Annotated in this window: 52 protein-coding genes and 1 pseudogene (2 of these 53 only partly in view); 32 read left to right on the plus strand and 21 right to left on the minus strand. The window is 74.0% G+C overall.

The window, feature by feature from the left end; translation table 11 throughout:
- Window positions 1-628 carry the beginning of a DNA polymerase I gene (gene polA / locus ACVJO7_RS03360; protein WP_491671669.1) on the minus strand. It extends 2,213 nt beyond the left edge of the window, so the window shows 628 of its 2,841 coding nt (coding positions 1-628); its start codon is at window positions 626-628; the stop codon falls past the left edge of the window.
- Between the two features lie 94 nt (window positions 629-722).
- A complete protein-coding gene (locus tag ACVJO7_RS03365; protein ID WP_344029918.1) occupies window positions 723-1,472 on the minus strand; it encodes a YebC/PmpR family DNA-binding transcriptional regulator in 750 nt (249 codons plus the stop codon).
- Between the two features lie 299 nt (window positions 1,473-1,771).
- On the opposite strand from ACVJO7_RS03365, the gene ACVJO7_RS03370 reads away from it, so the two are divergent.
- On the plus strand, window positions 1,772-2,050 hold the full coding sequence (locus ACVJO7_RS03370; RefSeq protein ID WP_344029915.1) for a DUF1490 family protein: 279 nt from the start codon (window positions 1,772-1,774) through the stop codon (window positions 2,048-2,050).
- Window positions 2,051-2,218: 168 nt separating this feature from the next.
- Window positions 2,219-4,306, plus strand: a complete 2,088-nt coding sequence (locus tag ACVJO7_RS03375) for a heavy metal translocating P-type ATPase (protein ID WP_491671670.1) — start codon at window positions 2,219-2,221, stop codon at window positions 4,304-4,306.
- Here the strand turns inward: ACVJO7_RS03375 and ACVJO7_RS03380 are convergent.
- From ACVJO7_RS03380 to ACVJO7_RS03395, 4 genes are all read right to left on the minus strand, one after another.
- Window positions 4,214-5,017 carry a hypothetical protein gene (locus ACVJO7_RS03380; RefSeq protein WP_491671671.1) on the minus strand — a complete coding sequence of 268 codons (804 nt, stop codon included), beginning with the start codon at window positions 5,015-5,017 and terminating at the stop codon, window positions 4,214-4,216. The genes ACVJO7_RS03375 and ACVJO7_RS03380 overlap by 93 nt on opposite strands.
- A 77-nt stretch (window positions 5,018-5,094) precedes the next feature.
- A complete protein-coding gene (locus tag ACVJO7_RS03385; protein ID WP_344029907.1) occupies window positions 5,095-5,556 on the minus strand; it encodes a hypothetical protein in 462 nt (153 codons plus the stop codon).
- A 98-nt stretch (window positions 5,557-5,654) separates the two neighbouring features.
- The gene (gene pdxT / locus ACVJO7_RS03390) at window positions 5,655-6,269 is read right to left on the minus strand and encodes a pyridoxal 5'-phosphate synthase glutaminase subunit PdxT (RefSeq protein WP_491671672.1); all 615 of its coding nucleotides are present in this window, start codon (window positions 6,267-6,269) and stop codon (window positions 5,655-5,657) included.
- Between the two features lie 218 nt (window positions 6,270-6,487).
- The gene (locus ACVJO7_RS03395) at window positions 6,488-7,894 is read right to left on the minus strand and encodes an NAD-dependent malic enzyme (RefSeq protein WP_491671673.1); all 1,407 of its coding nucleotides are present in this window, start codon (window positions 7,892-7,894) and stop codon (window positions 6,488-6,490) included.
- Between the two features lie 130 nt (window positions 7,895-8,024).
- On the opposite strand from ACVJO7_RS03395, the gene ACVJO7_RS03400 reads away from it, so the two are divergent.
- Window positions 8,025-10,097, plus strand: a complete 2,073-nt coding sequence (locus ACVJO7_RS03400; RefSeq protein WP_491671674.1) for an elongation factor G — start codon at window positions 8,025-8,027, stop codon at window positions 10,095-10,097.
- A 22-nt stretch (window positions 10,098-10,119) separates the two neighbouring features.
- On the opposite strand, the gene ACVJO7_RS03405 is transcribed toward ACVJO7_RS03400, so the two are convergent.
- On the minus strand, window positions 10,120-11,382 hold the full coding sequence (locus ACVJO7_RS03405; RefSeq protein ID WP_491671675.1) for a DUF4032 domain-containing protein: 1,263 nt from the start codon (window positions 11,380-11,382) through the stop codon (window positions 10,120-10,122).
- Window positions 11,382-12,401: a LacI family DNA-binding transcriptional regulator gene (locus ACVJO7_RS03410; RefSeq protein WP_491671676.1), complete on the minus strand. Its 1,020-nt coding sequence runs from the start codon at window positions 12,399-12,401 to the stop codon at window positions 11,382-11,384. Before ACVJO7_RS03410 ends, ACVJO7_RS03405 begins: the two co-directional genes overlap by 1 nt.
- A 226-nt stretch (window positions 12,402-12,627) precedes the next feature.
- Here ACVJO7_RS03410 and ACVJO7_RS03415 point away from each other — a divergent pair, with 226 nt between their 5' ends.
- Genes ACVJO7_RS03415 through ACVJO7_RS03430 form a run of 4 tightly spaced genes read left to right on the plus strand, consistent with a single transcriptional unit; the run spans window position 12,628 to window position 16,998 of the window.
- Window positions 12,628-13,923, plus strand: coding sequence for an extracellular solute-binding protein (locus tag ACVJO7_RS03415; protein WP_491671677.1), 1,296 nt, complete (start codon window positions 12,628-12,630; stop codon window positions 13,921-13,923).
- Window positions 13,920-14,885 (plus strand): carbohydrate ABC transporter permease, encoded by a 966-nt coding sequence (locus ACVJO7_RS03420; protein ID WP_491671678.1) that lies wholly within the window; start codon window positions 13,920-13,922, stop codon window positions 14,883-14,885. The genes ACVJO7_RS03415 and ACVJO7_RS03420 overlap by 4 nt, the downstream gene beginning before the upstream one ends.
- The gene (locus ACVJO7_RS03425) at window positions 14,885-15,718 is read left to right on the plus strand and encodes a carbohydrate ABC transporter permease (protein ID WP_344029886.1); all 834 of its coding nucleotides are present in this window, start codon (window positions 14,885-14,887) and stop codon (window positions 15,716-15,718) included. The genes ACVJO7_RS03420 and ACVJO7_RS03425 overlap by 1 nt, the downstream gene beginning before the upstream one ends.
- A 35-nt stretch (window positions 15,719-15,753) precedes the next feature.
- Window positions 15,754-16,998: an ABC transporter ATP-binding protein gene (locus ACVJO7_RS03430; protein ID WP_491671679.1), complete on the plus strand. Its 1,245-nt coding sequence runs from the start codon at window positions 15,754-15,756 to the stop codon at window positions 16,996-16,998.
- A gap of 77 nt (window positions 16,999-17,075) precedes the next feature.
- Here ACVJO7_RS03430 and ACVJO7_RS03435 read toward each other — a convergent pair whose 3' ends face one another.
- From ACVJO7_RS03435 to ACVJO7_RS03480, 10 genes are all read right to left on the minus strand, one after another.
- Window positions 17,076-18,542, minus strand: coding sequence for a DUF2867 domain-containing protein (locus tag ACVJO7_RS03435; protein ID WP_491671680.1), 1,467 nt, complete (start codon window positions 18,540-18,542; stop codon window positions 17,076-17,078).
- A 171-nt stretch (window positions 18,543-18,713) separates the two neighbouring features.
- On the minus strand, window positions 18,714-19,598 hold the full coding sequence (locus ACVJO7_RS03440; RefSeq protein ID WP_491671681.1) for a glycoside hydrolase family 16 protein: 885 nt from the start codon (window positions 19,596-19,598) through the stop codon (window positions 18,714-18,716).
- Between the two features lie 951 nt (window positions 19,599-20,549).
- Window positions 20,550-21,467 (minus strand): pyridoxal 5'-phosphate synthase lyase subunit PdxS, encoded by a 918-nt coding sequence (pdxS, locus tag ACVJO7_RS03445; protein WP_358489229.1) that lies wholly within the window; start codon window positions 21,465-21,467, stop codon window positions 20,550-20,552.
- Between the two features lie 16 nt (window positions 21,468-21,483).
- Window positions 21,484-22,068, minus strand: a complete 585-nt coding sequence (locus tag ACVJO7_RS03450) for an NUDIX hydrolase (RefSeq protein WP_491671682.1) — start codon at window positions 22,066-22,068, stop codon at window positions 21,484-21,486.
- Window positions 22,065-23,198: a glycosyltransferase family 4 protein gene (locus tag ACVJO7_RS03455; RefSeq protein ID WP_491671929.1), complete on the minus strand. Its 1,134-nt coding sequence runs from the start codon at window positions 23,196-23,198 to the stop codon at window positions 22,065-22,067. The genes ACVJO7_RS03450 and ACVJO7_RS03455 overlap by 4 nt, the downstream gene beginning before the upstream one ends.
- Window positions 23,199-23,206: 8 nt before the next feature.
- Window positions 23,207-24,124, minus strand: a complete 918-nt coding sequence (locus ACVJO7_RS03460) for a phosphatidylinositol mannoside acyltransferase (protein ID WP_491671683.1) — start codon at window positions 24,122-24,124, stop codon at window positions 23,207-23,209.
- On the minus strand, window positions 24,117-24,731 hold the full coding sequence (pgsA, locus tag ACVJO7_RS03465; RefSeq protein ID WP_491671684.1) for a phosphatidylinositol phosphate synthase: 615 nt from the start codon (window positions 24,729-24,731) through the stop codon (window positions 24,117-24,119). The genes ACVJO7_RS03460 and pgsA overlap by 8 nt, the downstream gene beginning before the upstream one ends.
- A gap of 43 nt (window positions 24,732-24,774) precedes the next feature.
- The gene (locus ACVJO7_RS03470) at window positions 24,775-25,350 is read right to left on the minus strand and encodes an HIT family protein (protein ID WP_491671685.1); all 576 of its coding nucleotides are present in this window, start codon (window positions 25,348-25,350) and stop codon (window positions 24,775-24,777) included.
- Between the two features lie 9 nt (window positions 25,351-25,359).
- Window positions 25,360-27,411: a threonine--tRNA ligase gene (gene thrS / locus ACVJO7_RS03475; RefSeq protein ID WP_491671686.1), complete on the minus strand. Its 2,052-nt coding sequence runs from the start codon at window positions 27,409-27,411 to the stop codon at window positions 25,360-25,362.
- A gap of 157 nt (window positions 27,412-27,568) precedes the next feature.
- A complete protein-coding gene (locus ACVJO7_RS03480) occupies window positions 27,569-28,375 on the minus strand; it encodes a DeoR/GlpR family DNA-binding transcription regulator (protein WP_491671687.1) in 807 nt (268 codons plus the stop codon).
- A 193-nt stretch (window positions 28,376-28,568) separates the two neighbouring features.
- Here ACVJO7_RS03480 and ACVJO7_RS03485 point away from each other — a divergent pair.
- The 13 genes and pseudogenes from ACVJO7_RS03485 to ACVJO7_RS03545 form a co-directional block, all read left to right on the plus strand.
- Window positions 28,569-29,262 (plus strand): annotated as a pseudogene (locus ACVJO7_RS03485) (FGGY family carbohydrate kinase); the annotation flags it as partial.
- A gap of 93 nt (window positions 29,263-29,355) precedes the next feature.
- Window positions 29,356-30,090, plus strand: a complete 735-nt coding sequence (locus tag ACVJO7_RS03490) for an FGGY-family carbohydrate kinase (RefSeq protein ID WP_491671930.1) — start codon at window positions 29,356-29,358, stop codon at window positions 30,088-30,090.
- Window positions 30,083-31,630 carry an FGGY-family carbohydrate kinase gene (locus tag ACVJO7_RS03495; protein WP_491671688.1) on the plus strand — a complete coding sequence of 516 codons (1,548 nt, stop codon included), beginning with the start codon at window positions 30,083-30,085 and terminating at the stop codon, window positions 31,628-31,630. The genes ACVJO7_RS03490 and ACVJO7_RS03495 overlap by 8 nt, the downstream gene beginning before the upstream one ends.
- Window positions 31,608-32,642, plus strand: a complete 1,035-nt coding sequence (locus ACVJO7_RS03500; protein WP_491671931.1) for a 2-hydroxyacid dehydrogenase — start codon at window positions 31,608-31,610, stop codon at window positions 32,640-32,642. Before ACVJO7_RS03495 ends, ACVJO7_RS03500 begins: the two co-directional genes overlap by 23 nt.
- Window positions 32,639-33,307, plus strand: a complete 669-nt coding sequence (locus ACVJO7_RS03505; RefSeq protein ID WP_491671689.1) for a histidine phosphatase family protein — start codon at window positions 32,639-32,641, stop codon at window positions 33,305-33,307. The genes ACVJO7_RS03500 and ACVJO7_RS03505 overlap by 4 nt, the downstream gene beginning before the upstream one ends.
- The gene (locus ACVJO7_RS03510; protein ID WP_491671690.1) at window positions 33,304-34,407 is read left to right on the plus strand and encodes a substrate-binding domain-containing protein; all 1,104 of its coding nucleotides are present in this window, start codon (window positions 33,304-33,306) and stop codon (window positions 34,405-34,407) included. The genes ACVJO7_RS03505 and ACVJO7_RS03510 overlap by 4 nt, the downstream gene beginning before the upstream one ends.
- Window positions 34,404-35,174, plus strand: a complete 771-nt coding sequence (locus ACVJO7_RS03515) for an ATP-binding cassette domain-containing protein (protein ID WP_491671691.1) — start codon at window positions 34,404-34,406, stop codon at window positions 35,172-35,174. The genes ACVJO7_RS03510 and ACVJO7_RS03515 overlap by 4 nt, the downstream gene beginning before the upstream one ends.
- Window positions 35,171-36,433, plus strand: a complete 1,263-nt coding sequence (locus ACVJO7_RS03520; RefSeq protein WP_491671692.1) for a sugar ABC transporter permease — start codon at window positions 35,171-35,173, stop codon at window positions 36,431-36,433. The genes ACVJO7_RS03515 and ACVJO7_RS03520 overlap by 4 nt, the downstream gene beginning before the upstream one ends.
- Before the next feature lie 203 nt (window positions 36,434-36,636).
- A complete protein-coding gene (locus ACVJO7_RS03525; RefSeq protein WP_491671693.1) occupies window positions 36,637-38,742 on the plus strand; it encodes a sensor histidine kinase in 2,106 nt (701 codons plus the stop codon).
- Between the two features lie 131 nt (window positions 38,743-38,873).
- Window positions 38,874-39,815 carry a substrate-binding domain-containing protein gene (locus ACVJO7_RS03530; RefSeq protein ID WP_491671694.1) on the plus strand — a complete coding sequence of 314 codons (942 nt, stop codon included), beginning with the start codon at window positions 38,874-38,876 and terminating at the stop codon, window positions 39,813-39,815.
- Between the two features lie 172 nt (window positions 39,816-39,987).
- Window positions 39,988-40,170 (plus strand): hypothetical protein, encoded by a 183-nt coding sequence (locus tag ACVJO7_RS03535; protein ID WP_491671695.1) that lies wholly within the window; start codon window positions 39,988-39,990, stop codon window positions 40,168-40,170.
- Between the two features lie 986 nt (window positions 40,171-41,156).
- Window positions 41,157-43,850, plus strand: coding sequence for a transglycosylase domain-containing protein (locus ACVJO7_RS03540; protein WP_491671696.1), 2,694 nt, complete (start codon window positions 41,157-41,159; stop codon window positions 43,848-43,850).
- 71 nt (window positions 43,851-43,921) lie between these two features.
- Window positions 43,922-44,134 carry a hypothetical protein gene (locus ACVJO7_RS03545; protein WP_344026016.1) on the plus strand — a complete coding sequence of 71 codons (213 nt, stop codon included), beginning with the start codon at window positions 43,922-43,924 and terminating at the stop codon, window positions 44,132-44,134.
- A 6-nt stretch (window positions 44,135-44,140) separates the two neighbouring features.
- On the opposite strand, the gene ACVJO7_RS03550 is transcribed toward ACVJO7_RS03545, so the two are convergent.
- The gene (locus ACVJO7_RS03550; protein ID WP_491671697.1) at window positions 44,141-45,040 is read right to left on the minus strand and encodes a LysR family transcriptional regulator ArgP; all 900 of its coding nucleotides are present in this window, start codon (window positions 45,038-45,040) and stop codon (window positions 44,141-44,143) included.
- Between the two features lie 106 nt (window positions 45,041-45,146).
- Here ACVJO7_RS03550 and ACVJO7_RS03555 point away from each other — a divergent pair, with 106 nt between their 5' ends.
- From ACVJO7_RS03555 to ACVJO7_RS03575, 5 genes are all read left to right on the plus strand, one after another.
- Window positions 45,147-45,710: a LysE/ArgO family amino acid transporter gene (locus tag ACVJO7_RS03555; RefSeq protein WP_491671698.1), complete on the plus strand. Its 564-nt coding sequence runs from the start codon at window positions 45,147-45,149 to the stop codon at window positions 45,708-45,710.
- Between the two features lie 136 nt (window positions 45,711-45,846).
- A complete protein-coding gene (locus tag ACVJO7_RS03560; RefSeq protein WP_344026022.1) occupies window positions 45,847-46,683 on the plus strand; it encodes a helix-turn-helix domain-containing protein in 837 nt (278 codons plus the stop codon).
- Entirely contained in the window at window positions 46,680-47,063 is a 384-nt protein-coding gene (locus tag ACVJO7_RS03565) for a VOC family protein (protein ID WP_491671699.1), read from the plus strand. Before ACVJO7_RS03560 ends, ACVJO7_RS03565 begins: the two co-directional genes overlap by 4 nt.
- Window positions 47,060-47,437 carry an MmcQ/YjbR family DNA-binding protein gene (locus ACVJO7_RS03570; RefSeq protein WP_344026026.1) on the plus strand — a complete coding sequence of 126 codons (378 nt, stop codon included), beginning with the start codon at window positions 47,060-47,062 and terminating at the stop codon, window positions 47,435-47,437. Before ACVJO7_RS03565 ends, ACVJO7_RS03570 begins: the two co-directional genes overlap by 4 nt.
- Before the next feature lie 89 nt (window positions 47,438-47,526).
- Window positions 47,527-48,288, plus strand: coding sequence for an alpha/beta fold hydrolase (locus ACVJO7_RS03575; protein WP_491671700.1), 762 nt, complete (start codon window positions 47,527-47,529; stop codon window positions 48,286-48,288).
- Between the two features lie 15 nt (window positions 48,289-48,303).
- Here ACVJO7_RS03575 and ACVJO7_RS03580 read toward each other — a convergent pair whose 3' ends face one another.
- The gene (locus tag ACVJO7_RS03580) at window positions 48,304-48,729 is read right to left on the minus strand and encodes a TIGR03668 family PPOX class F420-dependent oxidoreductase (RefSeq protein WP_358489253.1); all 426 of its coding nucleotides are present in this window, start codon (window positions 48,727-48,729) and stop codon (window positions 48,304-48,306) included.
- An 83-nt stretch (window positions 48,730-48,812) separates the two neighbouring features.
- Between ACVJO7_RS03580 and ACVJO7_RS03585 the strand changes: the two genes are divergently transcribed.
- The 3 genes from ACVJO7_RS03585 to ACVJO7_RS03595 all read left to right on the plus strand — a co-directional run bounded on the left by ACVJO7_RS03585 (window position 48,813) and on the right by ACVJO7_RS03595 (window position 50,702).
- Window positions 48,813-49,799, plus strand: a complete 987-nt coding sequence (locus ACVJO7_RS03585; RefSeq protein ID WP_344026032.1) for a pirin family protein — start codon at window positions 48,813-48,815, stop codon at window positions 49,797-49,799.
- Window positions 49,800-49,875: 76 nt separating this feature from the next.
- On the plus strand, window positions 49,876-50,220 hold the full coding sequence (locus ACVJO7_RS03590) for an ArsR/SmtB family transcription factor (protein ID WP_491671701.1): 345 nt from the start codon (window positions 49,876-49,878) through the stop codon (window positions 50,218-50,220).
- Complete coding sequence (locus tag ACVJO7_RS03595; RefSeq protein ID WP_344026036.1) at window positions 50,217-50,702, plus strand: SRPBCC family protein; 486 nt, start codon at window positions 50,217-50,219, stop codon at window positions 50,700-50,702. The genes ACVJO7_RS03590 and ACVJO7_RS03595 overlap by 4 nt, the downstream gene beginning before the upstream one ends.
- Here the strand turns inward: ACVJO7_RS03595 and ACVJO7_RS03600 are convergent.
- A complete protein-coding gene (locus ACVJO7_RS03600) occupies window positions 50,666-51,673 on the minus strand; it encodes an AraC-like ligand-binding domain-containing protein (protein WP_491671702.1) in 1,008 nt (335 codons plus the stop codon). The two genes, ACVJO7_RS03595 and ACVJO7_RS03600, sit on opposite strands and share 37 nt — an antisense overlap.
- Window positions 51,674-51,799: 126 nt before the next feature.
- On the opposite strand from ACVJO7_RS03600, the gene ACVJO7_RS03605 reads away from it, so the two are divergent.
- The 4 genes in view from ACVJO7_RS03605 to ACVJO7_RS03620 are tightly spaced (at most 9 nt apart) and all read left to right on the plus strand, a layout consistent with a single transcriptional unit that may run on beyond the window.
- Complete coding sequence (locus ACVJO7_RS03605; protein ID WP_491671703.1) at window positions 51,800-52,753, plus strand: VOC family protein; 954 nt, start codon at window positions 51,800-51,802, stop codon at window positions 52,751-52,753.
- Window positions 52,753-53,373: an alpha/beta hydrolase gene (locus ACVJO7_RS03610; protein WP_491671704.1), complete on the plus strand. Its 621-nt coding sequence runs from the start codon at window positions 52,753-52,755 to the stop codon at window positions 53,371-53,373. The genes ACVJO7_RS03605 and ACVJO7_RS03610 overlap by 1 nt, the downstream gene beginning before the upstream one ends.
- Window positions 53,374-53,382: 9 nt before the next feature.
- Window positions 53,383-56,469 (plus strand): DEAD/DEAH box helicase, encoded by a 3,087-nt coding sequence (locus ACVJO7_RS03615; protein ID WP_491671705.1) that lies wholly within the window; start codon window positions 53,383-53,385, stop codon window positions 56,467-56,469.
- Window positions 56,462-57,215, plus strand: the 5' portion of a protein-coding gene (locus ACVJO7_RS03620; protein WP_491671706.1) for an SWIM zinc finger family protein. It continues 101 nt past the right edge of the window; 754 of the gene's 855 nt are visible here — the first part of the coding sequence; its start codon is at window positions 56,462-56,464; its stop codon lies beyond the right edge, outside the window. Before ACVJO7_RS03615 ends, ACVJO7_RS03620 begins: the two co-directional genes overlap by 8 nt.

Consider the following 57,215-nt stretch of genomic DNA (forward strand, 5'->3'; position numbering starts at 1 on the left):
CCGGGGTGAGCCCGTAGCGCCGGTCGACCTCGGCCGGGTCGATCCGGCCGAGATCGGACACCCCGCGCTTCGGGTAGAGCACCGTGACGTCGTCGGTCACCAGCTGGAACGCATCCCGGTCGCCGGTGGTGATGAGCACCTGGAAGCCCTGCTGCTCGGCCTGGGTGGCGAGGGTGGCGATCAGGTCGTCGGCCTCGTAGCCGTCGACCGCGAACACCGGGATGCTCAGCGCGCCGAGCACCTCCTTGATGAGGTCGATCTGGCCGCGGAAGTCGTCCGGCGTGCTGGATCGGTTCGCCTTGTACTCCGCGTAGCGCTCGGAGCGGAAGGTGGTGCGCGAGACGTCGAACGCGACGGCCAGGTGGGTCGGCTCCTCGTCGCGCAGCAGGTTGATGAGCATCGAGGTGAAGCCGTAGACCGCGTTCGTGGTCTGGCCGGTGCCGGTGCGGAAGTTCTCCGCGGGGAGCGCGAAGAACGCGCGGTAGGCGAGCGAGTGCCCGTCGAGCAGGAGCAGCCGCGGCCGGTCCGGGGCCGTGCGTCCTGCGGCGGCCTTCGCGGTACCGGCCTTGGCGGCAGCGGCCTTCGATGCGGCGGCTGTCGATGCTGTGCCCTGCGTCGCGGTGCTCATCGGCGGCGAGTCTAGAACCGACCCCCGACAAGTTCGGCCCGGCCCGGCCCGCGGCCCGTCCGACGGACGGACCGGCCGGCCGGGCCGGCGCCGGTCAGCCGACCTCGGCCATGACCTCGTCGGACACGTCGAAGTTGGCGTAGACGTTCTGCACCTCGTCGGAGTCCTCCAGCGCCTCGATCAGCCGGAAGACCTTCCGCGCACCCTCGGCGTCCAGCTCGACCTGCATCGACGGGACGAAGATCGCCTCGGCCGAGTCGTAGTCGATGCCGGCCTCCTGCAGCGCGGTGCGCACGGCGACGACGTCGGTCGCCTCGGAGACGACCTCCCAGCTCTCGCCGAGGTCGTTGACCTCCTCGGCGCCCGCGTCGAGCACGGCCAGCAGCACGTCGTCCTCGGCGAGGTCGCCCTTCGGGAGCACGACGACACCCTTGCGGGAGAACAGGTAGGCCACGGACCCGGGATCGGCCATCGTGCCGCCGTTGCGGGTCATCGCGGTCCGGACCTCGGTGGCGGCCCGGTTCCGGTTGTCGGTGAGGCACTCGACCAGCACGGCGACGCCGTTCGGGCCGTACCCCTCGTAGGTGATCGACTGGTAGTCGGCACCACCGGCGTCGGCGCCGGAGCCGCGCTTGACCGCGCGGTCGATGTTGTCGTTCGGGACCGAGCTCTTCTTCGCCTTCTGGATCGCGTCGTAGAGCGTCGGGTTGCCCTCGGGGTCACCACCGCCGGTGCGGGCCGCGACCTCGATGTTCTTGATCAGCTTGGCGAACATCTTGCCGCGGCGGGCGTCGATCACGGCCTTCTTGTGCTTGGTCGTCGCCCACTTGGAGTGGCCACTCATCGGCTCGTCTGCCCACCTCTCGTGCTCGGGCCGCGCGCATGCGTCGTGCACGGCCGGGGCAGGCCTCGGCGCGCCGCAGCGTGCGCTGCGGGCCGGGTGGACCTGCGGGAACTCCTCGATGTTACCGGCGCCGCACGCACCCGGCCGGTCCGGGCCGCCGGACCGGCGGTACCACTTCGCCGGGCGATCACGCCCCGCCCGGGCCTCGGCAGTCGTGTCCGGGGGCTACGCTGGACCTCCCGGCCGGGATCGGTTCGCCCGTCCCGTTCGCCGGGGTCGCAGGCGGAAGGAGCGGGCGCGTGTTCGGAGCAGTGCTGGGTAAGGCCGCAGGTCTGGTGGTCACGGGTCTGGCCGGGGCCGTGACCTACGACGGCGTGAAGCGGGTCGCCCGCTCCGGCGCCGTCCGGGAGGCGGCCGTGACCGCGACGGCGTGGGGCCTGCGCGGCGCCCGTGCCGCCGAGACCGGCGCGGAGCGGGCGCGGCTGGCGACCGCCGACATCGTCAGCGAGGCCCGCGGCCGGATCGGCGAGGAGGCACCCGCCCCCGGCAGCGGCCACGGGCACACCCACGAGCACTGAGGCGCGGAAACACGAGCACTGAGTCACGAGCGCCGGTTCACGAGCACCGAGTCACGGGCGCCGGGACACGAGCACTGAGTTCCGATCGGGGCGAGCATCCTGAACACCGACACCGATGACCCGCAGGTCACCGTCCTGAGCGACGCGGCGGGCCGGGTCCGCTACGCGGTGCCCGCGCTGCGCGGCCGGGTGGCGCTGGCCGTCGCCGTCGAGGACCAGGTCGACCACGTCGCCGGTGTCCGTCAGGTGCACGCCTACCCGCGCACCGGCAGCGTCGTGGTCTGGGTGCGGTCCGGCTGCGACCGGGTCGAGCTGACCGAGGCGATCGGCAAGGGCCTCGGCGCCGATCCCGGCGCGACGGCGGCCCGCACCCCCCGCTCGGCGGACACCCATCACGGTGAACTCGCCCGGCTCGTCGTCGGCGGGATCGCGCTGGCCGCGCTCGGCCTGCGCCGCTACGGCCTGCGCCGCCCGCCGGTGCTCGGGCCGACCAGCCGCACCGTCGCCACCGGGGTCACGATCTTCACCGGCTACCCGTTCCTGCGCGGCGCGCTCCGGTCGCCGACCGGCGGCCGCGGCGCAGGCACCGACGCGCTGGTGTCCGCGGCGACCGTCGCCAGCCTGGTGCTGCGGGAGAACGTCGTCGCGCTGACCGTGCTCTGGCTGCTCAACATCGGCGAGTACCTGCAGGACCTGACGCTGCGCCGGTCCCGCCGGGCGATCTCCGAGCTGCTCACCGGCGCCACCACGAAGACCTGGACCCGCCTCGCCGACGGCACCGAGATCGAGGTCGACATCGCCGACCTGGTGATCGGCGACGAGATCGTGGTGCACGAGCGCATCGTGCTGCCGGTCGACGGCGAGATCGTCGAGGGCGAGGGCGTCGTCGACCAGGCCGCGATCACCGGCGAGCAGCTGCCCGTCGCGGTCGGCCCCGGCACGCCGCTGCACGCCGGTTCGGTGCTGCTGCGCGGCCGGCTCGTCGTGCGGGCCACCGCGGTCGGCCAGGACACCGCGATCGGCCGGATCATCGACCGGGTCGAGCAGGCGCAGGGCGACCGGGCGCCGATCCAGACCGTCGGGGAGAACTTCTCCCGGCGGTTCGTGCCGGCCTCGTTCCTGCTGGCCGGGCTGACCCTGCTGGCCACCCGGGACGTCCGGCGGGCGATGACGATGCTGCTCATCGCCTGCCCGTGCGCGGTCGGGCTGTCCACCCCGACGGCGATCAGCGCGGCGATCGGCAACGGCGCCCGGCGCGGCATCCTGATCAAGGGCGGCGCGCACCTGGAGGCGGCCGCCCGGGTCGACGCGATCGTGTTCGACAAGACCGGCACGCTCACCCTGGGCCGCCCGGTGGTCACCAACGTCATCTCCTTCCACGACGACTGGTCGCCCGAGCAGGTGCTGGCCTACTCGGCGTCGTCGGAGATCCACTCCCGGCACCCGCTGGCGCAGGCGGTGATCCGGTCCACCGAGGAGCGCCGGATCGAGATCCCGCCGCACGAGGAGTGCGAGGTGCTGGTCGGTCAGGGCATGCGCGTGCAGGCCGACGGCCGGGTGCTGCTGATCGGGTCCCGCGAGCTGCTGCGCGCCCAGGGGGTGCGGGTCAGCCGCAAGGCCGCCGACTGGGTCCGCCGGCTGCAGCGGGCCACCGAGACGCCGCTGCTGCTGGCCGTCAACGGCGAGCTGGTCGGCCTGGTGTCGCTGCGCGACACCGTGCGCCCGGAGTCCCGCGCGGTGCTGGACCGGCTGCGGGCCGACGGCGTGCGGCGGATCGTGATGCTCACCGGCGACCACCCACGCACCGCCCAGGCGGTCGCCGAGGAGCTGGGCATCGACGAGTACCGGGCACAGGTCATGCCCGAGGAGAAGCAGGACGTCGTGCGCGCCCTCCAGGAGGCGGGGCACACCGTCGCGATGGTCGGCGACGGCACCAACGACGCGCCGGCGCTCGCGCTCGCCGACATCGGGATCGCGATGGGCGTGGCCGGGACCGACGTCGCGGTGGAGACCGCCGACGTCGCACTGGCCGCCGACGACCTGGACGCGCTGCTCGAGCTGCGCGATCTCGGCCGCCGCTCGATCACCCTGATCCGGCAGAACTACGGGATGTCGATCGCGGTCAACGCGGCCGGCTTGCTGGTGTCCGCGGGCGGGGCGATGTCACCGGTGGTCGCGGCGATCCTGCACAACGCGTCCAGCGTCGCCGTCGTCGGGAACAGTTCGCGGCTGATCCGCTACCGGCTGACCGGCTGAGCACCCGCCGGTCGGTGCACCGCGTCGGCCCACCCGCCGGGGTACCGGCGCCGCGCCGCGCTCGGCCCGCTCCCGGATGCCGCACAGCATCCGGGAGCTCATCACCGCGCTCACCGGCACCACGAGCTCGATCATCAGCCGGGCCGCGACCGACCGCGGCCGGTAGCGCTCCCGGACCAGCAGCCGGGTGCGCGGCACCCCGTCCGGTCCGGGTTCGCCGTGGCGCAGCACGAACGCCCAGGAGAACCGGAACGGCAGGACGTCCGGCTCCCCCGCTCCGGGCGCCCCGAGCAGGACGAGATGTCCGCCGGGCTGCAGCGCGGCGACCCGCAGCGCCACGTCGCGGGCCAGGTGCACCGGATCGCCGACGGCCAGGTCCTGCCAGCGCGGGTCGATCCGGTCGGCGCTGTGGATGTCCAGGCCGGCGAGGTTCTCCAGCGCGTCGTAGGAGTAGAAGCCGCCGCGGCCCTGCCCCAGCTGCACCAGCCACGGCCACACCTGCTCCGGCGGGGCGGCGATCGAGACGGCCCGGGTGATCGACACGGTGGCGTCCGGCACCAGGACGTCCCCGGGCAGCGGGACGAGTGCCTCGGCGCGGGTGCTCCCGCCGGTGCGGGCCGCGCGCAGGGCCAGCCCGGTCCCGAGCCCGGCTGCCGTCAGCACCGTCCGCATCAGCACCGTCCGCGAGACGGTCCGCGTCGTCGTCCTCATGGGTCCATCGTGCGCGGTGCGGCGGCGCGGTGGCAGGGGCGCCGGGCCCGGGACGGTCGGGCCGACCGGCCCGGCCGTCAGCCCGCCCGGTCCGGGCGGAAGAACCCGTTCGACGCGGGATGGAACAGCAGCGCGCTCGCCGCCAGCACCTCGGCGAGCTGCAACGTCCGCAGCCCGGCGGCGAGCAGCTCCGGGCCGGACGCCGCGGCCACGAACCCGCCGACGGTCGCACCGCCGAGCAACGCGTCCACCGGCTCGCCGAGCAGCGCCCACGTCCCGACCGCCCCGAGCGCCGCGACCACCGCCCAGCGGATCGTCTCGCGCCCGGTGCGCAGCTGGACCACGAGCACCGCCAGCACCAGGAAGATCGAGGACCGGGCGGCCAGCTCGCCGAGGGTGGGCGGGACCGGGCCGGCCAGCCGGACGATCGACTCGGCGACGCCCGCCAGGATCGCGCCCAGCCACAGCACCACGCTCGCGCCGACGACGGGTGGCGGCGCCGGGCCGGCCGCGGGCCGCGCGACGGCGAGCGTGCTCATCGAACCTCCGGGAGGTGGGTGGTCACCTCACTCTCGCCCGGAGGCGGCGCCGGACACAGACGGCGCTCCCCCGCCCTCAGGTCGGGTCTGCACCAGTGTCAGGCGGCGCGCACCATGCGCACGAACAGCTCGTGCACCCGCCGGTCACCGGTCAGCTCCGGATGGAACGACGTCGCCAGCACCGGTCCCTGCCGCACCGCGACCGCGCGGCCGACCGCCTCCCCGGCCCCGGCCACCGGCGGGACCGACGCCAGCACCTCGACGTCGCCGCCGGTCTTCTCCACCCACGGCGCCCGGATGAACACCGCGTGCACCGGCTCGCCGGTCAGGCCGTCGAACTCCAGGTCGGTCTCGAACGAGTCCACCTGGCGGCCGAAGGCGTTGCGCCGCACGACGACGTCCAGGCCGCCGAGCTGGTGCTGGTCGGGCCGGCCGTCGATGATCTCGTCGGCGAGCAGGATCATCCCGGCGCACGAGCCGTAGGCGGGCAGGCCGCCGCGCAGCCGGGCGCGCAGCGGCTCGAGCAGCTCGAACGCGTCGAGCAGCTTGGACATTGTGGTCGACTCGCCGCCCGGCAGGACGATCCCGTCGACGGCGTCCAGCTCGGCGGCCCGGCGCACCGGCACCGCGGTCGCCCCGGCGGCGATCAGCGCGGCCAGGTGCTCGCGGACGTTGCCCTGCAGGGCTAGGACACCGACGGTCGGGGAGGACATGGCGTCCAGGATAACGCCGTCCGACCTGCGGGAACGCCGACGGCCCCGGTGAGCCGGCGCACCCTCCCCGCGCGGCGTGGCACCGGAACGGCGCACCCCTGCCCGGACGTCGCACCCCCTGCCCGCGCTCGTCGCACCCCTGCATACGCCGCGCACCTGCTCCCGCGGGTGCGGGGTGCAGCCGGGGGTGCGACGACGGGGACGGAGTGCGCGGTGGCTCAGCTCACCTCGACCTCGCCCCGCTTCGCCTGCTTCCCGGCGACCGCGCGCAGCGCATCGGCGACGGCCGGCGCGACGCTCTGGTCGAACACGCTCGGCACGATGAACGACGGGTTCGGCTCGGCCACCACGTTCGCGATGGCCGCGGCGGCGGCCAGCATCATCTCGTCGGTGATGTCGTGCGCCTGGGCGTCGAGCAGGCCGCGGAACACGCCGGGGAAGGCCAGCACGTTGTTGATCTGGTTCGGGTAGTCCGAGCGGCCGGTCGCGACCACGGCGGCGTGCTGCATCGCGACCGTCGGGTCGACCTCCGGGTCCGGATTGGCCAACGCGAACACGATCGCGTCGGAGTTCATCGTCGCCAGCTCCTCGGCCCCGAACAGGTTCGGCGCGCTGACCCCGACGAACACGTCCGCACCGACCAGCGCGTCGGCGAGGGTGCCCTGCTTGCCCTCCTTGTTGGTCTGCGCCGCGATCGAGCGGAGGTTGTCGTCCATGTCCGGGCGGTCCGGGTGCACGATGCCGTCGACGTCGACCGCGACCACGTCCGCGGTCTCCTCGGAGCCGAGCAGCCGGATGATCGCCGAGCCGGCCGCGCCGACCCCGCAGACGACCACCCGCACGTCGGAGAACTTCTTGCCGACCACCCGCAGCGCGTTGCGCAGCGCGCCGAGCACGACGACGGCGGTGCCGTGCTGGTCGTCGTGGAAGACCGGGATGTCGAGCAGCTCGCGCAGCCGCGCCTCGATCTCGAAGCAGCGCGGGGCGGCGATGTCCTCCAGGTTGATCCCGCCGTAGCCGGGGGCGATCACCTGGACCGTGCGGATGATCTCCTCGGTGTCCTGGGTGTCCAGGCAGACCGGCCAGGCGTCGACACCGGCGAACTGCTTGAACAGTGCGGCCTTGCCCTCCATCACCGGCATCGCGGCGGCGGCGCCGATGTTGCCGAGCCCGAGCACCGCGGACCCGTCGGTGACCACCGCGACGGTGTTCCGCTTGATGGTCAGCCGGCGGGCGTCCTCCGGGTTGTCCGCGATCGCCATCGACACCCGCGCGACGCCCGGGGTGTAGGCGCGGGACAGGTCGTCACGGGTGCGCAGGTTGACCTTGGACCGCACCTCGATCTTGCCGCCGAGGTGCAGCAGGAAGGTGCGGTCGGAGACCTTGCGGACCGAGAAGCCGTCGAGCCCGTCGATCGCGGCCTTGATCTCCTCGACGTGCTCGGTGTTGCGGGCGTTGACCGAGATGTCGACGACCAGCGAGTCGGTCCGGGCCTCGACGACGTCGAATGCGGTGACCACGCCACCGACCAGGCCGACCGCGGCGGCAAGATCGCCGGCGGACGTGGGGCGGGCAGGGGCGTCGACGCGAGCGGTGATGGCGTAACCGGGACCGGGAATGGACACGGCCCGGAACAGTACCGCCGAGCGTGTGGTTACCGGCCGGTCGGCGCTGTGACGCCCGTCCGCCGTTCCGGGGTTGTGTTGATCGCGCCGCCGGGTGTGTGATCCAGGACACCTTCGGGAGGTGGTCGTGATGGCGGTCAGAGCGGATCGCGCACGCACCGGGACGTCCGCCGTCGCGGCGGTCACCGATCCGGCGCTGGTGCGCAACGTGGCGCTGGTGGGCCCGTCCGGCGCGGGGAAGACCACCCTGGCGGAGACGCTGCTGGTGCACGCCGGTGCGATCGGGCGGGCCGGATCGGTGACCGAGGGCACCACCGTCTGCGACCACGATCCGGCGGCGGTCCGCAGGCACCGGTCGGTGGGCCTGGCGCTCGCGCCGCTGCGCTGGGACGGCGTCACGGTCAACCTGCTCGACACCCCGGGCTACGGGGACTTCCGCGGCGGCATGCTGGCCGGGCTACGGGCCGCCGAGGCGGCGCTGTTCGTGCTCCCGGCGTCCGAGGGCCGCGACGGCGCCCTCGAACCGGGGACGGTGGCGCTCTGGGAGGAATGCGCGGGGATCCCGCGGGCGGTCGTGCTGACCCGCTGCGACGACGCCCGCGCCGACGTCGGGGCGACCCTGGCCGCCTGCCGGGCGGCGTTCGGCGCCGGCGTCGTCGCACTGCACCTGCCGGTCCGCGACGACGCCGGGACCACCACCGGCCTGCGCGACCTGCGCACCGCCGGGGACGACGCCGGGGCGGCGCTGATCGAGCAGGTCATCGAGCAGTCCGAGGACGAGGAGCTGCTGGAGAGCTACCTCGGTGGCGGCACCGTCGGGCCGGACGCGCTGCGCGGCGCGATGCGCACGGCGCTGCTCCGGGCGTCGTTCCATCCGGTCGTCGGGGTCTGCACGACCGGCGGGACCGGCCCTGGGCAGCTGCTGGACCTCCTCACCTCCGTCTTCCCGGCCCCGGTCGACCGGCCGCCGCCGGTCCCGTCCGATCCGGGGCGCGGGCCGCTGCGCGCCGACCCGGACGGCCCGCTGGTCGCCGAGGTCGTGCACACCGGCGCCGATCCGCACGTCGGGCGGATCTGCCTGGTCCGGGTGTTCTCCGGGACGCTGCGCCCGGACGGGCCGGTGCACCTCGGCGGCGCCGTCCCCGCCCCGCGGGAGAGCCCGGAGAACGCCCCGCGGGAGAGCACCCGCGAGTTCGACGGCCGGATCGGGCGCGTGCACTCACCGCTCGGCGCCCTGCTGCGCGAGACCACCGGTTGCGTCGCGGGCGACCTGTGCGCGGTCCCCCGGCTGGAGGCCGCCGTCGGCGACGTCCTGTCCGATCCGGCCGATCCGGTGCACCTGGCCGGCTGGCCGCGGCCCGAGCCGCTGTTCCCGGTCGCCGTCGAGGCGCGCGACCGCAGCGAGGAGGACGCCGTCGCCCGCGGCCTCACCCGGCTGGTCGCCACCGATCCGGGGCTGCGCCTGGAGCGCGACCCGGAGACCCGCCAGACTGTGCTGTGGTGCGCCGGCGAGGCGCACGCCGACGTGGCGCTCGGGCGGCTGCACGACGCCGGCGTCCGGGTCGACGTCGTCGACGTGCGGGTCCCGCTGCGCGCCACCCCGGCCCGGCCCGGGCGGGTCACCGGGCGGCACGTCAAGCAGTCCGGCGGGCACGGCCAGTTCGCGGTCTGCCACGTCGAGTTCGCCCCCGGCGAGCGGGGCTCCGGGCTGGTGTTCGGCTCGGCCGTGGTCGGCGGCGCCGTCCCCGGCCAGTACGTGCCGAGCGTCGAGAAGGGCATCCGCGCCCAGCTCGACCGAGGCCTGCCGGTCGTCGAGGGCGGCGACCCGCATCCGGTGGTCGACGTCGTCGCACGGCTGGTGGACGGCCGCGCGCACAGCGTCGACTCCTCCGACGCCGCCTTCCAGACGGCCGGTGCGCTGGCCGTGCGCGCGATGGCCGACGAGTGCGGGCTGGTCCTGCTCGAACCGGTCGACGAGGTCGCCGTCCGGGTCCGCGACGAGCACCTCGGCGCCGTCCTCGGCGACCTCTCGGCCCGCCGCGGACGGGTGCTGGCCACCGAGCCGTCCGGGGCGGGGCACACCGACGTGCGGGCCGAGGTGCCGCGCGCGGAGCTGCTGCGGCACGCCGTCGACCTGCGCTCGCTGACCGCGGGCACCGCCGTCGCCACAAGGCGGTTCGCCCGCTGGTCCGAGCGGCCCTGAACCACCGGGGCGGGGCCGCGGGTCAGGGCTCGTCGTCGGCGACCCGCGGGATCTGCCCGGTCGGGGCGTCGGCGACGGCGGTCTTGGCCGCCGAGTCGGTCGGCGCGGACGCCCCGAGCTCGGCCAGCGCGGCCTCGTTGCCGACGTCGTACCCGGCCCGTTCGGACAGCAGCCAGCGGACCTCGAGCAGGTCGCAGTAGGCCTGCACGTCCGAGCCGACCCGGCCGAGCGCCTCGTGCGCGGCGCGGGTGCCGGGGATCAGGCAGGTGTCCAGCCAGCTGCGCGCCGCGACCCGGTCGGGCACCTCGGACCCGGTGCGCCGGCACATCCAGTCCTGGTGCGCGCGCAGGTCGCCGAGCAGCACCTGGGCCTGCCCCTCCCCCACGTCCAGCCCGGTCAGCTTGCGCAGCTGGTCGCTGTGGAAGTTCCGGTCCCCGACGGCGATCTGCAGCCGCGCGCGGTCCCCGCCGACCGGCTGCAGGGACACCTCGTCGACGACGAACCCGAGCTCGTTCAGCTCGCGGATCGTGCCCTCGATCCGGTACCGGTCGCCGAACGCGAAGACCGGCGTGGCGTGCAGCACGTCCCAGAGCGCGCGATAGCGGTCCGGGAGCGCGTTCGCCTCGTCGATCAGCTGCGGGATGATTTCCGGCGGGCGTTCCAGCCGGGTCGCGAGGTCGATCATCCCGGCGGCCACGTTCTCCACCAGGATCATCAGGTCGTGCTCGCGCTGGCCGTCCGACAGCTCGGCATGGATCTCGCTGGTCTCGGCGTCGACCAGGTAGGCCTGCAGGGTCTGTCCGTCCCGCATGAACAGCGTGTTCGCCAGCGAGCAGTCGCCCCAGAACACGCCGTTGCGGTGCAGGTCGACCAGCAGCGAGATCATCCCGTCGAAGAGCCGGGCCCGCTGCCGGGGCTGGTTCGGCGGCAGCCGCATGATCAGCCGCCGGTACTGCCAGGAGCCCTGCAGGTAGCGGGTGACCAGCACCGCGGTGTCGTGCTCGGGCTGCAGCACCAGCCCGGCCGGGCGGACCGCGGGCAGGCACTCCTCCTCCAGGTACCGCAGCACCCCGTACTCGCGGCGGGCGATCCGCTCGGGCATGTCCTTGAGCGCCCACAGCTCGCCGTCGGCCTCGACGAAGCGGACCAGGTGCCGGCTCGGGCCGACGGCGATGTCGCGCAGCGGCACCTCGGTCGCCTGCCACTCGGCCAGCGGGCGGTCCCAGGGCAGCGCGAGCAGCCCCGGGCAGGGTGCCCGCAGGACCAGCTCCGGCAGCGCCGCCATCAGGGCGCTCCCGGCCCGGGCGGGCGGCCGCTGGTGCCGCGGATGACCAGCCGGGTCGGCACCGTCACGATCGGGTCCACCGGCTCGCCCGCGAGCCCGGCCAGCACCGTCCGGGCGGCCAGCTCGCCCTGTTCGGCGGCCGGCTGGGCGACCGTCGAGAGATCGGTGATCGCGGCCAGCGGATGGTCGTCGATCCCGATCACCGACACGTCCCCGGGGACCCGGTAGCCGGCCCGGCGCAGCGTCCGCAGCGCGCCGAGCGCGATCTCGTCGGAGTGCGCGTAGACCGCGGTCGGCGGGCGGGCCAGCCCGAGCAGCCCGCTCATCGCGCGGGCGCCGCACTCCGGGCTCCAGGTGACGGTGGCGGTCAGGTCCGGGTCCGGGTCGATCTCGGCGTCGGCGAGCGCCGCACGGTAGGCGGCCGACCGGCCTGCGGGCTGGGCGAGGTCGAGCTCCGGATCAGCGGCGACGATCATCCCGATCCGGCGGTGCCCCAAGTGCAACAGGTGGTCCATCGCCTGCCGGCCCGCGGCGTACTCGTCGATCGAAACCGACGGGTGCGACCCGACCCGGGTGCCCGCGGCGACGATGCCGACGCCGATCCGGTCCAGCCGCTCTCGTTCCCGCTCGTCGACGCCGAACCCGAGCAGCACGACGGCGTCCGCCCGGCGGCGGGCCGGCAGCTCGTCGAAGAAAGTCTGCCGGGCCGCGGGGTCGCCGAGCCGGTAGAGCAGCAGGTCCAGCCCGGCCGCGCGGAGCGCCCCGGACAGGCCCTCCAGCGCCGCGCCGAACCACCACCGGGCCAGGTGCGGCACGACGACGGCGACCCGGCCGGTGGTGCCGCGGGCCAGGCCGGTCGCGTCCGGCGAGGCGACGTACTCCAGGTCCCGTGCGGCCTGCCAGACGCGCTCCCGGGTCGCGGCCGCGACGTGCGGGTGGTCGCTCAGCGCGCGCGACGCGGTGGCCGACGAGACACCGGCCCGCCGGGCCACGTCCGCCAGGTTCACCGGTCCGGCCACGACCCCATGTATGGCGAATGCTGGAAGCGATTGCAACACGGTTCAGGCTCAGAATCGATTCCGAAGATCAGCTACTGACCGGGAATGACACGTGGTGGTAACCGTTCGGCTGTGAAGCTTGACACGATCGTGACAAGCCTCGAAAGTCTCTGACCGCAAACGCTTCCAGGACGGGTCGGCCCCGACCCGCCCTGGCCACGCCGAGCACTGGGGGTCGAGGTTGACCATGCGTCGCGCACGGTGGAGGAGGGGACTGGCCGCCGGTGTCGCCGCCGCCGCCCTCGCGGGCCTGGCCGGGTGCGGCGGCGCATCCGACGGCCCGCCGGTGCTCAACTGGTACATCAACCCGGACGACGGCGGGCAGGCCGAGATCGCGGCCGCCTGCACCGCCGACTCCGGCGGCGCATACCGGATCGCGGTGTCGGTGCTCCCCCGGCAGGCCGGCGAGCAGCGCCAGCAGCTCGTCCGGCGGCTCGCGGCGAACGACGCCTCGATCGACCTCATGAGCATCGACCCGCCCTACATCCCGGAGTTCGCCGAGGCCGGGTTCCTCGCCCCGGTGCCCGAGGACGTCGGCGCGCGCACCACCGAGGGCGTGGTGAACTCGGCGGTCGAGGGCGCCAGCTGGAACGGCGAGCTGGTCACCGTCCCGTTCTGGGCGAACACCCAGCTGCTCTGGTACCGCACGTCCCAGGTCGAGGCCACCGGGCTCGACATGGACGCCCCGATCACCTGGGACCAGATCATCGAGGCCGCCCAGCAGGGCGACAAGCAGATCGCCGCCCAGGGCGCGCGCGCCGAGTCGATGACGGTGTGGCTGAACGCGCTGGTCGAGTCGGGCGGCGGGGAGATCATCACCAACCCGTCGCCGGGTGACCCGGAGGGCATCGAGCTGGGGCTCGACTCCCCCGCCGCGACCAAGGCCGCCGAGATCATGCGGCAGGTCTCCCAGGTCGCCGGGCCGGGCTTCTCGACCGCGGACGAGGACCAGAACTCCAACGCCTTCCAGGGCGACGCGGCGATGTTCCAGGTGAACTGGCCGTTCGTCTGGGGCAAGGTCAACAGCGCCGTCGCCGACGGCAGCGTGGAGCAGTCGGTCGCCGACGACTTCGGCTGGGCGCTGTACCCGCAGACCGAGGCGGGCAGGCCGTCGGCGCCGCCGTACGGCGGGATCAACCTCGGGGTGGGCGCCTTCAGCCCGCACGTCGACCTGGCCTACCGGGCCGCCGAGTGCATCGTCTCCGAGGAGAACCAGAAGCAGTACATGCTGACCAACGGCAACCCGGCGGCGAAGGAGTCGGTGTTCACCGATCCCGAGGTGCTGGAGCAGTTCCCGATGGCGCCGCTGATCGAGCAGTCGCTGCAGCAGGCCAAGCCGCGGCCGCAGACCGCCTACTACAGCGAGGTCTCCGAGTCGATCCAGCGCAACTACCACCCGTCGGCCGGCATCGACCCGGCCACCGTCGGCCCCGCGACCGCCGAGCTGATCCGCGCGGTCCTGGCGAAGGAGCAGCTGCTGTGACGACGACGACGGAGCGGACCGGCACCGGGGGCGCCGTCCCCGCGTCACCGGCCGGCCCGGGCACCAGCGACAAGGCCCGTTCCGAGCAGCGGCTGGGCTGGATGCTCGCCGGCCCGGCGTTCGTGATCATGCTGCTGGTCACGGCGTACCCGATCGCCCAGGCCGTCTACTACTCGCTGTTCAACTACCGGCTGACCGACCCGGACAACATCTCGTTCATCGGGCTGAACAACTACGCGGTCATCCTCACCGACGAGATCTGGTGGATCTCGTTCGGCGTGACCGTGTTCATCACGGTGGTGACGGTCGCGATCGAGCTGGTGCTCGGCTTCGCGCTGGCGCTGGTGATGATGAACGCGCTCAAGGCGATCCGGCCGGTCCTGCGGGCCGCGATCCTGATCCCGTACGCGGTGATCACGGTCGTGTCGGCGTTCGCCTGGCAGTACGCGTTCTCGCTGGACTCCGGCTTCGTGAACTCCTGGTTCTCCTGGCTGCCCGGGGTGGCCGCGGACACCGACTGGTTCGGCGGCACCTGGTCGTCGCTGTTCGTGATCTGCCTGGCCGAGATCTGGAAGACGACGCCGTTCATCTCGCTGCTGCTGCTCGCCGGCCTCGCCCAGGTGCCGGACGTGCTGCAGGAGGCCGCCCGGGTGGACGGCGCCTCCTGGTGGCAGCGGATGTGGAAGGTGACCATCCCGAACATGAAGGCCGCCATCATGGTGGCCCTGCTGTTCCGGACGCTGGACGCCTTCCGGGTGTTCGACACCGTCTTCGTGATGACCGGCGGCGCGAACAACACCGAGACGGTGTCGTTCCTGGCCTACCGGCAGACGATCGCCCGGCTGGAGATCGGGCTCGGCTCCGCGGTGTCGGTGCTGCTGTTCCTGTCCGTCGTGGTGATCTGCGTCGGGTTCATCAAGGGCTTCAAGGTCGACCTGTCCCAGGCCCGAGGGGAGAAGTGATGTCCACCCGCGAGAGGGTCCTGTGGATCGTCGCCGGCATCGCGATCGTGATCTACGCGCTGTTCCCGGTCGGCTGGATCGTGTCGCTGTCGCTGAAGTCGTCGGCCGACATCGCCAACGGCCAGTTCCTGCCGACCGCCGTGTCCTGGGAGAACTACTCCCAGATCCTGGTCGGTGACGCGGCCGAGCTGTTCCTGCCCGCGCTGCGGAACTCCTTCGGCATCGTGCTGATCTCCACGTTCATCGCCTGCGTGCTGTCGATGTTCGCGGCGTACGCGATCGCCCGGCTGGACTTCCGGGGCAAGAAGCTGATCCTGTCCACCGCGCTCGCGGTGGCGATCTTCCCGGTCATCTCGATCGTCACGCCGCTGTACAACCTGTGGCGCCAGATCGGGCTCTATGACACCTGGCCCGGCCTGATCATCCCGTACCTGTCGCTGACGCTGCCGCTGTCGATCTGGACGATGTCGGCGTTCTTCCGGGAGATCCCGTGGGAGATGGAGCAGGCCGCGCAGGTCGACGGCGCGACCAGCTGGCAGGCGTTCCGCAAGGTGATCGTGCCGCTCGCGACGCCGGGCGTGTTCACCACGGCCATCCTGGCGTTCTTCATCGCCTGGAACGACTTCGCCTACGGCATCTCGCTCACCTCGACCGGGGCGGCCCGGCCGGTCCCGGCGGCGCTGGGACTGTTCTCCGGGGCGTCCCAGTTCGAGTCGCCGAACGGCCCGATCGCCGCGGCGGCGGTGATCGTGACCATCCCGGTCGTCGTGCTCGTGCTGATCTTCCAGCGGCGCATCGTCGCCGGTCTCACCAACGGCGCCGTCAAGGGCTGACCCGTACTTCTGCGAGAGAGAGGACCCGATCGGACATGGCGTCGATCGAGATGAAGAACATCGTCAAGAAGTACGGTGACGGCTACCCGGCGGTCAACGACGTGAGCATGGACATCGCCGACGGCGAGTTCATGATCCTCGTCGGCCCGTCCGGCTGCGGGAAGTCGACCCTGCTGCGGATGATCGTCGGCCTGGAGGACATCACCTCCGGCGACATGGTCATCGGCGGCACCCGGGTCAACGAGAAGGCCCCGCGGGACCGGAACCTGTCGATGGTGTTCCAGAACTACGCGCTCTACCCGCACCTGTCGGTCTTCGAGAACATCGCCTTCCCGCTGCGCCTGGCCAAGATGCCCGAGGAGGAGGTCCAGAAGAAGGTCAACGACGCCGCGGCCGTGCTGGAGCTGAACGAGCACCTGCAGCGCAAGCCGGCGAACCTCTCCGGCGGGCAGCGGCAGCGGGTCGCGATGGGCCGCGCGATCGTCCGCGACGCCGACGCGTTCCTGTTCGACGAGCCGCTGTCCAACCTCGACGCCAAGCTGCGCGGCCAGATGCGCACCGAGATCGCCCGGCTGCAGCGGCGGCTGGGCATCACCACCGTCTACGTCACGCACGACCAGACCGAGGCGATGACCCTCGGCGACCGGGTCTGCGTGCTGCGCAAGGGCGTCATCCAGCAGGTCGCCTCGCCGCGCGAGCTCTACGAGCAGCCGGTCAACCTGTTCGTCGCCGGGTTCATCGGCTCGCCACCGATGAACTTCCTGCCCGCCACGGTGTCGGAGTCCGCGCTCGACACCCCGTTCGGGAAGATCGAGCTGGACGCGGACCGTGCCGCGAAGGTGGCGGGCAAGGACCTGGTGCTCGTCGGGATCCGGCCCGAGTACTTCGAGGACGCGTCCCTGGTCGACGAGGCGAAGAAGCCGCTCGGCTCGACCTTCACCGCGCGGGTCGACGTGACCGAGTGGCTGGGCGACTCGCAGTTCGCCTACATCCCGTACGAGGCGCCCGCCGAGGTGGAGGCCAAGCTCAAGGAGCTGTCCCGCGAGCTCGACTCGGACCAGCTGCGCACCCAGGCGATCGTGTCGATCGACTCGACCAGCCGGATCCGGGAGGGCCGCGAGGCGGAGTTCTGGCTGGACACGCGCAAGATCCACGTCTTCGATCCGGAGTCCGGCGATAACCTCACCCGCGATCCCGAGGCCGGCGCCGAGCTGACCCGGATCGCCGCCGAGGACCGCGCCGAGCAGGTCGCGAACGCCCGGGAGGCGGCCCAGGCCTGACGGCTCACACCCCGTGGCCCCGGCTCACACCCGTCGCAGCAGGTGTGAGCCGGGGTCACGGGGTGTGTACCGGGCCGTCACCTCCTCGACGGGCTGCGCAGCTGCTGTTGGTAGCGGGTGTGCGCGACGCCGGTGAGGGTCTGCGCCATCACCGCGAACACGAAGCGCTGGCCCGGGTACGCGGCCAGCCAGGCCAGGCGTCCGGCCAGCCCGCGCGGGGTGAACCGCACGGTCTGCTCGTAGCGGCTGGTCAGCCGGCCGGTGGCGCGGACCCGCAGCTCCAGCCGCGCGACCCCGGGCAGCGGGGCGGCCGCGCGCAGCACCAGCCGCTCCCCCGGCTCCACCGACTCGATCACCCAGCGGTCCAGCGGCTCACCGGCGAGCAGCCGCGGCGGGCCGTCGGAGTGGCGGCGCGGCAGCCGGCCGCCGGCCAGCACGTCCAGGAAGCCGGTCACCGTCGCCACCCCGGGCACGGTGTACCAGCCGTGCTCGCCGCCGAGGGTCTCGATCACCGACCAGACCGCGTGCGCCGGCGCGTCCACGTCCTGCGCGTCGGTGCTGGCCCACTCGGCGGGGCCGCTGCCGGGCGGGTCGGACGGTCCCGGCCCGGCAGCGCCGACGCCGTCCAGGGCGCGGCGGACGGCCGTGCGGTAGGGCGTCCGGCCGCCCGGCGGGGCGCCGACCAGCGCGTCGAGGGCCGCCAGGTCGGCCGGGTCGCAGACCAGCTCGTGCCGCATCGACTCGACGAGCGGCCGGGCCAGCGCCCGGTCCACCGGGGTGAGCGCGGCGACCGCGCGCGCGGTGAGCCGGGGCGCCGACAGCGGGACCGGCAGCGGCAGCGGCCGGCGCAGACCGGCCTCGGCCGCGTACCCGCTCATCAGCGCGCGGTAGGTGAGCACGTCCGGCCCGCCGATGTCGAACGCCCGGTCCACCTCGGCGGGCAGCTCCAGGCAGCCGGCGACGGTGTGCAGGACGTCGTCCACCGCGACCGGCTGGATCCGGTTCCACAACCGGTCCGGCAGCGGCAGCACCAGCGGGCCGCCCATCGCGACGTCGGTCAGGTGCCGGATCATCTCGAAGCTCGCCGAGCCGGTCCCGACCACGATCCCGGCGCGCAGCACGGCGACCGGAACCGGCCCGTCGAGCAGGATGTCGCCGACCTCGCGGCGCGAGCTCAGGTGCCCGGAGACGGTGCCGGCGTCGTCGTCCGGCTGCAGCCCACCCAGGTAGACGATCCGCCGGACGCCCGCCGCGGCGGCGCCGTCGGCCAGCGCCCGGGCGGCGTCCCGGTCCCGGTCGGCGTAGCCGGGACCGTCCATCGCGTGCACCAGATGGACGACGGCGTCGACGCCCGTGCAGGCCGCACGCAGCGCCGCGGCGTCCGTCGCGTCGCCGGGGAGCACCTCGACCGCGTCCGCCCAGGCATGGACCTGGACCTTCGCGGGGGTGCGGGCGAGGACCCGGATCGCGTGGCCGTCGCCGAGCAGGCGCGGGACGAGGCGTGAACCGATGTAGCCGGTGGCGCCGACGACGAGGACGTGCATGGCGACGATCCTCGCCGCCGCGGGCCCGGGGCGCGCGGTGGGATGCGTCTCCCCGCGCGCTGCTCGTCCCGCGTCGAGTCGCACCCCCGGACCCGCCGAGATGCAGATCAGCGGGCGCCGGCCCCTCGCACGGGCCCGCTGATCTGCATCTCGGTGTGTCCGGCCGGTCGGTCAGTGCCCGCTCGGCGCGCGGGTCGCGGCGCCCTGCACCGGATCGCGGACGCCCTCGGTGATCCGCTCGCCCAGATCCTGGACGAGTCCCTCGGCGGCGCCGGTCGTCTCGGACTCGGGCAGCGAGTACTGGCGGACCCAGTCGACCTCCATCTTCGACGGCGCCACCTCGCCGTCGCCGTCCGGGAACCAGTCGAGCTGGATGCACAGGTGCATCGGGCCGGGCGGCAGGATCGAGGTGTCCTCGGTGCGCCACCACTCCTCGCCGTTGACGTAGGCGACGACGCTGTCCGGCGTCCACTCGACGGCCCAGTTGTTCCACTGCGTGCCGTCGATCTCGACCTCGCCCTGCACCTGGCTGTTGTCCTCGCCGTAGTGCAGGAACAGCTCGGTCGTCTGGCGGGTGTGGTCGGTCATCTCCATGAAGTCGATCTCGCCGCCGACCGGGAAGTCCTCCGCAGTGGGCCAGAGCAGCAGCAGGGCGTTGTACGTCGGATCCGACTCGGGCGCGCGGACGCGGCCCTCCCAGCGGCCGTACTTCTGGCTGTTCCCGGTCCACGCCATCCCGGCCGTGGTGCCGTCGGCGTCGCCGTCGATGGTGAGGATCCCGTTCTCGACCGAGGCAGCGGCCGGGGACCGGCTGCCCTCACCGGCGTGGCCGGGGCCGTCGTAGAGGTTCCAGCCGCTGAGCTCGGTGTCGAACTCGTCGACGTGGTCCGGCTCGCCCCAGCCGTGTGCGGTCGCGGCGCTGGTGTCCGCGCCGGCGTAGGCCCCGGGCTCGGCCGGGTCCGACGGGGTCGCGGGTGCGGCCGGGTCGTCGGGCGTGGCGGCCGGATCGCAGTCGGCCGGGTCGGTCGCCGGGTCGGTCGTGCCGCCCGGGGACACCGGGGCGCCGCCGGAACCCGCCGCGTCGTCTCCCGGACCCGGGTCGCCGCCCGGACCCGGCGCAGCCCCGGGACCGGTGGCACCGCCCGATCCGGGTCCGTCGCCCGGGGCCGGGTCGTCTCCCGGGCCGGGGGCGGCGTCGCCGGAACCGGAGCCGAAGTCGGAGCCGTCGCCCGAACCGGAGCCGGCATCCGGCCCCGGGCCGGAGTCACCGGAGCCGCCTGAACCGGTCCCGTCACCGGGGGCCCCGGGGGCGATCTCGGAGCCCGCTGCCCCGGCCGCGGAGGTACCGGTGCCGCCGGGCTTCCCCGTCCCGGCGGTACCGTCACTGCCTCCCGCGTCCGGGCCGGAACCCGCACCGGCCCCACCCGCAGCGGAGCCGGCATCCGGAGCAGAGCCCCCACCCGCAGCGGTCCCGGCATCCGCAGCCGAGCCGGCATCCGGAGCAGAGCCCCCACCCGCAGCGGTCCCGGCATCCGCAGCCGAGCCGGCATCCGGAGCGGAGCCGGCGCCCGGAGCGGTCCCGGCCGGGTCGCTGCCGGCCGGACCGGCGCCGGCACCCGGGGCCGGGCAGTCCACCGCGGCGACCGCTCCCGGGTGCGCCGCGGCCCCGGTGTCGGCGAACGCCGCCGCCGGCAGGCTGATCAGCATGGCCGCGGCGATCGCTGCGGCTCGCACAGAGCGTCCCATCAGGCTCCTCCGCCCCATCGGTCTCGTGATTCACCGAGGACGCTAGATGTCACACCGTCACCACGCGCACCGCTCTCACCACATCGAGTAGGCAACCCCGCCTGCGAGTGACCACGAAACGTGTCGGGATCGGACACGGGCCGCTTCCGAGGGACCGGATCGTTCACCCCGCCGTGGAGCCACGTCCCCCGGGTGCCGCACATGCGTCGAGCCCCGACCGGATCGACCGGGCGGGGCTCGACGGGACTGCTGCGGGCGGTGTTACCAGCCGCGGGAGGCGTAGCGCTGGTCCTCCGGGATGTCCGGGATGTTGATCCCGACCATCGCCTCGCCCAGGCCGCGGGACACCTTCGCGATCATGTCCGGGTCGTCGTGGAAGGTGGTGGCCTTCACGATCGCCGACGCGCGCTGTGCCGGGTCGCCGGACTTGAAGATGCCGGAACCGACGAACACGCCCTCGGCGCCGAGCTGCATCATCATCGCCGCGTCGGCCGGGGTGGCGATGCCGCCCGCGGTGAACAGCACGACCGGGAGCTTGCCGGTGCGGGCGACCTCGGCGACCAGCTCGACCGGGGCCCGCAGCTCCTTGGCCGCGATGTAGAGCTCGGCGGCGTCGAGCGAGGCGAGCCTGCCGATCTCGGACCGGATCGAGCGCATGTGCCGGGTGGCCTCGACGACGTTGCCGGTGCCGGCCTCGCCCTTGGACCGGATCATCGCCGCGCCCTCGGAGATCCGGCGGAGCGCCTCGCCGAGGTTCGTCGCGCCGCACACGAACGGCACGGTGAACGCCCACTTGTCGATGTGGTGCGCCTCGTCGGCCGGGGTGAGCACCTCGGACTCGTCGATGTAGTCGACACCTAGCGACTGGATGACCTGGGCCTCGACGAAGTGTCCGATCCGGGCCTTCGCCATCACCGGGATGGACACCGCCTCGACGATGCCGGCGATCATGTCCGGGTCGGACATCCGGGCCACACCGCCGTTCGCGCGGATGTCCGCGGGCACGCGCTCGAGGGCCATGACGGCCACGGCGCCGGCGTCCTCGGCGATCTTCGCCTGGTCCGGGGTGACCACGTCCATGATCACACCGCCCTTGAGCATCTCGGCCATGCCGCGCTTGACCCGCGCGGTGCCGTGCTGCGGACCGGCGTTCTCCGGGGTGTTATCAGCTGCGGACACGGGTGATCGGAGCTCCTCACATGACGGTGCGGTGACGGGTCGATCCTACGTCAGCCCGGTACCGGAGACTCGCGGGTTCCGGATCCACGATCTCGAAGTACACCGGCTCCGGCGCGGTGCCGTACAGGTGCAGCCGGCGGACCAGCCGGCGCGAGCGGAGCATCCGGGTGTCCCGGACGGCGTCGTTGTGCACCCGCCGGGCCAGCACGACGAGCTGCTGGGCGTCGTCCAGCTCGGCGGCCAGCCGCGGGTCCGGCACCGCCCCGCCGAGCGCGGCGAGTTCCCTGGTCAGCGCGTTCTCGGCCATCTCGCGGGACTCCCTGGTCCCGGCCGGGTCGCGGCCGTCGGCGGCCGGCGCGGAGCCGGCCCCGGCGGCGGTCGCCGCGGCCGCGAGCGACGCCCCGCGCGGCGGGTCGAGCAGCTCGGCGACCTCCAGCGCGACCCGGACCCGCCGGGCGAGTGCCGCGGCGAGCCCGCTGCGGGCGGCGTCCACCCTGGCGTGCAGGCGGTGCAGCCTGCGCACCCGTGTCAGGCACCACACGGTGAGTGCCGCCACGACGAGCAGCAGCAGCACGCCGGCTGCCATCGCGCCGCCGGTCACGCCGCACCCCCGGTGGACGCGCGCGGATCGGCCGCGATCGCCACCCGGTAGACGCGCAGCACCTCGGCCGCGACGACCGCCCAGTCGTAGCGCGACGCCCTGGCCCGCCCGGCGACGGCGAGCGCGGCCCGGCCGGCCTCGTCGTCGAGCAGCCCGGTCAGCGCACCGGCGAGCGCGGCCGGGTCACCGGCCCGGAACAGCCTGCCCGCACCGCCGCCGACCACCGCGCGGAACGACTCGATGTCGGCGGCCAGCACCGGCGCGCCGGCCGCCATCGCCTCGGTCAGCACCATCCCGAAGCTCTCGCCGCCCCGGTGCGGGGCGCAGTAGACGTCCATCGCGCGCAGCGCCGCCGCCTTGGTCGGCTCGTCGACGGCGCCGAGCAGGTCGATCCGCCCGGCCAGCTCCGGCCCGGCGGTCCGGCGCAGCGCGGCGCCGTCACCCCGCCCGACGACGAGCAGCCGCAGGTCCCGGTACCGCTCCGGCAGCCCACGCAGCGCGTCGAGCAGCACCGGCATGCCCTTGCGCGGCTCGTCGAACCGGCCGACGAACCCGACCCGGGTGCCGCGCGGCAGGCCGGGGACGAGCTCGTCGAGCGCCGGTCCGCGGGCGAACCGGGCGACGTCGACGCCGTTCGGGATCTCGGTGGCGTCCCCGCCGAGGTGCTCGACCTGCACCCGCCGGGCGGTCGCGGACACCGCGATCCGGGCCGTCACCTTCTCCATCAGCGGCCGGATCATCCCGCCGAACGCGGCGAGCGCGCGGGACCGCTCGGTCGAGGTGTGGAAGGTGACGACGATCGGGCCGCCCGCGGCGAGCAGCGCCAGCACCGACACGCTGACGGTGGTGGGCTCGTGCAGGTGCAGCACGTCGAGATCGTGCTCGGCCAGCCAGCGTCGTACCCGGTGGTAGGTGAGCGGCCCGAAGGTGACCCGGGCGACCGAGCCGTTGTAGGGGACGCCGACCGCCCGGCCGAGCGGGGTGACGAACTCCGGCGCCTCCCGCACGCCCGGGGCCAGTACCTCGACCCTGTGCCCCAGCGTGCGCAGCGCGGCCGCCAGGTCCAGGACGTGGTTCTGCACGCCACCGGGGACGTCCAGCGAGTACGGGCAGACGATCCCGATCCGCAGTGCGCCGGTCACGCCGGGGCCCCGATCGGCTGCAGCATGTGCCAGTCCTCCGGGCGTTCGGCGATCAGCTCGCCGAACGCGTCGGCCAGCGCCTGCACCGCCTTCGCGTCGGACCGCCGCGACCGTTCCGCGGGGACCGCGATCTCCGCGCCGACCCGCACCCCCCAGGCGTCGCCGGCGAACACCGGGTAGGCCGGGTGCAGCGCGGCACCGGTGCTGCGGGCCAGCCGCGCCGGACCGGCCGGGAGCCGGGCGGGCGCGCCGAGGAACGACACGTCGACGCCCCGGCCGGACAGGTCCCGGTCGGCGATCAGGCACGCCACCCCGCCTGCGCGCAGCCGCGCGGTGAGCGCCCGGTGCGCCCCGCGCGGGTCGTCGGCGGCGACCACCTCGAAGCCCAGCGCGCGCCGGTAGGCCAGGAACCGGCGGAACAACGACTCCGGACGCAGTCGCTGCACCACGGTGGTGATCACCGGATCGTGCCCGCGCCGGGCCAGCTCGCGGACCAGGTAGACGCCGGCGACGTCCCAGTTCCCGCCGTGCGGCAGCGCGTACAGCACGCCCCGGCCGCGGGCGAGCGGCTCCAGCGAGGTGGCGACACCGTGCGCGTGCGGGTGCATCGCGGCGTGCAGCGCGTCCGGGTCCAGCGACGGCAGCGCGAACGCCTCCCGCCAGTAGCGCGCGTAGCTGCGCATCGCGCGCCGGACCAGCCGGTCCAGCTCGGCCGGATCGGCGTCCGGCCGGACCCGGGCGAGGTTCGCCCGCAACCGGCGCACCCCCGGACCGTCCCGGCGGGTGGCGAGATCGGCACCCGCGTCGAACACCCGCCCGGCGACGCCGGCGGGCAGCCGGCCGGCCACCGCCCAGCCCGCGGCGTAGCCGGCTCCCGCGACCGCCTCGCGGAGGCGGCCGCGGACCTCAGGCACGGGGCACCTCGCGGGCGCTGCGCCGCACCGCCAGGATCCGCTGGCCCAGGGTCACCACCGTTCCGGCGGCCAGCAGCAGCAGCGCGACGGTCAGCGCGTACGGCACCCCGAGCCCGGAGACGAACGCGCCGAGCAGGCCCAGGATCAGCCGCTCCGCCCGTTCGACGAAGCCGCCCTCGGCGGTCAGCCCGACCGACTCGGCGCGCGCCTTGACGTACGACACGATCTGGCCGCCGACCAGGCAGACCAGCGCGGCCGCACCGGCGACCGGCTCCGCGCCGCCGGTCAGCGCCCACCAGGCGAGCGCGCCGAACAGGGCGCCGTCGACCATCCGGTCGCAGGTGGAGTCCAGGACCGCGCCGAACCGGGTGCCGCCGCCCAGCGCCCTGGCCATGGCGCCGTCGATCAGGTCGGTGAGCACGAACAGCGTCACCACGACCGCGCCGAGCACCAGCCACCCGGCGGGCAGGAACACCAGCGAGCCGGCGATCGCGCCGACGGTGCCCAGCACCGTCACCGCGTCCGGGCTGACACCGCGCTCGACCAGAGCGCGGCCGACCGGGTCGGTGAGCCGGTTGACGTGCCCGCGGGCGAACATGTTCAGCATCGTGCGCCGTGCGCTCCAGGTTCTCGAACGGGACGCCTCCAGCCTAGTCCGGCCGCGGGTCCTCCCGCCGCGGACTCACCCACGCGGCGGCCAGCTGGTCCCTGGTCTCCGCCAGGAGCTGCGGGATGACCTTGGTCTGGCCGACGACGGCGATGAAGTTGGCGTCCCCGCCCCAGCGCGGGACGACGTGCTGGTGCAGGTGGTCGGCCAGCGACCCGCCGGCCAGGTGGCCGAGGTTCAGCCCCACGTTGAACGCGTGCGGCGCGGCGACCTTCTTCATCGTCACCACGGCCTGGCGGGTGAAGTCCATCAGCTCGGCGGACTCCGAGCCGGTCAGGTCCTCCAGCTCACCGACGTGCCGGTACGGCAGCACCATCAGGTGCCCGGGGTTGTACGGGTGCAGGTTGAGCAGCGCGAAGACCTCCGCGCCGCGGGCGACGACGAGATTGTCGGCGTCCGGGTCGGTGGAGTCCTCGATCGACTCGCCCCGGGCGATCCGGCAGAACGGACAGCCCGGGTCGGTCGTGCCCTTGATGTAGGCCAGCCGGTGCGGGGTCCACAGCCGGGCGAACCCGTCGGGTGTCCCGACACCCTCCTGCGGGACCCACTCCTGCTCCATGAGCCGATCCTAGGCGCCGGTGCCGAAGCTCTCCGCGGTCGGCGAGACGTTCGTCCGCGACGCGACCCAGGACGCGATCTGCTCGACCGCCTCGTCGACCGGCACGCCGTTGCGCTGCGACCCGTCCCGGAACCGGAAGCTGACCGCGCCGGACTCCTCGTCGCGGGCGCCGGCCAGCAGCAGGAACGGCACCTTCTGCAGGGTGTGCGTGCGGATCTTCTTCTGCATGCGGTCGTCACCGGCGTCGACGTCGATCCGGATGCCCTTGCGCCGCAGGCGGGCCGCGATGTCGCGGACGTAGTCCTCCTGGCCGTCGGTGACCGGGATGCCGACCACCTGCACCGGCGCCAGCCAGGCCGGGAACGCGCCCGCGTAGTGCTCGGTCAGCACGCCGAAGAACCGCTCGATCGACCCGAACAGCGCGCGGTGGATCATCACCGGGCGCTGCCGCGAGCCGTCCGGCGCGGTGTACTCCAGCTCGAAGCGGTCCGGCAGCATCAGGTCGACCTGGATGGTGGACATCTGCCAGTAGCGGCCGATCGCGTCGCGCGCCTGCACCGAGATCTTCGGCGCGTAGAACGCGGCGCCGCCCGGGTCGTCCCGCAGCTCCAGGCCGAAGCTCTCGGCCGCGGTCCGCAGCGCCTCGGTCGCCTCGGCCCACGACGCGTCGTCGCCGATGGACTTCTCCGGGTTGCGGGTGGAGAGCTCGAGGTAGAAGTCGTCGAGGCCGTAGTCGCGCAGCAGGTCCAGCACGAACTGGAGCAGGCTGCGGATCTCGTCGCCCATCTGCTCGCGGGTGCAGTAGATGTGCGCGTCGTCCTGGGTGAAGCCGCGGGCCCGGGTGAGACCGTGCACGACGCCGGACTTCTCGTACCGGTAGACGGTGCCGAACTCGAACAGCCGCAGCGGCAGCTCGCGGTACGAGCGCCCGCGCGACCGGTAGATCAGGTTGTGCATCGGGCAGTTCATCGGCTTGAGGTAGTAGTCGACGGCCGGCCGCCGCAGCTCGCCGTCGGCGGTGTACTCCGCGTCGAGCTGCATGGGCGGGTACATGCCCTCGGCGTACCACTGCAGGTGCCCGGACAGCTCGAACAGCTGGCCCTTGGTGGCGTGCGGCGAGTAGACGAACTCGTAGCCGGCCTCGGCGTGCCGCTCGCGCGACAGGTCCTCCAGCTCCTTGCGGACGATCCCGCCCTTCGGGTGGAACACCGCCAGCCCGGAGCCGATCTCGTCCGGGAAGCTGAACAGGTCCAGCTCGGTGCCGAGCCTGCGGTGGTCGCGGCGCTCGGCCTCGGCGATCCGCTCCAGGTAGGCGTCCAGCGCCTCCTGCGACTCCCAGGCGGTGCCGTAGATCCGCTGCAGCTGGGCGTTGTTCTGGTCGCCGCGCCAGTACGCGGCGGCGCTGCGGGTCAACGTGAACGCCGGGATGAACTTCGTGGTCGGCAGGTGCGGGCCGCGGCACAGGTCGGACCAGACGGTGTCGCCGGTGTGCGCGTGCACGTTGTCGTAGATCGTCAGCTCGCCGGAGGCGTCGACCTCCATGACCTCGGCGTCGCTGTTGCCCTTGAGCTCGACCAGCTCCAGCTTGTACGGCTCGTCGGCCAGCTCGGCGCGGGCCTCGTCCCGGTCGGCGAACCGGCGCCGGGAGAACCGCTGACCGGACTTGACGATCTTCTTCATCGCCGACTCGATCTTCTTCAGATCCTCGGGCGTGAAGGGGGCCTCGACGTCGAAGTCGTAGTAGAAGCCGTCGGTGATCGGCGGGCCGATGCCCAGCTTCGCCTTCGGGAACAGCTGCTGGACGGCCTGGGCCAGGACGTGCGCCGCCGAGTGCCGGATGACGCTGCGGCCCTCCTCGGTGTTCGCGCCCACCGCGACGACCTCGGTGTCGGCCTCGGGGGCCCAGGCCAGGTCGCGCAGGTTCCCCTCGGCGTCCCGGACGACGACGATCGTCTCGGGACCGCTGGTCGGCAGGCCCCCCTCCCGGACGCGCGCGCCGGCGGTCGTCCCGGCCGGCACCCGGATCGGGGCGGACGCGGGCGGGGCGGGCGGTGCGGACACGGTGCGGCCTCCAGGGCGTGCGGTTCGGGTGGGCTCCGGCGAGGAAGTCCGGCCGATGCTAGTCGGGGGTCCGACATCGGATGACGGGCACCGGCCCCCGTCCGGCCGCGGCGCCGGTCCGGGCCGCCGGCGCACGCTCCCCCGGGCCGACCGGCGACTACCCGGCGGCCGCCACGTCGACCCGGACGCCGTGCCCCTCCAGCTCCACCACCTGGTCGTCGGAGACGCCGGAGTCGATCACCACCGCGGCGAAGGCGTCCAGCGGCGCCAGCCGGTGCAGCGCACTGCGGACGAGCTTGGTGTGGTCGATCAGCAGGTGGCTGCGGGCGGCGACGGCGACCATCGCGCGCTTCACCGCGACGATGTGGTCCTCCTGGTGGAAGGCGTAGCCCTCGCACACCGCCGAGGTGCTGACGAACGCGACGTCGAAACGCATCGCCTGCAGTGCCTCCACGCACGCCGCGCCGAGGAACGAGTCGTGCTGGGCGTCGTAGCGCCCGGCCAGCGCCATCACGTCGATGCCCGGCATCCGGGTCAGCTCGACGAGCCCGTGCAGGAAGTTGGTGCCGACGGTCAGCGGCGCCAGGTCCGCGAGGTGGGGGAGCATCTGCGCGGCGGTCGTCGAGTCGTCGAGCAGCACCGACATCCCCGGCTCGACGTACCGGCAGGCGCGGGCGGCGATCTGCCGCTTCGCCTCGCTGTTGACCTTCGTGCGGTAGGTGACGTTCGACTCGAACACCCCGGTGGGCTGCGCGTTGGCGACACCCCGCGACTTGCGCAGCACGCCCTGGCGCTGCAGCTCGTCGAGGTCACGGTGCACGGTCATCAGCGAGACGCCGAATGCGTCGGCCAGCTCCTGGGCGGCGACGCTGCCCCTGCCGATCACCAGATCTGTGATCAGCGCCTGCCGCTCATCGGGCCCGGAGGGACGGGCTGCCGGATCGACGATCGGGTTCTGACTCACCTCCGACGCCCTCCCCTCGGACCTCCTGGCGCCGGAACGGTACCGCGACCACTGGCTCCGAGCCGCTCTGCCTCACTACTGCTCGTTGATATAACACTGATTGACGTTAAAACCCCACTTGTACTTGTTATTTTCTCGCACAGTAGTGTTGGATTGTGAACAGCGACACAGCTGAAGCGAAGGGGGTCCGGTGATGGCGAGCAGCTCGATCACCGATCGCTCCGTCGCCGTGTGCGTCGACGCGGGGACCACGGTCATCAAGGCGGTGGCCTTCGACTCCGGCAGCAGGGAGATCGCGGTGCAACGACACCGCACCGCGGTCCACCGGCCGGCCCCGGGCCGGGCCGAGCAGGACATGGACGATGTCTGGGCCGCCGTCGTCGAGACCGTCTCCGGCCTCGTCGCCCGGATCGACCGCCCGGTACGGCTGATCGCACTCACCGCGCAGGGCGACGGGCTCTGGCTCGTCGGCCCCGACCACCGCCCCGTCCGACCCGCCATCCTGTGGAACGACGGCGACTCCGATCGTGGACCGCTGGCGGGTCGACGGGCTGTCCCACAAGGCGTACCGGATCACCGGGTCCGAACAGTCGGCCGGGCTCTCAGCCCCGCTGATGCTGGCGCTCGCCCGGGACGAGCCGGAGTCGCTGCGCGCCGCGGCGACCGCGACCACCTGTGGCGGCTGGCTACTGCTCAAACTGACCGGGCACACCGCGGTCGACCCGTCGGAGATGTCGGCTTCCTGGCTCGACCTGCACCACGGCGGCTACGCCGACGAGCTCGCCACCCTGTACGGGCTCGAGCGGTACCGACGCGTCCTCCCCCCGTTGCAGGCAGGCGGCGCGACCACGCACCCGCTCGCGGCGGAGGCGGCGGCGGTGCTCGGTGTGCGGGCCGGGATCCCGGTCGTCCTCGCGCCCTACGACGTCGTCGCGACCGCCGCCGGTAGCGGGGCCACCCGCCCCGGGCAGGCCGTCTGCGTGCTCGGCACCACGTTGTGCACCGAGGTCGTCACCACCGATACCGGCCGGGCGGGCCCTCCGCACGGGCTCACCTTCGCCGTCCGGCCTGCCGGGCGCTACCTCAGGGCGTTCCCGACGCTGGCCGGGTGCGAGGTGGTGGAGTGGCTGGCCACGCTGCTCGGCCTCCCGGGGCCCGCCGCGGTCTCCGAGCTCGCCGACGGCTCACCTCCGGGCGCCGACGGGCTCCGCCTGCTCCCCTACCTGGCGCCGTCCGGCGAGCGTGCGCCGTTCCTCGACGTCGCCGCCACCGGAGTGCTCACCGGACTCACCCTCGGGCACGGCAGACCGCAGCTCGCCCGCGCCGTCCTGGAGGGCCTCGCCCACCTGGTCCGGCACTGCCTCGACGCAGCGCCGGGGGAACCGAGCGAGCTGCGGCTCTGCGGCGGGGGGGCGGCCAGCGCGGTGTGGTGCCAGATCATCGCCGACGTCTGCGGCATCGACACGGTCCGCACCACTGACGCGCAGACCGGAGCGAAGGGCGCGTTGATCGCGGCGCTCGTCGCGCTCGGCGAGCACCCCGGCCCGGACGCCGCGGCCACCGCGCTGGTCCGCGAACGCGACCGGTTCGTCCCGGACAAGGACCTGTACGACCGCTACAGCGACGACTATGCGGAGTTCCACGCGACCCGGGACCTGGTCGCCGATCGTTGGGCCCGGTGGGGCCGCTCCCGGAGGAGGCGCTCCGATGGCTGACCGCTCCCGAGCCGACGGGGCCGTCTGGGTGGGGGTCGATCTCGGCACCCAGAGCGTGCGCGCAATCGCGCTCGACGACGCCGGGACCGAGCTCGCCGCCGCGGCGCGCCCGCTCACCAGCACGCGCTCCGGGACCCACCACGAGCAGGACCCGGCACAGTGGTGGGTGGCCGCCGCGAACGCGCTGGCCGAGGTCTGCGCGGCCCTCACCGCGGCGGACCGCGCGGCCATCGGCGGGATCGCCGTCGACGGGACCTCCGGCACCGTCGTCCTGACCGCTCCGGACGGCACCGTCCGCACCACCGGGCTCATGTACGACGACCGCCGGGCCGGGATCCTGGCGATCGAGGCGACCGACGCCGGTGGCCACATCTGGTCGCGATCGGGCTACCGGATGCAACCGAGCTGGGCCCTGCCGAAGCTGCTGTGGTGGCGGGACCACGGCCTGCTCGCCGAGGGCTCCCGGCTGGCCCACCAACCCGACACGATCACCACCCAGCTGGTCGGCAGGCCGGTCGCCGCCGACACCAGCCACGCGCTGAAGAGCGGCATCGACCTCACCACCCGGGACTGGCCGCACGACGTCATGGCCGACCTGGGGATCGATCCCGGCGTGCTGCCGCCGGTCGTGCGGTCCGGCACCGTTCTGGGAACGGTGTGCTCCGACGCGGCGGACCGGACCGGTCTCCCACCCGGCACCCCGGTCATCGCCGGGATGACCGACGGCTGCGCCGCCCAACTCGGCGCGGGCGTGCTGACCCGCGGCTCCTGGAACTCGGTCCTGGGGACGACGCTGACCTTGAAGGGCGTCGCCCCGGCCCCGCTCGCCGACCCGACCCGCGCGCTCTACAGCCATCTCGCCCCGCACGACGACGGGCGGCAGCCGCTGTGGTTCCCCGGCGGGGCGTCGAGCACCGGGGCCGCTGCGATCGCGGCGTCGTTCCGCGGCCGCGACCTCGACCGCCTCGCGGCGGCCGCCGCGCAGGTCACCGACGTCCCGTTGTGCTACCCGCTGACCGGACGCGGCGAGCGGTTCCCGTTCGTGGCGACCGATGCACGAGGGTTCGGGCTGACCGGTACCGAGGACGAGCCCACGGCGTTCGCCGCGGTCTGCCGCGGGGTCGCCCACGTCGAACGGCTCTGCTTCGATCTGCTCGACCACATCGGCGCCGAGACCGGCGGCCGGATCACCCTCACCGGTGGCGGAACCCGCAACCGGTGGTGGAGCCAGCTGCGCTGCGACCTGCTCGGGCGGTCGGTGATGCTCCCGCGCACCGCCGACGCGGCCGCCGGGATGGCCGTCCTGGCCGCCGGTTCGCGCACCGGCGACCTGGTCGGTGCGGCCCATCGGATGGTGCACCTCACCCGGGTCCTCCACCCCGACCCGTTCCGGCATGCCGAGCTCGCCACAGCTCACGCCCGGTTCGTCACCGAACTGCACAGCCGGGGCTGGATCGACACCGATCTGGCCGACCACGCCATCACACGTACCGAGGGGAAGGTCGATGACCGACCGGATTCACACGCTGCTGGCGGGTGACCACTTCGTCCTCAACCGGTTGCTCGCGGTCGATCTGGCGACCGCCGGCGGGGAGTGGGAGCTGCGTGAGCTGGAGCTCGCGTGGCCGCACGTGCCCTTCGGGCCGATCGCCGAGGTCGACGAGGCGTCCGGCTCCGAGGAGGAGATGATCGAGGCGTTACAGGGCGTCCGGGTCTGCCTGACGCATATGGCACCGCTGACTCAGCGGGTGGTGCGCGCCTGTCCCGACCTGGAGCTGTTCGCCGTCGCCCGCGGTGGCCCGGTCAACGTCAATCTCGGCGCCGCGACCGAACACGGGGTCGCGGTCACCTTCGCCCCCGGGCGCAACGCGACGGCCACCGCCGAGTACACGATCGGTCTGATGCTCGCCGCGATGCGACGCATCCCGCAGAGTAACGCCGGGGTCGCGGCTGGGCGTTGGGACAGATCGCTCTACACCTACGACCAGGCGGGCTTGGAGCTGGCCGGCAGCACGGTCGGCCTCATCGGGGCGGGAGCGGTCGGCAGGCGGGTCGCGCTCGCGCTGCTGGGGATGGGCGCCACCGTGCTGGTCCACGACCCGTACGCGCCGGCCTCCGACCTCCCCGCAGGTGCTCGACGTGTCGATCTCCACACGCTGCTCGCCTCCTGCGCGGTGGTGTCGCTGCACGCCAGGGTGTCCGACGAGACCAGCGGAATGATCGACGCCACGGCACTGGCCTCGATGCGGACCGGCGCGGTACTGGTCAACGCCGCCCGCGGAGCGCTCCTCGACCACGCGGCGCTGGCCGACGCCCTGCGCAGCGGGCACCTGTTCGCAGCGGGTCTCGACGTCGTCGACATCGAGCCGCTCCCGGTCGACCACCCGCTGCGTGGGGCACCGAACCTCGTGATCACACCGCACCTGGCCGGCGCGAGCCGGGCGGTGGCCGAGCGGGCGAGCCGGATCCTCGCGGGCGACGTCGCCCGCTGGCGCCGAGGCGACCGGCCGCTGCACTGTGCCAATCCCGCCGCCCTGGCGGCGACGTCGTGACCACCCGGCTGCTGCTCGCCCGGCACGCCGAGACCGAGTGGCACGCGGACAACCGCTACGCCGGCGGCGGCACCGACATCGACCTGACCCCGGCCGGGTGCCGGCAGTCCCTGCACCTGGCCACGCTGCACCGGTTCCGGACGATCGACGCCGTCGTCAGCTCCCCGGTCCGGCGCGCCGTCGAGACGGCCACCCCGGCCGCCGCCGCCCGGGGCGTCGAGCTGGAGATCGAGGACGGGCTCCGCGAGGTCTCGTTCGGCACCGCTGAGGGTCGCCGGCTCGCCGACCTCGATCCGGCCGTCGCCGAGGCGTTCCGGAGCGACCCCGTCGGCAACCACTTCCCCGGATCCGAGGACCCGGCCGCCGCCGCCGTCCGCGGCGCCGCCGCCCTGGCCGCGATCGCAGGCCGGCACCCGGACCGGACCGTGCTCGTCGTCGCGCACAGCACGCTGCTGCGGCTGGCCCTCTGCACCGTGATCGGGCTACCGCTCGCGCACTACCGGACCCTGTTCCCCCGGCTCGACAACGTCGCGATCACCGAGATCGTCCTGCGCCCGGGAGGCCCCGGCCCGGCATCGCTGTTCGGGCTGAACGTCCCCCTTCCCGACCCGGCGCACGACTTCCCCCCGTTAACCAGCCACAGCACCACGAGGAGACGACCATGATCCCCCCGAGTGGACCCGCTCGCCACCGTGTGATCCGCAGGGCCGCCGTGGCGGTCACCGCCGCGCTGAGCATCACCGCACTCACCGCCTGCGCCGACGTGTCCGGCGATGCCGCCGGGCCGGCAGGCGACGACGCGGCGCAAGCAAAGATCGCGTTCTTGATGCCCGACCTCGCCTCCACCCGTTACGAGCTGGCCGACCGGCCGAAGTTCGAGGCCAAGGTCACCGAGCTGTGCCCGGGCTGCGAGGTCGTCTACGCCAACGCCGACTCCGACGCCGCGCAGCAGCAGCAGCAGGCCAACTCGGCACTGGCGCAGGATGTGAGCGCGATGGTCCTCGACCCGGTCGACAGCGCCGCGGCGGCGGGCATCGTCGAGGCCGCCAGGGCCCAGGGGGTACCGGTGATCGCCTACGACCGGCCCATCCCGACCGGCGCCGACTACTACGTCTCCTTCGACAACGAGGAGATCGGCCGAATGATCGGCCAGTCGCTCGTCGACAAGCTCGCCGCGGACGGCGCACAGGGCGGCATCCTGCAGATCAACGGCTCACCGACCGACGCGGCCGCGGGTCTGATCAAAACCGGGATCCACACCGCGGTCGACGCCAGCGGGTTGGAGCTGCTGGCCGAGTTCGACACCCCCGGCTGGGAGCCGGCCAGGGCCCAGGACTGGACGAGCGGGCAGATCACCCGCTTCGGGGACCGGATCGCCGGGGTCGTCGCCGCCAACGACGGCACCGGCGGCGGTGCCATCGCCGCGTTCAAGGCCGCGGGTGTCGCCCCGTTGCCGGCCGTCACCGGCAACGACGCCGAGGTGGCAGCCGCCCAGCGCATCCTCGCGGGCGACCAGTACAACACCATCTCCAAGCCGATCACGACGGTGGCCGAGGCGGCCGCCGAGGTTGCGATCGGCTTCGTCAACGACCAGGCGCCGACCGGTTCCACCAACCTGTTCGACACCCCGGCCGATCTCTTCACCCCGACCGTCGTGACCGCGGACAACATCAAGGAGGTCCTGATCGACTCCGGGGAGATCGAGGCTGACGCCCTCTGCGCGGGCGAGTACGCGGCCGCGTGCCGGGAAGCGGGCATCGGATGAGCGCGACGTTGCTGTCCCTGCGCGGGGTGAGCAAGACCTTCGGCGCCGTCGCCGCGCTCACCGCCGTCGACCTGGAGGTGTCCACCGGTGAGGTCGTCGCCGTGGTCGGCGACAACGGTGCTGGCAAGTCGACGCTGGTCAAGGTGCTGGCCGGGGTGCACCGGGCGACCAGCGGGACCATCACCTCAGACGACAGCCCGGTCGAGATCGGCACGCCGGCGGCCGCCCAGGCGCTGGGCATCGCCACGGTGTTCCAGGACCTCGCGCTGTGCGAGAACCTCGACGTGGTCGGGAACCTCTTCCTGGGCCGGGAGATCAAGCCCCGGCATCTCGACGAGGTGACGATGGAGGTCCGGTCCTGGGAACTGCTCCGCCAGCTGTCGTCCAGGATCCCCACGGTCCGCATCCCGATCGCATCGCTGTCCGGCGGCCAGCGCCAGACCGTCGCGATCGCCCGGTCGCTGCTCGGCGCCCCGCGGATCGTCATCCTCGACGAGCCGACGGCCGCGCTGGGGGTCGCGCAGACGGCCGAGGTACTCGCCCTCATCCGCCGGCTCCGTGAACGCGGCCTCGGCGTGATCATGATCAGCCACAACATGGACGACGTGCGCGCCGTCGCCGACCGCGTCGCCGTGCTACGGCTCGGTCGCAACAACGGCTTCTTCGACGCCGCAACGGTGACTACCGAGGAACTGGTCGCCGCGATCACCGGCGCCACCGACCACGCGGCCGGCACACGCACCGACGCGAGGAGCGCAACCCCATGACCGAGACGACCGAACCCACCGGGCCGGCCGCGCCCGCCGCGCTCGACCGGCAGGACGAGCGGCTCCGCGCCGAATCCGGGCTGCGCGGGATGCTCACCTCCGCGGTGGACCGGATCCGCTCCGGCGATCTGGGTGTGCTCCCCGTGGTCGCCGGACTGATCGTGATCTGGACGGTGTTCCAGGTCCTCAACCCGGTGTTCCTCTCCCCCACCAACCTCGTGAACCTCACGATGGAGTGCGTCGCGGTCGGCACGATCGCGCTGGGCGTGGTGTGCGTGCTGCTCGTCGGCCAGATCGATCTCTCGGTCGGGTCGGTCAGCGGTGTCGCGGCCGCGATCACCGCGGTCACGTTCGTGCAGCAGGGCTGGCCGCTCGCTCTCTCGGTGGTCTCCGCGGTGCTGGCGGGCGCCGCCGTCGGTGCGCTCTACGCGCTGATGGTGACCCGCTTCGGGGTCCCGAGCTTCGTGGCCACCCTGGCGGGTCTGCTGGCCGTCCTGGGCGTCCAGCTGTGGCTGCTCGGCGCCCAGGGCGCGATCAACCTGCCGTTCAGCTCGCCGCTGGTGTTCTACGCACAGCTGGCGTTCGTACCCGAGTGGCTGTCCTACGTGCTGGCCGTCGTCGCCGCGGGCGGGCTGTTCGCCGGCCGCTGGTCCGAGGCCCGGCGGCGGGTCGCGGCCGGGCTCTCCGCCCGGTCCACACCGCTGCTGCTCACCCAGAGCGGGTTGGTACTCGCCGGCCTGCTCACGCTGGTGTGGTACCTCAACCTGGCCCGCGGCCTCGGCTGGATGTTCGTGGTCTTCGTGACGCTGGTGGTCGTGCTCGACCACCTGCTGCGGCGCACCGGCTGGGGCCGGGCGATCTACGCGGTCGGCGGCAACGCCGAGGCTGCCCGCCGCGCGGGCATCCGGGTCAATTCGGTACTGGTGTCCGCGTTCGTCCTCTGCTCGAGCCTCGCCGCGCTGGGCGGGGTTCTCGCCGCGGCCCGGCTGGCGGCCGCAAATCAGAGCACCGGCACCGCCGACGTCAACCTGAACGCCATCGCCGCCGCGGTGATCGGCGGTACCAGCCTGTTCGGCGGCCGGGGCAGCGCCTTCGCCGCGCTGCTCGGGGTGGTCGTCATTCAGTCGATCTCCAGCGGGCTGACGCTGCTCAACCTCGATTCCAGCTTCCGGTTCATAGTGACCGGCGTGGTCCTCGCGCTGGCCGTCGCACTCGATTCCGTCGCCCGACGGAGCCGAGCCAGCCACGGACGCGCCTGAGCCCCACCCGTCTCCGGCGCCCGGCTCGCAGCCCACGGCCGGGCGCCGGTTCCACCGCTTCTCCCAGGACGGACCGACTCGCATGCCCCGCCGGCACCGGATCACCGACGACCCACACCATCGCGCTCGCCCCCGCCTGAGGGACGGCGAGCGGCGGGTTTGCTCGCTGCACCCGTACACCCGCCGACCGTCCAGCGACCACCATGGCTAGCCACTGGACGACGACGTCGACCCCGGATCCGGACCCGGCCGACGGCGACGGCACCCGATCCGGCCGGCTGTTCGACCGCATCCGGGCGATCCGGTGGCGCTCACCCCGGGACTGGGGTATCGGCACCCGCCTGACCGTCGCGCTCATGCTCCCCGGCCTGCTCACTGCGGCGCTCGGCGGTCTCCGGATCGCGGACCTGACCGCGGGGGCGACCGAGTCGGAGCGCATCGTGCGCTTCGCCGCGCTCCAGCAGGACGTCACCGGCCTGATGCGCCACCTGCAGGCGGAGCGCCTGGCCGGCGTCTCGTTCGTGGCCGCGGGCCGGAGCGGGGATCCCCAGGTGCTGCTGGCCCACGGTGAGTCGGTCGACGAGGCGATCCGCACGGTGAAGGCCGGGCTGGCCGCCCTCATCGCCGAACATCCGCTGCCCGGGCTCCCCGTCGCCCAGCGGCAGGCCGCCGAGGCGTGGGCGCTGCTGCCGGAGCTCCGTGACCTGGCCGCGAACTCGGCGGCGCCGCCGACCACCGTCGTCACCCGTTACTCCGACATCCTGCGGCAGAGCGACCAGCTCAGCTCGACACTGCTGCTGGGCATCAACACGCCAGGGGTGAGCGCCCACGCCCGGATGATCGACCTCCTCTCCGGCCCGCGCCAGGAGACGACCCTGCAGCTCGCGCTGATCCAGGCGGCCACGGGATCGGCGGAGCCCTCCGGCACGGCTCTCACCGCGCTCGCTGCCAGCGACATCCGCCTCACCGACGGCCTCACGGACTTCCAGGACTTCCTCACCCCCGATCGCCGCGTCGAGTTCGCCTCGTTCGTGAGCGGTCGGTCGAACAACACCCGCAGCGTCACCGTGCAAGATGTGCTGAGGGAGGCACCGGACGGCCCTCCGCTGCCCGCGACGACGTCGCAGCGCACGGACCCGGTCCTCGGATCGGTCGTCGCGGAGATCGACACCGCACAGGAGCGGATCCGTGCCGAGCTGACCGGGGTGGCCCTGAACGACGTCTCGCGGACCACTGAGCTCGCCGTGCTCAACGTCGTGCTGCTGCTCGTCGCGCTGCTCACCGCAGCGGCGGTGGTAGCGCTGCTGGCGCGTGGACTGACCCGTTCGCTGCACCGGTTGCGCGACGCCGCACTCGAGGTCGCGCAGCGCAGGCTTCCCGCCACGGTCCTCGGACTGCGCTCGGGCAAGCTGGCGCAGGCCGCGGTCGAACCGATCCCGATCACCTCCGCGGACGAGATCGGCCAGGTGGCCCGAGCGTTCGACGCCGTCCACTCCGAGACCGTCCGCCTGGCGATCGAGCAGGCGACCATGCACGCCGAGATCAACACGACGTTCGTGAACCTGTCCCGCAGGGTGCAGGGGCTGGTCGACCGGCAGCTCGTCCACATCGAGGCGATGGAGAACCGCGAGCGGTCCCCCGAACAGCTCACCCAGCTGTTCCGCCTCGACCACCTGGCCACCCGGATGCGGCGGATGTGCGAGAGCCTGATGGTCCTGGCCGGGCACCGCCAGCCCAACCGCAACGCCCATCCGGTGCCGCTGCGGGAGGTGCTGCTCGCCGCGGTCTCCGCCGTCGAGCAGTACGACCGGATCACGGTGGCACCGGCGGCCGACCTCACGATCGCCAGCGGCGCCGCGAATGACATCATGCACATGCTCGCGGAGCTGCTCGAGAACGCCACCAGCATGTCGCCGCCCGACTCGCGCGTGGACGTGAGCAGCCTGCTGGACACGAACGGATCGGTCACCGTCGTCGTCGCCGACGAGGGGATCGGCATCGATCCCGACGAGCTCCGGCAGCTCAACGAGTCCCTGGATGCCGGGTGGGCTCCCACCATCCGGCTGACCAGCCGGATGGGTCTGTTCGTCGTGGGAAAGCTGGCTCGCCACCACGGCGTCACAGTCCGTCTCGCCCATCGGCAGCCGACCGGGATCGTCGCCCGGGTCACAGTCCCACCCGAGATCATCGACGGCCGGGACGGCGGCGACCGTCGCTACCGATCGCCTGTCGCACGCGACGTCCGGTTCACCGACTTCGTCGAGGTCGCGCCGACCCGCACCGAGAAGAAGGAGGCGGGTTCCGAATGACCACCCGCCGTCGACGGGACCTCCTCCGCCGACGAGCCGTCGCCGTCGGTCTCGTCCTGGCGGCAGGAGCCGCCGCATCCTGTGGCACGGACGCCGGCGCAGCACCGGGGGCCACGACAATCGCCTTCCTGATGCCCGACCAGGCATCGACCCGCTACGAGCAGCAGGACCGGCCGGCGTTCGAGGCCAGGCTCACCGCGCTGTGCCCCGGCTGCACGGTCGCCTACGGCAACGCCGACGGGGACACCGCGGCCCAGCACCGGCAGGCGCTCGACGCCCTGGACACGGGCGCCGCCGTCCTTGTCGTCGATCCGGTCGACTCGACCGCCGCCGTCGAGATCGTCGAGGCGGCACACGACCGGGGCGTGCCGGTCGTCGCCTACGACCGGCCCATGCCCGACGCCGGCGCCGACTTCTACATCTCCTACGACAACGAGGCCATCGGTGAGGCCATTGCAGCCTCGCTCGTCGAGCACCTGGAACTGACCGGGGCGAGCGGCGGGCTGGTCCAGGTGAACGGGTCACCGTCGGACGCCGCCGCCAGCCTGATCCGCAAGGGCATCCACGACGCGATCGACCCGTCCCGGTTCCCGCTGCTCGCGGAGCTCGATACCCCGGGATGGGAACCGGCGGCCGCCCAGGAGTGGATGGCCGGGCAGATCTCGCTGCACGGCGACCGGATCGTCGGAGTCGTCGCGGCGAACGACGGGACGGCGGGTGGCGTGATCGCGGCCTTCGCCGATGCCCGGATCCCGGTGCCGCCGGTCACCGGCAACGACGCCGAACTCTCCGCCGTCCATCGGATCGTCGTGGGCCGGCAGCACAACACGATCTCCAAACCGATCGACGTGGTCTCCACCGCAGCGGCGGAGGTGGCCTGGGCGTTCGCCCGTGGCGAGCAACCTGCGGCTGACACCACCTTGTTCGGGACGCCGTCCCTCTTGTTCTCCCCGACGCTGGTGACCCGCCAGAACCTGCGCAGAACGCTGGTCGAACCCGGGCACCTGGCGGTCGCCACGATGTGTCCGCCCGAGCTGGCCGACCACTGCGCCGATGCCGGGTTTGGCCCGTGATCACCGCACACCGGGGGCAGTCAGCCAGCGCGGCGGGTGCTGCACGCCGGGTGGCCTCTCCGGGATCGATCTGATCCCCCGTTGCCGATGGCTCGTCGGCGTCCGACACGCGGGGCTCACAGCATGCGATCGGTGAAGCCGGGCCGACGAGCTCGGCGTCACCCGGTACTGGGTGGCCGAGGACCACGGCCACGTCCTCGCGGTCACCGCCCTGGTCGGTGACCGCGACGTACCGGGCATCGGCCTGCTTCGGACCTACGCCGACGAGCGGGTGCGCGAGCCGGCCGTGACGGTCCGCCCGCTGTCGGTGGCCGAGGCCCCGCGGGACCGGATGGTGGTGCTGCTCGGCGGCTGAACGGCCCATCCGGCGCGGCGCGGAACGCAACCGCGAGGCCCCGTCGTCGTTAGGCGACGGTGGCCCGTCGTACGGCTCGTGCCCAGCGGCGCCCGGCCCGCCCGGCTCCCGGTGCGCTGCACGTCGTCGCACCCAGGTGCCCGCTGCTCGACGGGACGGGTCACCCAGCCCGTGTCCGCCGACCGGCCGAGGCAGGATGGGACGAGCGGCGGATGCTCCCCGGCCGGAACGGTCACGCACCGACGCACGACGCCCGTGACGTGCCGACATTCGAGTGATGTCGATCAGATCGGCACAACGCGACGCTCCGGCAAATCGTTGGCCGGACGAGCGCGACGATTCCGGAGCCCGACCCCTACGGCGGGCTCCCCCGACGACCGGACCGTGAGGAGAAGCGGTTGACCGCAGGCCCGCCCCCGCCCCCGCGGTCCCGGCGTTCCGTCGACCTGGCCGATCCGTACGATTCCGAACAGCCGGGCCGGGGCGTCCGCACGGCCGAACGCGCTGGTGTCCGCCACCACAGCGACGATCACCGCGACAGCGACGCTATCGCCCGGCCGGAGCACGGCGAAGCCGGCTCGCGGGGCCGGCACGACTCCGGGGAGCACGCCCGGCCGGGACGTTCCGGTGGCGTCCCCAGGCACGGCCGCCCTGCCCCCGACGGCGACCGCTCCTTCCCCGACGCCGGCCGCACGCCCGACGGGCTCGCCGGGCCCGCACCGCAGCAGTGCGGCCCCGCACCGTCGCAGCGCCCCGGGGCGGCGCCCGCGGACCGCCCGGCACCGCAGCGGCACGCGGCACCGCGGCAGCCGGGTGGGGCCGCCGCCCCCGGCGGACCCGCCGGACCGGCACGCCCCCCGGACTCGCCCCCCTCGTCCGCCGGCGCGCAGCACTCGGGCGGCGCACCGATCCCCGTCACGAACGGCCGGAGCGCCCCGGGGACCGGGAGCCCGACCAGGGTCGGGCTCCGCGTCCGTGGCGGCACCGTGCCGCGCGAGCCCGGTGCCGGTGCACCGCCGGCCGGGCCGGGCCGCTCCCCCGTCCCCGGCAGGCCGCCCCCCGCCGGGCGTCCCTCCGGCGCGCCGGCGCCCGCCCCGGGAACCGGCGACCGTGGCCCGGCAGCCGGCCGGGCCCCGGCAGTCCCGGGGGATCCCGCAGTCCCCGGGACTCCGGCAGCTCCCGCGCGTTCGGCAGCCCCCGCAGTACCGGCAGGTCCGCCCTCGGCACGGCCGGCGGGGTCCCGCCCCGCCGCGGACCCGGCGGGCCGCACCCCCGCAGCCCCGGCACCACGGACCGGCGACGTCGCGGCGCACCGGAGTGGCAGGCGGCGCCGCCCCGCACCGGCGACCGGGCAGCCGACTGCGGCCGCCGACGCCGGCACCACCGCCATCGCGGCACCGGGCGACGGCGGCACCACCGCGATCGCCGTTCCGGACGACACCGCGCTCACCGCACCGCACCGCCGGCGCCGCCGCGCCGAGCCGGAGCGTCCCCTGGACCGCCTGGTCGCGCTCGTCGGGCCCGGGGTCGGCACCGTCCGACGCCGGCTGGGCATCCTCGACGCCGACGCCAAGGCCGCGCTCACCCCGCAGCAGCGGACGGCGCGCCGTCGCAAGCAGGTGCGCTACTCGCTGGCCGGCGGGGCGGCGTCGATCGTGCTGCTGCCGCTGCTGCTGCTCGGCATCGGCTGGCTGATCTTCCCGATCCCCAGCCCGGACGACGCCGTCAACAACCAGATCGCGACCGTGTCCTACACCGACGGCGAGCAGCTCGCCCGGCTGGTCCCCGAGCAGGGCAACCGGATCAAGGTGTCGATGGACGCGATCCCGGTGCACGTACGCGAGGCCGTGCTCGCGGCCGAGGACCGGACGTTCTACTCGAACCCCGGCTTCGACATCACCGGGATCCTGCGCGCCGTGCTCAACCAGCTCACCGGCGGCGCGGGCGGCGGCTCGACGATCACCCAGCAGTACGTCAAGAACACCCTGGTCGGCAACGACGCGACGTACTGGCGCAAGTACAAGGAACTGATCGTCTCGCTGAAGGTCTCCGGGCAGAAGTCGAAGGACGAGATCCTCAACGACTACCTGAACGCGATCTACTTCGGGCGCGGCGCGTACGGCATCGAGTCCGCCAGCATCGCCTACTACGGCAAGCCCGCCGCCGATCTCACCCCGAGCGAGGGTGCGCTGCTGGCCGGGATCATCCAGTCGCCGTCCAACTGGGACCCGGCGAACGCACCGGACCGGGCCCGGCAGCGCTGGGCGTTCGTGCTGGACGGCATGTCCCAGCAGGGCTGGATCTCCCGGGAGGACCGGGACGCCGCGCAGTTCCCGGCGACGATCCCGCCGGAGAACACCTCGCGGTCGTCGTCACTGACCGACGAGCGCGGGCACATCCTCAACGCGGTCCGGTCCGAGCTGGGATCGCTGGGCATCTCCGAGCAGGCGTTCGCGCAGGGCGGCCTGCAGGTCACCACGACCGTCGACCCGCAGCGCCAGCAGCAGCTCACCGACGCGGTGCGCGCCGAGATGGAGGGCCAGCCCGAGGAGCTGCGCACCGGCGCCGTCGCGATCGACCCGCGGACCGGCGGGATCGTCGCCTACTACGGCGGGGAGAACGGCACCGGTCTCGACTACGCGCGCGTGCTCAAGCAGCCCGGCTCGACGTTCAAGCCGTTCGCCGTGCTCGCCGGCCTGCTGGAGGACCCGCCGATCGGCCTGGGCACCGAGTTCGACGGCTCCGAGCGGCCCGGCCTGCGCAACGCGGAGGGCGCCAACTGCCCCACCTGCGACCTCAAGCAGGCGATGACGATCTCCAACAACGTCGTCTTCACCAAGCTCGCCGCCCAGGTCGGGCCGCAGAAGGTCGCCGACGCGGCCCGGCTGGCCGGGATCACCGCGTCCCTGGACAACCCGGACGCGCGGCTCCCGCTGGGGAACAAGGAGGTCACCCCGGTCCAGCTCGCGTCGGCGTACGCGACGATCGCCGCCGGCGGGGTCTGGCACGCGCCGCACCTGGTCTCCAAGGTCGTCGACTCGGAGGGCCGGGTGCTCTACGAGTACTCCCCCGGCGAGGGCGAGCAGCGCTTCCCCGAGCAGGTCGCCCGCAACGTCACCGAGACGATGCTGAACGTCCTGCCCAACGACGGCCTGCAGCTGCCCCGCGGGCAGGAGGCGGCCGGCAAGACCGGCACCGTCCAGTCCCGCTTCGAGGGCCAGAACAACGACGCCTGGTTCGCCGGGTTCACCCCCGGGCTGGCCACCTCGGTCTGGGTCGGGACCGACCGCAACGACCCCATCCGGGACGCCTCCGGCACCCCGATCAGCGGCAAGGACCTGCCCGGCGACATGTGGCAGGAGTTCATGTCCAGCGCGGTCCGCACCGGCGAGGTCGCCGAGTTCCCGACGTTCCGCGCGATCGGGCGGCCGCCGTCGACGCTCGGCCCGAACGAGCCGACCGAGACGCCGGAGCCGACCCCGGCGAGCAGCGCGCCCCCGACCCCCACGCCGCCGCCGGAGGAGCAGCTCCCCCCGCCGCCCGAGGAGCTGCCCGAGCCGCCGCCGGAACAGGACCAGCCGGCCGTCACCCCGGAGCCGGGCGCCGAGCCGTTGCTCGGCCCGTCCGACAGCCAGCCCGGCGAGGATGCCGGGCGCGCCCCGGAACCCACCGTCGGCTGACCCGGCGCCGGGCCGGTGCCTCGCCCGACGGAACCTGCCCGCGGCGGCGTCGCCGGGCTACCGTGGAGACCGTGACCGGAGCGCGCCATTACGAGGTGGTGGCCTGGCGGGCGGACCGCAGGCTCACCCTCTACGTGCCCGGGATCGAGGCGTCCACCACGGTCGACGATCCGCGCGCCGCCGAGGACGCGGTCCGTGACCTGATCGCCGACCTGACCGGCACCGACCGCGGCGACATCACCTGCGACATCCGGCTCGGCCGGCCCTGGCGCTCCGGGATCTAAGCCGGCTCAGCGCGCCGCCGGCGGGACCAGGATCCCGGCCGCGACCTCCTGCACCGCCGCGGTGAGCGCGTCCAGCACGGTGGTGCTCAGCTTCCAGTGCTGCCAGTAGAGCGGCACGTCGAGATACCGCTGCGCGTCCAGCAGCACGATCCAGCCGCGGTCGGCGGACGCGCGGGCCGGGACGTCGGTGAACATCCCCCAGCCGAGCCCGGCCCGGATGGCGTCGTGGTAGCCGTCGGCGGCGGGCACCCGGTGCGCCGTCCCGGTGCACGGCCGGTGCGTGAGCTGCCGGACGAAGCGGGTCTGCAGGCGGTCCTTCGTCCCGAAGTCGACCCGCGGTGCGAGCGGGAACGCCTCGGCCGGGTCGCGGCCGGCGAACCAGCGGTCGTACACCGCGCGGGCGGCGACCGGCCGGTAGCGGGTCGCCCCGATCGGCTGCACCGCGCAGCCCTGGACCGCCGCGGCCGACGTCGTCACCGCCCCGACCACGGCGCCCTCCCGTAGCAGCGCCGCGGTGTGCTCCTCGTCGTCGATGTGCAGGTCCAGGCGCACCCCGTGGCGCTGCGCGAGCGGCACGACGGCGCGCAGGAACCAGTGCGTGACCGAGTCCGCGTTCACCGCGATCGGCAGGTGCACCGTCCCGGCCGGATCGTGCCCACCGAGATCGCGCGCCACCTCCCCCTCCAGCAGGGCGACCTGCCGGGCCAGCCGGAGCAGCGTCCGGCCCGCCTCGGTGGCGGTGCACGGCCGGGACCGGCGGACCAGGATCTGCCGGGCCTGCCGTTCCAGCGCCTTGATCCGCTGGGACACCGCGGACGGGGTGATCGCCAGCCGCTCGGCCGCCGCCTCGAAGCTGCCCTGCTCGACGACCGCGCTCAGGGTCGCCAGCCGGTCCCGGTCGTACATGAAGCAATTCTAAGCTTCATGACCGAACATGAACTGCTGCGGGGATCCGCAGGTACCCGGCCTAGCGTCCGGACCGTGAGCGTGGTGGTGGGTTTCGGGACCGGGTTTGTCACTGATCGCGGCGATCGGGGCGCAGAACGCGTTCGTGCTGCGCCAGGGGCTGCGCCGGGAGCACGTGCCGGCCGTGGTCTCGTTCTGCGTGCTGGCCGATCTGCTGCTGGTGACGGCCGCCGTCGCCGGCGTCGGGCTGGTGCTCGGCGAGGTGCCGGGGCTGGCCGAGGCGGTGCGCTGGGGCGGGGTGGCCTACCTGGCCGGTTACGGGCTGCTGGCGCTGCGCCGGGCGCTGCGGCCGGGCGTCCTCACCACCGACCGGACGGGTGCGGCCCGGCCGCTGGCGCCGGTGCTGGGCACCGCCGCCGCGCTGACCTTCCTGAACCCGCACATGCTGCTGGACCTGCTCGTCCTCGGGTCGCTGGCCGCCGCGCACGGGGACGGCCGGTGGGCGTTCGCCGCCGGGGTCGTCGCGGCCAGCCTGCTCTGGTTCGCCGGCCTCGGCTTCGGTGCGTCCCGCCTGGCCGGGCTGTTCGCTCGGCCGTCCGCCTGGCGGGTGCTCGACGGCGCCGTCGCCGTGGTGATGCTGGGGCTCGCCGCCGGTCTCGCACTCGTCTGAGACCCGCGGTCGCGGTCGGCGCCGTGCCGTCGCCGCGCCCGGGTGGGCCGGTTCCGGGCGCCGGGCCGCGCGCGACGCCATGGCCGTGCACCCGCAGCAGCTGCCGGAGCAGCCGCGACCCTGGCACGATGCCGTGATGGACGGGGAGTACCGGCCGGCGCGACCGCCGGCCGCGCTGCGTCCCTTCGTGCTGCGCTACCTCGGCTACCGGGAGGAGTCCGCGGTGCCGGTGCAGCGGCGGCAGGCGCCCGCCGCGGGCATCGCGCTCGTCATCGGGTTCCATCCGCTGGAGCTGTCCGGCCCGGCCGTCGGCAGGACGACGACGGCCGCGTTCGTCGGCGGGCTCGGCGACAGCTGGGTGCTGACCCGGTTCACCGGACCGCAGGCCGGGGTCCAGGTCGATCTGACCCCGATCGGGCTCTACACCCTGCTCGGCGGCCGGGCCCTGCCGAACGGCGCCGTCCCCGCACTGGACGAGCTGGCCGATCCGGTGCTGTCCGCGCTGCCCGAGCGGCTCGCCGCCGCACCGGACTGGCCGGCGCGCTTCGCGCTGGTCGACGAGGTGCTGGCCGGGCGGCTGCTGGACGTGCGGGCCCGCCGCCCGGCGCCGGAGGTGGTGCACTCCTGGCACCGGCTCGCCGCCACCGGCGGGCGGGTCCCGGTGTCCGCGCTGGCCGCCGAGACCGGCTGGAGCCGCAGGCACCTGCAGTCCCGGTTCTCCACCCAGATCGGGATCGGCCCGCGCACCGCGGGCCGGGTGCTGCGCTTCTCGCGGGCGTCCGGGCTGGTCTCGGGCAGCCGGGTGCCGCTGGCCGAGATCGCCGCGACCTGCGGCTACGTCGACCAGGCGCACCTGAGCCGGGAGTTCCGCGCGCTCGCCGGTGTCACCCCCGGCGGGTTCCGCGCCGAGTGGGCCGGGTTCCCGTTCGTACAAGACGGGCTCCCGGCCGCCGAGCAGGATCGGACAGCATGAGCATCCACACCACACTCCGCTACGACGACCCGCGCGCCGCGATCGACTTCCTCACCTCCGCGCTCGGCTTCCGCGAGCTGAACGCGCACGCCGGCGACGGCGGCGTGATCGCGCACGCCGAGCTGGCCTGGGACGACGGCGACGACACCGCGGTGCTCGCGCTCGGCGCCCGCCGCGGCGCCGACGACCGGTTCGACACCGGACGCGCCGTCCTCTACCTGACCTGCGACGACCCGGACGCCCTGCACGCCAGGGCGGTCGCCGCCGGGGCCCGGGTGGTGATGGAACCGGTCGACCAGGACTACGGGTCGCGCGAGTTCGCGGTGGCCGATCCGGAGGGCAACGTCTGGTCGGCGGGGACGTACCGGATGACCGGATGACGGCCCGGCACCCCGATCCCGCCGATCCGCTGCCCTGGCTGCGGGAGATCTGCCTGTCGCTGCCCGAGGTCACCGAGAAGATCAGCCACGGGTCGCCGTCCTGGTTCGTGAAGCGGATGTTCGTCAGCTACGCCGAGCACCATCACGGGCACCCGCACATCGCGTTCTGGTGCGCCGCGCCGCCGGGGGTGCAGGAGGAGCTGGTCGCCGAGGATCCGGCCCGGTTCTTCCGGCCGGCCTACGTCGGGCACCGGGGCTGGCTCGGGGTGGTGCTCGACGGGACCGGCGAGCAGGCCGCCGACCGCGACGAGATCACCGAGATCGTCACCGACGCCTACCGCCAGGTCGCGCCGACACGGCTCGCCGGGGCCTGAGCGCCGGGCTTCCGCGGGGCCCGCCCACGTCCGCGGACCCGGGCGAGGCGCCGCGGCCCCGGGCGGAGCACCGCTTAGCATGATCGACCGTGCCCGCGACGACGCTGCTGGAACTCGACGGCCTCCGGTACGAGTTCGACGACGTGCCCGGTTCCCCCGATCTCGCGCCGCTGCTGTTCCTGCACGAGGGCCTCGGCTCGGTCGGCCTGTGGCGCGGGTTCCACCGGCGGATCGCGGCGGAGAGCGGCCGGCGCACCGCCGCCTACTCGCGGCTCGGGCACGGCCGTTCGGACCGTCCGCGTACCCCGCCGACGACGTCGTTCATGGCGACCGAGGCGGCCGTCGTCGTCCCGGCGCTGTGCTCGGCGCTGGACCTGCGCCGTCCGGTCCTTCTCGGGCACTCCGACGGCGGGACGATCGCGCTGCTGACCGCGGCCCGGCTCGACGTGTCCGGGGTGGTCGTCCTGGCCCCGCACGTGCTGGTCGAGGACTTCGCGCTGGCCGAGATCCGGGCCGCGCGGACCGCGTTCGAGCAGGGTGACCTGCGCAGCCGGATGGCCCGCCACCACGACGACCCGGACGCCGCCTTCCGCGGCTGGAACGACATGTGGCTGGCCGAGGAGTTCCGGGCCTGGGACGTCCGGGACGAGCTGTCCGCGATCACCGCACCGGTGCTCGGGATCCAGGGCCACGACGATCCGTACGGCAGCATCGTGCACGTCCGCAGCGTCGCGGAGCGGGCGGCGGGCCCGGTCACCGTGACCGAGCTGCCGTGCCGGCACTCGCCGCACCTGGAGCTGCCGGACGAGACCGCCGCCGCGATCACCGGCTTCCTCGCCGACCTCCGGTGACCGGCCGCACACTCCTCAGTGTGCGCCCCACCCCGTCCAGCGCCCCGGGACCAGCACGAGCACGTCCCCGTCCGGCGGCTCGGCGGCGTACGGCGGGTACTTCGCCACCAGAGCCGCGATCGCCCGCCGGTACAGCTCGCCGTCGGTGTGCAGCTCGGCGACGGCGTCGACCCGGACCCACCACAGCTGCGACCAGTCGTCGTCGTAGTGGTCGGCGAGCAGACCCACCCGCGGATCGGCGGCGACGTCGCGCAACCGGGCCAGCCGGGTGTGCCGCTTCGCCTTGACCCGGTCCACCGCGGACACCACCATGCCGTCGACCAGCGCGAACGTGATGGGCACCAGTCTCGGGGTGCCGTCGGTGTGCCGGATCGTGGCGAGCCGGGCGACCCGGGCGGAGCCGAGCAGCTCGGCGGCGGCGGACTGCGACAGTGCGGGCATCGCCGGTCAGTCTGGCCGCCCGGGAACAGCACCGCCACCCTGATTGTTGATCGTGCAACCACCACCGAATCCGGGAGGATCCGATGCCCGCCGTCACCGTCACCGACGTCAGCACGCTGCCCCGCGTCCCCGAGCCGGGCCCGACCGACCTCGACCGCGGCGTCCGCTCCGTCACCACCGCCCCGAAGGGCTACGAGGGCGAGGGCTTCCCGGTCCGCCGCGCGTTCGCCGGCGTCGACCTGCGCGATCTCGATCCGTTCCTGCACATGGACCAGATGGGCGAGGTCGAGTACGCGCCGGGCGAGCCGAAGGGCACCTCCTGGCACCCGCACCGCGGCTTCGAGACGGTCACCTACATCATCGACGGCACCTTCGAGCACGGCGACTCGCACGGCGGCGGCGGCACCATCACCGACGGCGACACCCAGTGGATGACGGCCGGCTCCGGCCTGCTGCACATCGAGCGCCCGCCGGAGGCGCTGGTCCGCACCGGCGGGCTGTTCCACGGCCTGCAGCTGTGGGTGAACCTCCCCGAGCAGGACAAGTGGCTGCCGCCGAAGTACCAGGACCTGCGCGGCGGCGAGTCCGCGCTGGTCGCGAGCGCGGACGGCGGCACGCTGCTGCGGGTGATCGCCGGCGACGTCGCCGGGGTATCCGGGCCGGGCGCGACGCACACCCCGATGGCGATGGTGCACGCGACCGTCTCCCCCGGCGGCGAGCTGCGGCTGCCCTGGCCGCGCCCGTTCAACGCGCTCGTCTACGTCCTGGGCGGCTCCGGCACGGTCGGCGCCGACCGGCGGCCGATCCGCACCGGCCAGCTCGCGGTGTTCGGCCCCGGCGACACGATCACCGTGGGCGGCAACGTCTCCCAGGAGTCCCGGCATCCGGCGTTCGACGTCGTGGTGCTCGGCGGGCTGCCGATCCGGGAGCCGATCGCCTGGGCCGGCCCGTTCGTGATGAACACCGAGGCCGAGGTGCGCCAGGCGTTCGAGGACTACCAGCGCGGGCGGCTCGGCGTCGTCCCGTCCGACTACGTGCCGCACGGCTCGCTGCCCGGCTCATTCAGCTAGCTCAACTTCCGGGTTGAATACGGGCCGGTTCTCCGCTAGCTTCTTGTTCAACCGAAAGGTTGAGCAAGGAGGGGACGTGGAGGACCGGCTCTCGAAGGTGTTCGCCGCACTGGCGGATCCGCTGCGCCGCGACATGGTGGCCCGGCTGGCCGCCGACGACGCGACGGTCAACGAGCTCGCCGAGTCCTACGACGTCTCCCTGCAGGCCGTGTCGAAGCACATCAAGGTGCTCCAGGACGCGGGGCTGGTCCGGCGCAGCCGGGAGGCCCAGCGGCGTCCGGTGCACCTCGAGGCAGAGGTGTTCGACCTGATGACGGCCTGGATCGAGCGGTACCGGCGGCAGGTCGAACAGCGCTACCGGCGCCTCGACGACCTGCTGGCCGAGGAGTCGTCCGGAACCAGCGAGGGAGCAGCGTCATGAGCGGCACCACCACCCGTGAGACCACCATCGAAGCCGTCGCGGACCTTCCGATGGTCCGCGTCACCCGCGAGTTCGACGCCCCGCCGGACCGGGTCTTCGACGCGCACGTCGACGTCGAGAAGGTGCGGCGCTGGCTCGGCCCGCGCAACCTGACGATGACCGTGCAGCGCTGGGACGCCGAGACCGGCGGCGGCTACCGCTACACGCACGCCGACGCCGACGGCGAGTACCGCTTCTACGGATCGTTCCACGAGGTCAGGGCGCCGGAACGGATCGTGCAGACGTTCACCTTCGAGGGCTTCCCGGACGGTGTCTGCCTGGAGACCCTCACCGTCACCCCGCTCGACGGCGGCCGCAGCCGGCTGGTCGGCACGTCACTGTTCGACTCCTTCGAGGCCCGCGACGGGATGCTCGCCTCCGGCATGGAGGTCGGGGTGCGGGAGGGCTACGAGCAGCTCGACGAACTGCTCGCCGCGGGCTGAGCAGCCGGCTGGGCGGTGGCGCGTTCCCGGTAGGCGGCCGGGGTCAGTCCGGTCTCCCGCTTGAACACCTGGCCGAAGTGCGACGGCCCGCGGAAGCCCCAGCGGGCCCCGATCGCCGCCGCGGGCACCGCGGCCGCCGAGGGGTCGGCCAGGTCGCGGCGGCACATCTCCACCCGCCGGGACCGGATCCACGCCGCGGCACTGGTGCCGGTCCCGGCGAACAGGTTGTGCAGGTGCCGGGGCGAGACGTAGTGCGCGGCGGCGATCCCGGCCGGGCTGAGATCGGGATCGCCGAGATGGGCGTCGACGTGCGCCTTGATCCGGTCCAGCAGGTCGCAGCGCGGCTGCGGCTCGGCCCCGGCGGCGGTCCGCAGCAGCACCCCGACCAGGTCCATCGCGCCGCGCATGGCGAGCGCCCCGTGCGGGCCCAGCGCGGGCAGGTTCCGGTTGAGGCTGATCACGGTGTCCCACACGGTGGCCGCCAGCCCGGCCCGGTAGTCGAACGCGGTCGCGGTGATCCCGGTCAGCGGCTCGCCGCCGCGCGGCTCGACGCGCTCGTGCCCGAACCGCACGCACAGCGCCCGGTACCCGTCGGCGGCGACCACCCGGACCGGGCGGGACGCGTCGTAGAGCGCGTACCGGCCGGGCCCGAGCACCGCCGTCCGCCCGTCCTGGGTCACCCGGGAACCGCCGGCGAGCTGCAGGCTCAGCACGTAGCAGCCGGTGTCGGCGACGGCGATCTCACCGGCGTCCCGGTCGGCGGCGTGCCCGGCGCCGCTGAGCGTCACCAGATCGACGCCGTCCGCCGAGCGGGTCCCGACCGACCCGGTGAACAGCTGCGGCCGCTCGCACTCGAAGCCGAACCCGGCGATGCCCTCGCGGACCGCGGCCGTCCACGGCACGAACCGCTGCACGGCCCCGGCCGCCGGGACGGCGTCGGCGAGATCGGTCGTCGTCACCCGGTGGCCCACGATCGCCCACGGTAGCCCGCCGTGCACGGACACGACAGGTCCCTGCGCTGCCCGCCGATGCGCACCGGGCGGCCCGGTTCCTACCGTCGGGACCGACCGATCCGGCGACACAGCGGAGGCTCAGCCATGGCCCATGTCGAGGGCTCGCACCACGTGACCCTGTCCGTGGGACACGCCCAGGAGGACGTCGACTTCCACGTCCGGATCCTGGGGATGCGCTTCATCAAGCGCACCGTGCTCTTCGACGGGTCACTGCCGATCTACCACCTCTACTACTCCAACGCCGACGGCGACCCGTCCAGTGTGGTCACCACGTTCCCGTGGGCGCAGGCGGGCCAGTTCGGCACCCGCGGCACCAACCAGGCCCGCGAGGTGCTGCTGTCGGTCCCGGAGGGCTCGCTGGAGTTCTGGTCCCGCCGGCTGACCGCGCACGACGTCGAGGTGGCCGACACCGAGCGGTTCGGCCGCAGGCGGCTGGCGTTCCGGCACCCGTCCGGCATCGAGTACGTGTTCGTGCCGAACGCGGCCGACCCGCGGACCGGCCATCCCGGCCACGGCGTCCCGCCGGAGCACGCGATCCACGGCATCCACGGCGTCGGGCTGCACGTCACCACCCCGGACCGGATGGTCGAGTTCGCCGACGAGTCGTTCTTCGCCCAGGGCGCCCCGGTCGAGGAGGGCGACGTCGCCGCCCTGCAGATCGGCGACGCGAAGTTCGGCAACCACCTGGAGATCACCGTCAACCGGCGCGACGACCAGGGTACCTGGCGCTACGGCGCGGGCACCCACCACCACTTCGCGTGGAACGTGTCGGACCTGCGCAACCAGGACGAGGTGAAGTTCGCGATCGAGGGGGCCGGCTACACCGACATCTCCGAGCTGAAGGACCGCAAGTACTTCAAGAGCGTCTACGTCCGGACGCCCGGCGGGGCGCTGTTCGAGCTCGCCGTCCCCCATCCCGAGGGCGGCTGGACCTGCGACGAGTCCCCGCAGGAGCTCGGCACCCGGTTCCAGCTCCCCGAGCAGTTCGAGCACCGCCGCGAGGAGATCTTCGGCAGGCTCGAGCCGATCGAGATCTGATGCTCCGCTGGGGCGACCCGGCCGCCCCGGTCACGGTGCTCGCCCTGCACGGGCGGGACCGCGACCCGGCGGACATGCGGGCGACGGCGAGCCCGTTCGGGCCGGTCCCGGCGCGGTTCGCGGCACCGCGCGCGCCCGGCGGCTCCTGGTACCCGAAGCCGTTCCTGGAGCCGTTCGAGGAGAACCGGGCCGCCCTGCAGGCGGCGCTCGACATGGTCGACGACCGGCTGGACCGGTTCGCCGCCGAGGGCCACGACCGGGACCGGGTGGTGCTCTGGGGCTTCTCCCAGGGCGCCTGCCTGGCCGCGCACCACGTGCTCGCCCGCCGCACCGCCCCGCTCGCCGGGCTGGTGCTGTTCACCGGCGGCTTCGTCGGCCCGGACCCGCTGCCCGCGCCGCCGCCGGGATCGCTGGCCGGCACCCCGGCGGTGCTGCGGTCGATCGCCGACGACCCGTGGGTGCCGCGCCGCCGGGTCGAGCAGACCGCCGCGCTGCTCACCGCCGGCGGCGCCGAGGTGGACCTGCGGATCGAGCCCGGCGACGAGCACGTGATCACCGACGAGGCGTGCTCGGCGGCCGCGGCGCTCCTGCGTGCGCTCGCTGTCGGGGGTGGCCTCTAGCGTGGGGGTGTGCTCGTCGTCCACGCCCTCCACTCCCCCGGTCGCGGTGTGCTGCTCTGGGCGGAGGACGGCGAACGTCCGGCCCGCACCACCCGGCGGTCGCTGCGCACCGCCCGCCCGCACCCGTTCGCGGTGCCGTCCGACGAGCTGGCCGCGGTGCACCCGGGCCGCAACGCCTCGGTCACGGTGCTGCTGCCCTCCCACCCGGGCGGCCCGCAGGACTCCCCCGGCCTGGTCCGGTCGGCCGCCGGTGCCCGCTCCCGCAGCGCCCTCACGCTGGCACCGTGGACGGTCCCGGCGGTGCTGGTCGATCCGTCCGAGCTGACCGACCTGTCGGCCGACGTGCGCTACGGCGACGACGTCGCCCATCTCGCGGAGCTGGCGGCGTTCGCCGCGGAGCTGGCCGCCCGCGGGCGGGTGCTGCCGGTGCTGCGCACCGAGGCCGGCCGGCCGGTGGCCCGCTGGCGGCCGGTGGTCCAGGGGCTCGACGCGGTGGCCCGGGCCGATCTGGTGCGCAGGCTGCCGCCGGTGGCCCGCGCCGAGCAGCGGCGCCCGGGCGACGCCGCCGGTGCCGACCCGGAGGAGCTGGTGGACTCGGCGCTGTCCGGGTTCACCGACGCCGCGGTCCGCGAGCGGCTGGGCCGGTCGCCGTCGATGCCGGTGCCGCTGCCCGCGCGGCCGGACTCGGCGGCCGCGCTGCTGCACGCCCTCACCGGCCCGGACCCGGTGGTCGCCGCCGGATCGGCCGGGCTCGGCGCGCTGCGCGACGCGATCGACGAGTGGGCCGGTGTCGGCCGCGAGCAGCCCGGCGCGGGCACCGCGCTGTTCCGGCTGGCGGAGGTCTCGTCGATGCACGACCCGGCCGATCCCGGGCCGGACCAGCTGGACCAGACCGGCGACGGCACCCGCTGGGAGCTGCAGTTCGTGCTGCAGTCCACCGAGGACCCCAGTCTGCAGGTCGACGCCGCCGACGTCTGGGCGGGCGCCGCCGACGACCTGGTCACCGGCGCGCAGGAGGTGCTGCTCGCCGAGCTGGGCCGGGCCGCGCAGGTGCTGCCGGCGCTGGTCAGGGCCCTGCGCAGCCCCCGGCCCGCCGAGCTGCCGCTCGACGTCGATGGCGCGCACCGGTTCCTCACCCGGGACGCGCCCGCGCTGCTGGCCGCCGGGTTCGGCGTCGCCCTGCCGCGCGGCTGGGACGGCGCGCGCACGCTCGGGCTGAAGCTGTCGGCGTCGTCGTCGGCGGCGCCCGGCGTGGTCACCCGGGGCGGTCTGGGCCGCGACGAGCTGGCCACCTTCCGCTGGTCGATCGCGGTCGGCGACGACGAGCTGGGCGAGACGGAGATCGCCGCGCTGGTCGCCGCGAAGGCGCCGCTGGTCCGGCTGCGCGGGCGCTGGGTCGCGGTCGACGCGGACGCGCTGGCCCGCGGCCTGGACTTCCTGCGCCGGTCCCGGGACCGCACGCCGACCGTGCACGACGTGCTGGCCGCCGCCCGGGGCGACGTCGACGCGCCGCTGCCGGTGACCGACGTGCAGGCGCACGGGCGGCTCGGCGAGCTGCTCGACGGGACCGCGGACCGCGACCTGGAGCCGCTGCCCTCGCCGCCGGGGTTCACTGCGACGCTGCGCCCCTACCAGGAGCGGGGGGTCGCCTGGCTGGCGTTCCTGTCCTCGCTCGGGCTGGGCGCCTGCCTGGCCGACGACATGGGCCTGGGCAAGACCGTGCAGCTGCTCGCCCTGGAGGCGCACGACCGGGCGCCCGGGGACGGCGCGGCCGGGGCGCCGACGCTGATCGTCTGCCCGATGTCGATGGTCGGCACCTGGCAGCGCGAGGCCGCCCGGTTCGCCCCGGCGCTGCGGGTGCACGCCCACCACGGCGCCGGCCGGCCGCGCGGCGCTGCGCTGCACGAGCGGCTCGGCGCGGCCGACCTGGTGGTCACCACCTACGCCACGGCCACCCGGGACGCCGACGACCTGCGGCTGTGGCGGTTCCACCGGCTCGTCCTCGACGAGGCCCAGATGATCAAGAACTCGTACGCCGCGGCGTCCCGCACGATGCGCTCGCTGAACGCGGCGCACCGGATCGCGCTGACCGGCACCCCGATGGAGAACCGGCTGGCCGAGCTGTGGTCGGTGCTGGACTTCCTGAACCCGGGCATGCTCGGCGTGCCCGAGGTGTTCCGGCAGCGGTTCGCGGTGCCGATCGAGCGGCACGGCGACGCCGGCGCGGCGCGCACGCTGCGCCGGGTCACCCGCCCGTACCTGCTGCGCCGGGTCAAGACCGATCCGACGGTGATCGACGACCTGCCGGAGAAGATCGAGATCGTGCAGGACCACCGGCTCACCCGCGAGCAGGCGTCGCTGTACCGCACGGTCGTCGACGACATGATGGAGCGGATCGAGGGCAGCGACGGCATCGAGCGCCGCGGCAACGTGCTGGCGGCGATGAGCAAGCTCAAGCAGGTCTGCAACCATCCCGCGCAGCTGCTGCACGACGGGTCGCCGATCCGCCGGGCCGGCGGGCGGCACCGCTCCGGCAAGGTCGCCCGGCTGGAGGAGATCCTGGAGGCGGTGCTCGCCGCCGGCGACAAGGCGTTGCTGTTCACCCAGTACACCGAGTTCGCGGCGATGCTGCGCCCGCATCTGTCGGCGCGGTTCGACACCGAGGTGTTTTATCTGCACGGCGGCACGCCGAAGAAGCGGCGCGACGAGATGGTCGCCCGGTTCCAGGGGCCGGACGGGCCGTCGGTGTTCCTGCTCTCACTCAAGGCGGGCGGCACCGGGCTGACGCTGACCGCGGCGAACCACGTGATCCACCTGGACCGCTGGTGGAACCCGGCCGTCGAGGACCAGGCCACCGACCGGGCGTTCCGGATCGGGCAGAAGCGGTCGGTGCAGGTCCGCAAGTTCGTCTGCCCGGGCACCGTCGAGGAGCGGATCGACACGTTGGTGGCGTCGAAGCGGTCGCTGTCGGACATGGTCGTCACCGACGGCGAGGACTGGCTGACGTCGCTGTCGGTCACCGAGCTGCGCGAGGTCTTCGCGCTCGGCGCGGACGCGGTGGCCGACGCCGAGGAGCAGGAGGGTCCCGATGAGTGACCGGCCGTTCTGGGCGCAGGAGGACTACCCGGGCGGGCGCCCGATCCGGGTCGAGGGCGGCATCCGGATCCACGCCCCGAAGGGGCCGGTGGCCCGGACCTGGTGGTCGGGGCGGTTCCTGTCGGTGCTCGAGCAGCTCGGCGTCGGCGGGCGGCTGTCCCGCGGGCGGACCTACGCCCGCTCCGGCCAGGTGGTGTCGTTCGAGGTCGACGCGGGCGCCGCCGTCGCGCTGGTCCAGGGCACCCGGCCGCAGCCCTACCGGGTGCGGATCGGGTTGCGGGTCTGGGACAAGCCGGAGTGGCGCCGGGTCGAGGAGGCGCTGGCCGCCGACGCCTGGTACGCGGCGGCGCTGCTCGCCGGGACGGTGCCGACCGACATCGAGGAGCTGCTCGGCGGGCTGGGGATGTCGCTGTTCCCGGCGGCCGGCAACGACCTGTCGCAGGACTGCTCGTGCCCGGACGCGATGGTGCCCTGCAAGCACCTGGCCGCGGTGTTCTACCTGCTCGCGGAGCGCTGCGACACCGATCCGTTCACCCTGCTGGAGCTGCGCGGCCGGGACCGGGGGACGCTGCTGGGCCGGTTGCGCGAGGAGCGCGACCGGGCCGCCGGCACGGCCGGGGCGGCCGCCCCGGTGGCGCTCGCCGACCGGCTGGCGGACTTCTGGTCGGCACCGGCCGCGGCCGCCGTGCCGCCGCGGCCGCCGGAGACCGAACCGGGGGCGGTGCTCGCCCAGGTGCCGGATCCGG

Source organism: Pseudonocardia sp. DxW, assembly GCF_058448985.1.

Excerpts from the sequence above, each read along its gene's own strand:
- ACVJO7_RS03495 (WP_491671688.1), top strand. The coding sequence starts at position 30,083 with ATGGCTGACCGCTCCCGAGCCGACGGGGCCGTCTGGGTGGGGGTCGAT.
- ACVJO7_RS03380 (WP_491671671.1), bottom strand. The coding sequence starts at position 5,017 with ATGAGGACGACGACGCGGACCGTCTCGCGGACGGTGCTGATGCGGACG.
- ACVJO7_RS03510 (WP_491671690.1), top strand. The coding sequence starts at position 33,304 with ATGATCCCCCCGAGTGGACCCGCTCGCCACCGTGTGATCCGCAGGGCC.
- ACVJO7_RS03585 (WP_344026032.1), top strand. The coding sequence starts at position 48,813 with ATGCCCGCCGTCACCGTCACCGACGTCAGCACGCTGCCCCGCGTCCCC.
- pdxT (WP_491671672.1), bottom strand. The coding sequence starts at position 6,269 with ATGTCCTCCCCGACCGTCGGTGTCCTAGCCCTGCAGGGCAACGTCCGC.
- ACVJO7_RS03570 (WP_344026026.1), top strand. The coding sequence starts at position 47,060 with ATGACGGCCCGGCACCCCGATCCCGCCGATCCGCTGCCCTGGCTGCGG.
- ACVJO7_RS03580 (WP_358489253.1), bottom strand. The coding sequence starts at position 48,729 with ATGCCCGCACTGTCGCAGTCCGCCGCCGCCGAGCTGCTCGGCTCCGCC.
- pgsA (WP_491671684.1), bottom strand. The coding sequence starts at position 24,731 with ATGCTGAACATGTTCGCCCGCGGGCACGTCAACCGGCTCACCGACCCG.
- ACVJO7_RS03520 (WP_491671692.1), top strand. The coding sequence starts at position 35,171 with ATGACCGAGACGACCGAACCCACCGGGCCGGCCGCGCCCGCCGCGCTC.
- ACVJO7_RS03400 (WP_491671674.1), top strand. The coding sequence starts at position 8,025 with ATGGCGGTCAGAGCGGATCGCGCACGCACCGGGACGTCCGCCGTCGCG.
- ACVJO7_RS03435 (WP_491671680.1), bottom strand. The coding sequence starts at position 18,542 with ATGCACGTCCTCGTCGTCGGCGCCACCGGCTACATCGGTTCACGCCTC.
- ACVJO7_RS03595 (WP_344026036.1), top strand. The coding sequence starts at position 50,217 with ATGAGCGGCACCACCACCCGTGAGACCACCATCGAAGCCGTCGCGGAC.
- ACVJO7_RS03610 (WP_491671704.1), top strand. The coding sequence starts at position 52,753 with ATGCTCCGCTGGGGCGACCCGGCCGCCCCGGTCACGGTGCTCGCCCTG.
- ACVJO7_RS03365 (WP_344029918.1), bottom strand. The coding sequence starts at position 1,472 with ATGAGTGGCCACTCCAAGTGGGCGACGACCAAGCACAAGAAGGCCGTG.
- ACVJO7_RS03425 (WP_344029886.1), top strand. The coding sequence starts at position 14,885 with ATGTCCACCCGCGAGAGGGTCCTGTGGATCGTCGCCGGCATCGCGATC.
- ACVJO7_RS03415 (WP_491671677.1), top strand. The coding sequence starts at position 12,628 with ATGCGTCGCGCACGGTGGAGGAGGGGACTGGCCGCCGGTGTCGCCGCC.
- ACVJO7_RS03405 (WP_491671675.1), bottom strand. The coding sequence starts at position 11,382 with ATGGCGGCGCTGCCGGAGCTGGTCCTGCGGGCACCCTGCCCGGGGCTG.
- ACVJO7_RS03385 (WP_344029907.1), bottom strand. The coding sequence starts at position 5,556 with ATGAGCACGCTCGCCGTCGCGCGGCCCGCGGCCGGCCCGGCGCCGCCA.
- ACVJO7_RS03560 (WP_344026022.1), top strand. The coding sequence starts at position 45,847 with ATGGACGGGGAGTACCGGCCGGCGCGACCGCCGGCCGCGCTGCGTCCC.
- ACVJO7_RS03550 (WP_491671697.1), bottom strand. The coding sequence starts at position 45,040 with ATGTACGACCGGGACCGGCTGGCGACCCTGAGCGCGGTCGTCGAGCAG.
- ACVJO7_RS03605 (WP_491671703.1), top strand. The coding sequence starts at position 51,800 with ATGGCCCATGTCGAGGGCTCGCACCACGTGACCCTGTCCGTGGGACAC.
- ACVJO7_RS03470 (WP_491671685.1), bottom strand. The coding sequence starts at position 25,350 with ATGGAGCAGGAGTGGGTCCCGCAGGAGGGTGTCGGGACACCCGACGGG.
- ACVJO7_RS03530 (WP_491671694.1), top strand. The coding sequence starts at position 38,874 with ATGCCCGACCAGGCATCGACCCGCTACGAGCAGCAGGACCGGCCGGCG.
- ACVJO7_RS03525 (WP_491671693.1), top strand. The coding sequence starts at position 36,637 with ATGGCTAGCCACTGGACGACGACGTCGACCCCGGATCCGGACCCGGCC.
- ACVJO7_RS03430 (WP_491671679.1), top strand. The coding sequence starts at position 15,754 with ATGGCGTCGATCGAGATGAAGAACATCGTCAAGAAGTACGGTGACGGC.
- ACVJO7_RS03565 (WP_491671699.1), top strand. The coding sequence starts at position 46,680 with ATGAGCATCCACACCACACTCCGCTACGACGACCCGCGCGCCGCGATC.
- ACVJO7_RS03515 (WP_491671691.1), top strand. The coding sequence starts at position 34,404 with ATGAGCGCGACGTTGCTGTCCCTGCGCGGGGTGAGCAAGACCTTCGGC.